At 69.7% G+C, this 57,671-nt stretch carries 46 protein-coding genes and 2 pseudogenes (2 of these 48 cut by a window edge); 24 read left to right on the top strand and 24 right to left on the bottom strand.

Annotated elements, in window-relative coordinates:
• Window positions 1-1,731: the 3' portion of a CBM35 domain-containing protein gene (locus ACIRJR_RS14290; RefSeq protein ID WP_403779003.1), read on the top strand. Its footprint begins 495 nt before the window's first position; 1,731 of the gene's 2,226 nt are visible here — the last part of the coding sequence; its start codon lies beyond the left edge, outside the window; the stop codon is at window positions 1,729-1,731.
• A 76-nt stretch (window positions 1,732-1,807) separates the two neighbouring features.
• Here ACIRJR_RS14290 and ACIRJR_RS14285 read toward each other — a convergent pair whose 3' ends face one another.
• The gene (locus ACIRJR_RS14285) at window positions 1,808-3,088 is read right to left on the bottom strand and encodes a hypothetical protein (RefSeq protein ID WP_403779000.1); all 1,281 of its coding nucleotides are present in this window, start codon (window positions 3,086-3,088) and stop codon (window positions 1,808-1,810) included.
• Window positions 3,089-3,123: 35 nt separating this feature from the next.
• Window positions 3,124-4,485, bottom strand: a complete 1,362-nt coding sequence (locus ACIRJR_RS14280) for a hypothetical protein (protein WP_403778997.1) — start codon at window positions 4,483-4,485, stop codon at window positions 3,124-3,126.
• A gap of 227 nt (window positions 4,486-4,712) precedes the next feature.
• Here ACIRJR_RS14280 and ACIRJR_RS14275 point away from each other — a divergent pair, with 227 nt between their 5' ends.
• Window positions 4,713-5,513 (top strand): M23 family metallopeptidase, encoded by an 801-nt coding sequence (locus ACIRJR_RS14275; RefSeq protein ID WP_329225117.1) that lies wholly within the window; start codon window positions 4,713-4,715, stop codon window positions 5,511-5,513.
• A gap of 192 nt (window positions 5,514-5,705) precedes the next feature.
• Window positions 5,706-6,695: an ArsR/SmtB family transcription factor gene (locus ACIRJR_RS14270; protein WP_403778993.1), complete on the top strand. Its 990-nt coding sequence runs from the start codon at window positions 5,706-5,708 to the stop codon at window positions 6,693-6,695.
• 57 nt (window positions 6,696-6,752) lie between these two features.
• On the opposite strand, the gene ACIRJR_RS14265 is transcribed toward ACIRJR_RS14270, so the two are convergent.
• From ACIRJR_RS14265 to ACIRJR_RS14250, 4 genes are all read right to left on the bottom strand, one after another.
• Complete coding sequence (locus ACIRJR_RS14265; protein WP_403780310.1) at window positions 6,753-7,280, bottom strand: NUDIX hydrolase family protein; 528 nt, start codon at window positions 7,278-7,280, stop codon at window positions 6,753-6,755.
• Window positions 7,281-7,429: 149 nt separating this feature from the next.
• Complete coding sequence (locus tag ACIRJR_RS14260) at window positions 7,430-8,431, bottom strand: NEW3 domain-containing protein (RefSeq protein ID WP_403778990.1); 1,002 nt, start codon at window positions 8,429-8,431, stop codon at window positions 7,430-7,432.
• 85 nt (window positions 8,432-8,516) lie between these two features.
• Window positions 8,517-9,974: a Gfo/Idh/MocA family protein gene (locus tag ACIRJR_RS14255; RefSeq protein ID WP_403778987.1), complete on the bottom strand. Its 1,458-nt coding sequence runs from the start codon at window positions 9,972-9,974 to the stop codon at window positions 8,517-8,519.
• Window positions 9,975-10,425: 451 nt separating this feature from the next.
• A complete protein-coding gene (locus ACIRJR_RS14250; RefSeq protein WP_403778984.1) occupies window positions 10,426-12,486 on the bottom strand; it encodes a phosphocholine-specific phospholipase C in 2,061 nt (686 codons plus the stop codon).
• 448 nt (window positions 12,487-12,934) lie between these two features.
• Here ACIRJR_RS14250 and ACIRJR_RS14245 point away from each other — a divergent pair, with 448 nt between their 5' ends.
• From ACIRJR_RS14245 to ACIRJR_RS14235, 3 genes are all read left to right on the top strand, one after another.
• Window positions 12,935-13,447, top strand: a complete 513-nt coding sequence (locus ACIRJR_RS14245) for a DUF1707 domain-containing protein (protein ID WP_403780307.1) — start codon at window positions 12,935-12,937, stop codon at window positions 13,445-13,447.
• Window positions 13,448-13,797: 350 nt separating this feature from the next.
• The gene (locus ACIRJR_RS14240; protein WP_403778981.1) at window positions 13,798-14,106 is read left to right on the top strand and encodes a hypothetical protein; all 309 of its coding nucleotides are present in this window, start codon (window positions 13,798-13,800) and stop codon (window positions 14,104-14,106) included.
• Window positions 14,107-14,768: 662 nt separating this feature from the next.
• Window positions 14,769-15,089, top strand: coding sequence for a hypothetical protein (locus tag ACIRJR_RS14235; protein ID WP_403778978.1), 321 nt, complete (start codon window positions 14,769-14,771; stop codon window positions 15,087-15,089).
• Window positions 15,090-15,098: 9 nt separating this feature from the next.
• On the opposite strand, the pseudogene ACIRJR_RS14230 reads toward ACIRJR_RS14235, so the two are convergent.
• Window positions 15,099-15,322, bottom strand: a pseudogene (locus ACIRJR_RS14230) (hypothetical protein); the annotation flags it as partial.
• A gap of 1,010 nt (window positions 15,323-16,332) precedes the next feature.
• Between ACIRJR_RS14230 and ACIRJR_RS14225 the strand changes: the two are divergent.
• Window positions 16,333-17,709: a cytochrome P450 gene (locus ACIRJR_RS14225; RefSeq protein ID WP_403778975.1), complete on the top strand. Its 1,377-nt coding sequence runs from the start codon at window positions 16,333-16,335 to the stop codon at window positions 17,707-17,709.
• A 185-nt stretch (window positions 17,710-17,894) separates the two neighbouring features.
• A complete protein-coding gene (locus ACIRJR_RS14220) occupies window positions 17,895-18,047 on the top strand; it encodes a hypothetical protein (RefSeq protein WP_403780382.1) in 153 nt (50 codons plus the stop codon).
• Here ACIRJR_RS14220 and ACIRJR_RS14215 read toward each other — a convergent pair.
• Window positions 18,034-18,196 (bottom strand): annotated as a pseudogene (locus ACIRJR_RS14215) (IS5/IS1182 family transposase); the annotation flags it as partial. The gene ACIRJR_RS14220 and the pseudogene ACIRJR_RS14215 overlap by 14 nt on opposite strands.
• 376 nt (window positions 18,197-18,572) lie before the next feature.
• Between ACIRJR_RS14215 and ACIRJR_RS14210 the strand changes: the two are divergent.
• The gene (locus ACIRJR_RS14210) at window positions 18,573-18,962 is read left to right on the top strand and encodes a hypothetical protein (protein ID WP_403778972.1); all 390 of its coding nucleotides are present in this window, start codon (window positions 18,573-18,575) and stop codon (window positions 18,960-18,962) included.
• Window positions 18,963-19,068: 106 nt separating this feature from the next.
• Here the strand turns inward: ACIRJR_RS14210 and ACIRJR_RS14205 are convergent, their stop codons facing one another.
• From ACIRJR_RS14205 to ACIRJR_RS14195, 3 genes are all read right to left on the bottom strand, one after another.
• A complete protein-coding gene (locus tag ACIRJR_RS14205) occupies window positions 19,069-19,593 on the bottom strand; it encodes a hypothetical protein (RefSeq protein WP_403778969.1) in 525 nt (174 codons plus the stop codon).
• Complete coding sequence (locus ACIRJR_RS14200; RefSeq protein ID WP_403778966.1) at window positions 19,586-20,116, bottom strand: pyridoxamine 5'-phosphate oxidase family protein; 531 nt, start codon at window positions 20,114-20,116, stop codon at window positions 19,586-19,588. The genes ACIRJR_RS14205 and ACIRJR_RS14200 overlap by 8 nt, the downstream gene beginning before the upstream one ends.
• 174 nt (window positions 20,117-20,290) lie before the next feature.
• Window positions 20,291-20,554 (bottom strand): hypothetical protein, encoded by a 264-nt coding sequence (locus tag ACIRJR_RS14195; protein ID WP_403778963.1) that lies wholly within the window; start codon window positions 20,552-20,554, stop codon window positions 20,291-20,293.
• 401 nt (window positions 20,555-20,955) lie between these two features.
• Between ACIRJR_RS14195 and ACIRJR_RS14190 the strand changes: the two genes are divergently transcribed.
• Window positions 20,956-21,681, top strand: a complete 726-nt coding sequence (locus ACIRJR_RS14190; protein WP_403778960.1) for an alpha/beta fold hydrolase — start codon at window positions 20,956-20,958, stop codon at window positions 21,679-21,681.
• A gap of 594 nt (window positions 21,682-22,275) precedes the next feature.
• Window positions 22,276-22,434 (top strand): hypothetical protein, encoded by a 159-nt coding sequence (locus ACIRJR_RS14185; RefSeq protein WP_403778957.1) that lies wholly within the window; start codon window positions 22,276-22,278, stop codon window positions 22,432-22,434.
• A gap of 452 nt (window positions 22,435-22,886) precedes the next feature.
• On the opposite strand, the gene ACIRJR_RS14180 is transcribed toward ACIRJR_RS14185, so the two are convergent.
• A complete protein-coding gene (locus ACIRJR_RS14180; RefSeq protein WP_403778955.1) occupies window positions 22,887-24,554 on the bottom strand; it encodes an MFS transporter in 1,668 nt (555 codons plus the stop codon).
• A 605-nt stretch (window positions 24,555-25,159) separates the two neighbouring features.
• Entirely contained in the window at window positions 25,160-25,303 is a 144-nt protein-coding gene (locus ACIRJR_RS14175) for a hypothetical protein (protein WP_403778952.1), read from the bottom strand.
• A gap of 190 nt (window positions 25,304-25,493) precedes the next feature.
• Between ACIRJR_RS14175 and ACIRJR_RS14170 the strand changes: the two genes are divergently transcribed.
• The gene (locus ACIRJR_RS14170) at window positions 25,494-27,785 is read left to right on the top strand and encodes an ATP-binding protein (RefSeq protein WP_403778949.1); all 2,292 of its coding nucleotides are present in this window, start codon (window positions 25,494-25,496) and stop codon (window positions 27,783-27,785) included.
• Between the two features lie 657 nt (window positions 27,786-28,442).
• Here the strand turns inward: ACIRJR_RS14170 and ACIRJR_RS14165 are convergent.
• The gene (locus tag ACIRJR_RS14165) at window positions 28,443-28,880 is read right to left on the bottom strand and encodes a MerR family transcriptional regulator (RefSeq protein WP_403778946.1); all 438 of its coding nucleotides are present in this window, start codon (window positions 28,878-28,880) and stop codon (window positions 28,443-28,445) included.
• A 399-nt stretch (window positions 28,881-29,279) separates the two neighbouring features.
• Here ACIRJR_RS14165 and ACIRJR_RS14160 point away from each other — a divergent pair, with 399 nt between their 5' ends.
• A complete protein-coding gene (locus ACIRJR_RS14160; RefSeq protein WP_403778943.1) occupies window positions 29,280-30,782 on the top strand; it encodes a SulP family inorganic anion transporter in 1,503 nt (500 codons plus the stop codon).
• A 589-nt stretch (window positions 30,783-31,371) separates the two neighbouring features.
• On the top strand, window positions 31,372-31,557 hold the full coding sequence (locus ACIRJR_RS14155) for a hypothetical protein (protein ID WP_403778940.1): 186 nt from the start codon (window positions 31,372-31,374) through the stop codon (window positions 31,555-31,557).
• 128 nt (window positions 31,558-31,685) lie between these two features.
• On the opposite strand, the gene ACIRJR_RS14150 is transcribed toward ACIRJR_RS14155, so the two are convergent.
• The gene (locus tag ACIRJR_RS14150) at window positions 31,686-32,552 is read right to left on the bottom strand and encodes a hypothetical protein (RefSeq protein WP_403778937.1); all 867 of its coding nucleotides are present in this window, start codon (window positions 32,550-32,552) and stop codon (window positions 31,686-31,688) included.
• 1,127 nt (window positions 32,553-33,679) lie between these two features.
• Here ACIRJR_RS14150 and ACIRJR_RS14145 point away from each other — a divergent pair.
• Entirely contained in the window at window positions 33,680-36,505 is a 2,826-nt protein-coding gene (locus tag ACIRJR_RS14145; protein ID WP_403778934.1) for a M4 family metallopeptidase, read from the top strand.
• Between the two features lie 1,116 nt (window positions 36,506-37,621).
• On the opposite strand, the gene ACIRJR_RS14140 is transcribed toward ACIRJR_RS14145, so the two are convergent.
• Window positions 37,622-38,977: a tetratricopeptide repeat protein gene (locus ACIRJR_RS14140; protein WP_403778931.1), complete on the bottom strand. Its 1,356-nt coding sequence runs from the start codon at window positions 38,975-38,977 to the stop codon at window positions 37,622-37,624.
• A gap of 212 nt (window positions 38,978-39,189) precedes the next feature.
• Here ACIRJR_RS14140 and ACIRJR_RS14135 point away from each other — a divergent pair, with 212 nt between their 5' ends.
• Complete coding sequence (locus ACIRJR_RS14135; RefSeq protein WP_403778928.1) at window positions 39,190-39,348, top strand: hypothetical protein; 159 nt, start codon at window positions 39,190-39,192, stop codon at window positions 39,346-39,348.
• Window positions 39,349-39,501: 153 nt separating this feature from the next.
• On the opposite strand, the gene ACIRJR_RS14130 is transcribed toward ACIRJR_RS14135, so the two are convergent.
• Both ACIRJR_RS14130 and ACIRJR_RS14125 read right to left on the bottom strand, forming a co-directional pair.
• Window positions 39,502-39,846: a hypothetical protein gene (locus ACIRJR_RS14130; protein ID WP_403778925.1), complete on the bottom strand. Its 345-nt coding sequence runs from the start codon at window positions 39,844-39,846 to the stop codon at window positions 39,502-39,504.
• A gap of 667 nt (window positions 39,847-40,513) precedes the next feature.
• On the bottom strand, window positions 40,514-41,137 hold the full coding sequence (locus ACIRJR_RS14125) for an ATP-binding protein (protein WP_403778923.1): 624 nt from the start codon (window positions 41,135-41,137) through the stop codon (window positions 40,514-40,516).
• 351 nt (window positions 41,138-41,488) lie between these two features.
• Here ACIRJR_RS14125 and ACIRJR_RS14120 point away from each other — a divergent pair, with 351 nt between their 5' ends.
• Window positions 41,489-41,935, top strand: coding sequence for a hypothetical protein (locus ACIRJR_RS14120; RefSeq protein WP_403778920.1), 447 nt, complete (start codon window positions 41,489-41,491; stop codon window positions 41,933-41,935).
• Window positions 41,936-42,385: 450 nt separating this feature from the next.
• Entirely contained in the window at window positions 42,386-42,829 is a 444-nt protein-coding gene (locus ACIRJR_RS14115; protein WP_403778917.1) for a hypothetical protein, read from the top strand.
• 592 nt (window positions 42,830-43,421) lie between these two features.
• On the opposite strand, the gene ACIRJR_RS14110 is transcribed toward ACIRJR_RS14115, so the two are convergent.
• Window positions 43,422-44,099, bottom strand: a complete 678-nt coding sequence (locus ACIRJR_RS14110) for a GntR family transcriptional regulator (protein WP_403778914.1) — start codon at window positions 44,097-44,099, stop codon at window positions 43,422-43,424.
• On the bottom strand, window positions 44,096-45,583 hold the full coding sequence (locus tag ACIRJR_RS14105) for a chlorohydrolase family protein (protein ID WP_403778911.1): 1,488 nt from the start codon (window positions 45,581-45,583) through the stop codon (window positions 44,096-44,098). Before ACIRJR_RS14105 ends, ACIRJR_RS14110 begins: the two co-directional genes overlap by 4 nt.
• 274 nt (window positions 45,584-45,857) lie before the next feature.
• Between ACIRJR_RS14105 and ACIRJR_RS14100 the strand changes: the two genes are divergently transcribed.
• From ACIRJR_RS14100 to ACIRJR_RS14075, 6 genes are read left to right on the top strand one after another with little or no spacing between them, the layout of a single operon-like run.
• Window positions 45,858-46,895 carry an ABC transporter permease gene (locus ACIRJR_RS14100; protein WP_403780304.1) on the top strand — a complete coding sequence of 346 codons (1,038 nt, stop codon included), beginning with the start codon at window positions 45,858-45,860 and terminating at the stop codon, window positions 46,893-46,895.
• Window positions 46,896-46,931: 36 nt separating this feature from the next.
• On the top strand, window positions 46,932-48,668 hold the full coding sequence (locus ACIRJR_RS14095; protein ID WP_403778908.1) for an ABC transporter substrate-binding protein: 1,737 nt from the start codon (window positions 46,932-46,934) through the stop codon (window positions 48,666-48,668).
• Window positions 48,669-48,670: 2 nt separating this feature from the next.
• Window positions 48,671-49,672 carry an ABC transporter permease gene (locus ACIRJR_RS14090; RefSeq protein ID WP_403778905.1) on the top strand — a complete coding sequence of 334 codons (1,002 nt, stop codon included), beginning with the start codon at window positions 48,671-48,673 and terminating at the stop codon, window positions 49,670-49,672.
• The gene (locus ACIRJR_RS14085) at window positions 49,672-50,727 is read left to right on the top strand and encodes an ABC transporter ATP-binding protein (RefSeq protein ID WP_403778902.1); all 1,056 of its coding nucleotides are present in this window, start codon (window positions 49,672-49,674) and stop codon (window positions 50,725-50,727) included. Before ACIRJR_RS14090 ends, ACIRJR_RS14085 begins: the two co-directional genes overlap by 1 nt.
• Window positions 50,724-51,740, top strand: coding sequence for an ABC transporter ATP-binding protein (locus ACIRJR_RS14080; protein ID WP_403778899.1), 1,017 nt, complete (start codon window positions 50,724-50,726; stop codon window positions 51,738-51,740). The genes ACIRJR_RS14085 and ACIRJR_RS14080 overlap by 4 nt, the downstream gene beginning before the upstream one ends.
• A gap of 45 nt (window positions 51,741-51,785) precedes the next feature.
• Window positions 51,786-53,003, top strand: coding sequence for an amidohydrolase (locus tag ACIRJR_RS14075; protein WP_403778896.1), 1,218 nt, complete (start codon window positions 51,786-51,788; stop codon window positions 53,001-53,003).
• 453 nt (window positions 53,004-53,456) lie between these two features.
• Here ACIRJR_RS14075 and ACIRJR_RS14070 read toward each other — a convergent pair whose 3' ends face one another.
• From ACIRJR_RS14070 to ACIRJR_RS14055, 4 genes are all read right to left on the bottom strand, one after another.
• Window positions 53,457-55,853, bottom strand: a complete 2,397-nt coding sequence (locus ACIRJR_RS14070; RefSeq protein WP_403778893.1) for an ATP-binding protein — start codon at window positions 55,851-55,853, stop codon at window positions 53,457-53,459.
• Window positions 55,850-56,272 carry a hypothetical protein gene (locus ACIRJR_RS14065; RefSeq protein WP_403778890.1) on the bottom strand — a complete coding sequence of 141 codons (423 nt, stop codon included), beginning with the start codon at window positions 56,270-56,272 and terminating at the stop codon, window positions 55,850-55,852. The genes ACIRJR_RS14070 and ACIRJR_RS14065 overlap by 4 nt, the downstream gene beginning before the upstream one ends.
• A 422-nt stretch (window positions 56,273-56,694) precedes the next feature.
• Entirely contained in the window at window positions 56,695-57,420 is a 726-nt protein-coding gene (locus tag ACIRJR_RS14060; RefSeq protein WP_403778887.1) for an MBL fold metallo-hydrolase, read from the bottom strand.
• Window positions 57,421-57,485: 65 nt separating this feature from the next.
• Window positions 57,486-57,671 carry the end of an isochorismatase family protein gene (locus tag ACIRJR_RS14055; RefSeq protein ID WP_403778884.1) on the bottom strand. It continues 342 nt past the right edge of the window, so only the last 186 of its 528 coding nucleotides appear in the window; its start codon lies beyond the right edge, outside the window; it ends in the stop codon at window positions 57,486-57,488.

Raw genomic sequence — 57,671 nt, 5'->3', positions numbered from 1 at the left:
CTGGGCCCGCACGCGGACAGCCCGTTCATGACCGACCCCAGGGTGCGGGGCACCACGTACGACGCCAAGGTCAACTGGCTGTGGACCGAGACCGTGCGTCGCATCCGGGCCACCGACCCGACGGTGAAGGTCATGGGCCCCAACTACGAGCACTACAACCCCTGGGAGTCCGCCGACCGCCAGCCCCGGATGCGTGCCTTCCTCGTCAACGCGAAGAACACCGGGACCCTCCCGGACATCATCGGCTGGCACAGCCTGGGACCCAGCCCGGGAGACGTCCCCGAATCGCTCACCCGCTACTACCGTCCCCTGGAGAAGGAACTCGGCATCTCGCCCCGTCCCGTGATGATCGAGGAATACGGCCCGGGCAACGGAGAGTTCGAAGGCGTGCCCGGCACGATGATCAAACACTGGGCGGAGTTCGCGCGCTACGGAGTCGACTCCGCGGCCATGGGCATCTACACCAACCCCGGCCTCCTCGGGAACACCCTCCGCCGCACGGCGGACGGGCTGCGGCCCAACGGCGGCTGGTACGCCATGAACTGGTTCCGTGAGATGCGGGGGACCCAGCTCGCCGTCAGCCGCTGGGACACCCGTCACTACCAGGCGGCCGACGGAGTCGCCTCCTGGGACCCCGACGCGCGGACCGTCACCGTCCTGGCGGGCGGCGACGACGGGGACATCGACGTACGGCTGCTCGGGCTGGCCGCCCGGGGCCTGGGGCCGCAGGTCAGGGTCAGTGTGGACTACGCCCTGTGGACCACCGACCCGCTGGCCACCGACCGCAGGCCGGACCGTGCCGGCGACCCCCAGAGCGCCCCGTACAACGTGTACGACAAGGTGCTCACCCTGGACGCCGGCGGTCATCTGACGGTCCCGATCCGCCGGATGGAACGCCTCAACGGGTACCGGATCACGGTCCGGCCCGCGTCCACGCCCACCGAGCGCCCAGGCAAGTACGAGGCCGAGGATGCGCGTGGCACCGATGTCGTCCCTCACCTGGGCAGTGACACGGCGCTCGCCTCCGGGCGCGGCTACGTCGGCGGGATCGACCGCGCGGGCAGCTCCCTCGCCTTCACCGTGCAGGCGGCGAAAGCGGGGATCCACACGATGACCGTGCGCTACGCCAACGGCACCGCCGGACCGGCGAGCCACACCGTCACCGTCGGGACCGAGAGGCAGGGGGAGGTGGAGTACGAGGCCACCGGCGGCTGGGCGAACACCACGATGCGCACCGCGACCACGCGCGTGGCACTGTCGGCCGGCAGCAACACCGTCACGCTCTCCAAAGGCCTCGGCCACGCGGAGCTGGACTACATCGACGTCCGCCCCGACACCCACCGCTACGAGGCCGAGAGCGCCGCGGTCACGGACGCGGCGACCCGGCACTACCAGTGGAACGAGTTCCCCGACTACGTAGGAGGCATCGACCGCCCGACGAGCGCGGTGGAGTTCACGGTCGAAGCGCCCCGGGACGGCAGCTACCTGCTGGACGTCGGATACGCCAACGGCCGGACGGGCGCGGCCGACCACACCGTCACCGTCGGCGGCGTGGACGCGGGCCGGATCAGCTACCCCTCCACGGGGGCGTGGCTCGGGACAGCCCGGCAGGACGCCGTGGCGAAGACCGCCACGGCGCGCGTCACCCTGCGCGAGGGCACGAACCGGATCCGGCTGACCAAGGGCCAGGGGTACGCCGAGATCGACTGGGCAGCCCTGCGGCCCGGCTGACGCCTGCCGGCGCGGTGACGCACCCCCTCATGGGCTCGCACGGCTGTGCGGGCCCATGAGGTCCGCCCCGCGGGGGTCAGCAGTTCGGTACGCCGGGCAGCCAACTGTCGGCGACGTCGATGAAGATGTTGGAGATGTATCCGCCGTAGTCCGGCAGGTAGGACCACGCGTCGTTGCTGTGGCCGTCGGCCTCGACGAGCTGGCCGCGCACCTGGCACTGCACACGCACCGTCGTGGGGCCGGGGAGCTGGGCGACGCGGGTGGAGGCGCTGGTGGCCTGCTGACGGATGTTGACGGCGGTGCCCCAGGTCGGGAACGACTTGGTGGGGGCGCCGGTGCCGGTCCACAGATAGGTGACGGTGACCCAGCCGTTGTCGTTCAGACCGACGTTGTAGAAGGTCCCGTCGGCCAGGTCTATGCCGGCCGGGTTGAGCACCCGGCGGCCGGACCCGTCCAACCCGCCGTTGTAGCCGTTCTGGTAGGCGGCCTGTGCCTCGGGCCTGCCCTGCGGCAGGTCCTTGAAGGACTCGCGGACGGAGGACGGATTCCAGTGGTCGTCACGGGTGTTCCACGGCCCGACGTCCCACACCGGGGCGGTCTCGCAGCGCACCGGTCCGCAGACGCGCACCGAGTACTGCCCGCTGCCCTTCGGGGAGAGGCCGCGCCGGGAGGGCAGCGCCACGAAGTGGTCGTTCGGGACGATCACATGCCCGTTCGCCGTGGTGCCGCCGACCAGGCCCTCCCGGGTCGCGTAGACGCTGGCCGTGAAGGCCTCCGCGGCCTCGGCCTTCATGGGAGTCTCGCCGAGCTCGGCACTCAGGCGCAGGGCGCTGACGGTCGGAGCGGTGCCGTTCGGCGAGGCGGTCAGGGTGATCCGGGTCTGCACGCGGGTGACGGCCCGGGGGAGCAGGGCGGGGCTGCCTTCGCGCGCCTCGCGCCATTCGGTCCACCGGCCCAGCCCGTCCCGTCCGCGCACGTCGACGGCGACCTGGGCTCCGCCGGGGACGGTGGCCTCGAGGTCGGAGGCGATCCGGTCGACGGCGCGGTCGAGGACGCGTACGGGGAGCAGGACCGTGCCCTGGCCCTGGGCGGTGCGGGAGGCGGCGGGCCTCAGGCCGGTGTCGTGGAGGCGTAGTCCACCGTCGGCGCGGCTGAGATTCGTCGCGTCCGCTGCCGGTGCGGACAGGTCCGCCCGCCAGCTGACGGCCCCGAGAGGGGCGTCGTCGGGCACGGCGTCGCGGGCGGCGGCCGGTCCGGCCGTGAGTGTCAGGGCCACGACGGCCGACAGCGACGCGACGACGGCCGCTCCTCGGCGTACGGGGAGGGCGTGGGCGTTCGGTCTCTGGTTGCGCAGCACGGTGCGCCTCCTTCTCGGTGGGGGCGGGGAAGGTGTCATGAGCAGCGGGGTACGCCCGGAAGCGTGTTGTCCGGGGAGGTGACGTAGATGTTGGTGATCCAGCCGCCGTACTGGGGCAGATACGCCCACCAGTCGTTGACGTAGGGCGGAACCGACACCTGGCCGCCCTGCTTCTGGCAGGCGACGAGGACGTCCACTCCGGCGGGCAGCGTGGTGAGGGCGGCGGAGGAGGTGGTGGGCGCCGTGCGGACACGGACGCCACTGCCCCAGGTGGTGAACCGGGTGCCGGAGGGGCGGACGGCTCCGGGCACGTCCAGGGAACCGGTGAGGGCGGTCACCTTGCTGTAGGCGGTTCCGTACGGGGTGCCGTCAGGGTGCAGGGTGAGCACGGCGACCACCGTCCGGTCGTCGGGCCCCACGGTGCCGGTGGTGTGCAGCGCGTCGGACGTCAGGTCCACCGCGGCGGCGGAGGCGCCTCCGGAGGGCGGCGCGGCGCCGGGGGACCTCCGTCCGGTGACGGCTCCCTCGGCGCCGTCCGCCGGTACGGACGTACGGGAACCCCGGCCCGCGACGCGCGAGGGCGCGGCAGCCGGTGTCCCGGAGGAGACACAGCCGCCGGAGCTGAAGCCGGACCATCCCTGCTTGACGGCTCCGGGACCGTCGAAAGCGGAAGGCAGCCCGAACCCCTGGTCGTAGCCGTCGGCGGCGCACCGCTCGGACCGGTGCAGCGCGCCCATGACGAGGTCGCGCACCGGTGCCGGTGCCGTGTCGAGGAGGTAGCGGTAGACGCGGACGGTGTCGGCGGCGGTGGTCGCCGTGTAGCCCCAGTAACCGGGGTAGCCGGCCGGCGGCGGGGCCGTACCGGTGAGTCCCAGACGGGGCACCATGCGGGAGACGACCGCGCTGCCGCCACCCACGGACCAGTAGTGGCCGGCGGCGGCGTCGTCACTCCTGCTCAGCATCGCCTCGAGCCGGTCCCGGTCCGCCTGCGGCACCTCGTAGCCGGGCCCCCGGTTCCACAGGAAGTCCAGTGCGAGCAGCAACTTGACCACGGACGCGGAACGGAAGGCGCGGTCCGCCTGGAGGGACTCGGTGAAGCGGCCGGTGAGCCGGTCGAACACCGCGACGCCCGCTGTGACGTTCGTGGGGATGTCCACGGCGCTGCGATGCTCCGTTCCGGTCGGCGTCAGCTCGGCTTCGGACACCGCCACCGCGGGTCCGATGGGCGGGGGCGCGGCGGACGGGCCGACGCGGACTCCGACGGGTGAGGAGAGGGCGGCAGGGTGTCCGGTGGGTGAGGCCGCCGCGGAGCCGGCCGGCGCGAGCAGGAGACCGGCAGCGGTCGTGAGAGCGGCGGCGAGGATCGACGCCCGGCGGGCGGAACGGGGCGAAGGCATGGGAGTGGGGGCTCCTTCGGGGGCACCGACGTACCGGGCCGGGCGGCCCGGTGGGCTGTGGCACGTGGACGCCACCGTGGAGGCGCCCCGGCGCGAGGCGCAAGGAATTCGTTCCTGGTCGAAGGAGACCGGCGCACGCTTGTCAGCGCAACGGCCCCCCGCTACGTTCCCGACGTCTCACCACGCCCCGGCTGCGTCCGGGCCGCCTCCCCCACCTAGGAGCATTCGTGAGGTTCCTCAGACGCCTTCCCGCCCTGTTCGTCGTCGCCCTGATGGCCCTGACCGGACTCTCCGCAGTCCCGGCGCAGGCCGGGGAGACCGGTGCGACGGCCGCGCCGGTCTTCAAGGCGCCCTACCCCTGCGGTCAGCGATGGACGTACAGCCACCACTCCGCCGAGGTGCGCCGTGCACTCGACTTCGTACGCGCCGACGGCGGTACGACCGCGGGCACTCCGGTACTCGCCTCGGCAGCCGGCACGGCGACCCGCTACTCGCAGCCGAGCGGCGCCGGCAACTACATAGCCATCGACCACGGCGGCGGCTGGAAGACGTACTACTTCCACCTCTCCGCGTACTCCGTCCCGAGCGGCGCGTCCGTGGCCCAGGGGCAGCAGATCGGCGTGACCGGCAGCACCGGCAACTCCTCCGGAGCCCACATCCACTACGAGCAACTGCTCAACGGGGTGGGCCAGAACATCGTCATCAACGGCGCCGGCCTCTCCTACCCCGGCAGTTACAACCAGGCGTACCTGACCAGCGACAACGGCTGCGGCGGCAGTGGCGTTCCGTTCAACACCTGGGGCAGCGGGGTGAACGTCCGGGCCGACGCCCGCGTCAGCGCTCCCGTCGTCACCACCCTCGCCGGACCGACGGCCGTGCGCGTGCTGTGCCAGAAGCAGGGCGACACGGTCAATGCCGAGGGATACAGCAACAACTGGTGGAGCAAACTGCGTGACCAGAACGGCTTCATCAGCAACATCTACATCGATCACCCCGCCGCGCAGCTGCCCGGCGTACCGCTCTGCTGAACCATGACAGCGGTTCCCGGCGGCCCGGCACGGGGTGAAATCCGGTCGGGCCGCCGTGGATTCCGGCCGAACCGGCACCGGGCCGCGTACCAGGTTGCTGACATGCGTGCGTCACATTCGTGATGCGCGTAGAGTGCCGCTGGACGGGCGCCACCGAGCACCCGTGACCACCGGGGGTGCGCTGTGCTACGGGTGGAATTCACGAGCCAGGAACTAGCCCGCTTACGCGTCGCGTCCGGCGTGGACCCCCTCTGGGAGACGGCGCTCAGCCTGCACCTCCTCCAGAACCGCCAAGCGCCCCTCACGTTCGGGGCATGGCGCCGGGAAGCGGGCGCGGCACTGCGACGATCCGGCCTCGTCTCCGTGACCCGCGCTCTGACACGACTCTGCCCGGACGGCACCTACTTCCCCGACTTCCTGACACCCGGCCGAGGGGACACGGACCTGGAGACCGGGCTCGACCGGATGCGCTCCACGCCCCGGCGCCGCCTGCGTGCCGAGATCACCCGGCTGCACGCGCACACGGCGGGTCCCGTCCCGGCCGGCCTGCGCCCACTCGCCGACGGATGCCCCCGGGCGCTGCGCCGGCTGGGCACCGCCCTGCGTGCCTATCACCAGGTGGCCGTCGAGCCCTACCTCACCACGATGCGGACACAGGCGGCAGCCGACCGGACCGCACGTGCCCAAGCCGTCCTCACCGACGGCGCGGAGGGCCTGCTCACCGGATACGACCACCTGCCCGGGTGGCGCTACCGGGACCGGATCCTGCGCGCCCCGTACCCCGTCGAGCGCGAACTGGGCCTACGAGGCAGGACGCTGACCCTGGTTCCGGCCTTCTTCTGCGTACGCGCGCCGCTCGCCCTCGTCGACGAGGAACTGCCGCCGGTCCTCGTCCACCCCCTCTCGCCCGCGCCCGGCTGGCTCGAACGCAGCCACCACAGCAGGGACGCCCCGGTGGCACAGCTCATCGGCGCCTCGCGTGCCGAACTCCTCCGGATGCTGGACCGCCCGATGACCACCATGGACATCGCCGCCGCACTGAGCCTCGCGCCGTCCACGGCCAGCCGGCACGCCACCGTGCTCCGCGAGGCGGGACTGCTCCTCTCCCAGCGCCAGGGCGTCCGGGTGCTCCACCACCGGACGGGGCTCGGCCGGGCGGTGCTGGAGGGCGCTGCCGAATGAGCCGCGGTACGGACGGCCGGCGAACCTGAACCGGGTGCACCGGCCACCCGGGCGCTGTCAGTAGGCGTGTCCCACATGGGCGAGAGCCTGCTTCAGGAGTACTCCCTGGCCGCCCGGCATCTCGTTCTGCACCGCGGGGGACGCTGCCTCCTGCGGGCTGAACCAGACCAGGTCCAGCGCGTCCTGCCGCGGCCGGCAGTCCCCGGACACCGGCACGACGTACGCCAGGGACACCGCGTGCTGGCGCGGGTCGTGGAACGGGGTGACGCCGGCGGTGGGGAAGTACTCGGCAACGGTGAAGGGCTGCAGGGCCGTCGGAACACGGGGCAGGGCCACCGGACCGAGGTCCTTCTCCAGATGGCGCAGCAGCGCGTCACGGACGCGCTCATGGTGCAGCACGCGGCCGGACACGAGGGCGCGGCTGATGGTGCCACCGGAGCCGATGCGCAGGAGCAGCCCGATGCTGGTGACCTCGCCGCTGTCGTCCACGCGTACAGGCACGGCCTCGACGTACAGGACGGGCATCCTGGCCCTGGCCATGTCCAGTTCGTCCGTGGTGAGCCAGCCGGGCGTGGTTTCCGTCATGTCAGCCATCGCTTGATCATACTTCCCGGCCGTGCCCGGGGCGCGTGTCTCGCAGGATCCCGCTCGGCGTCCTCCGGCAGGACCGGACACCATGCCGGGCCGGCCGGGGCGGATGAGCGGCCCGGCCGGCCCGACATGGTGCTACGCGGTCACGGTGCGGTCGCCATGTCGAAGATGTGGATGTTGGCGTTCGAGGGCAGGACCACGAAATCGACCGTCTTCGCCGGGTCCAGCGGGATCGAGTGGGCGAAGACCCGGTACTGCACCGTGGCGTTGCCGTACCCGTCAGGACGGTTGCGCCCGTCCGTCGACTTCACCAGTGTCGCGCCGTGCGCGTCGGCCGGGTCGAAGGACCAGTTGGGAAAGCCGAACGTGCCGGTGCTGGCCGTGCCGTCCGTGTAGTACGCGGTGGCGTTCCCCGTCGCGCCGCTCGTGACGCCCGAGCCGAGGAAGACGAGCTTGCTGCCCTTCCCGGAGAGCCTCACCGCCTGCCCCGAGCTCGCCACGTTGTCCTTGGTCCCGGCCGCCACGTCGGGCCAGGCCAGCTCGGCACCCAGGGCTTCGACCGCCGCGCCCCGGGGCAGGCCCGCCGCCGCCAGTTTCTGTGCGGAGAAGCTGTTGCCCTCGCCGTCGTAGTCGCCCGGACCGGTCGCGGACTCGTCGGTGATGGCGACGTTGTTGTACGCCGCCGCCAGGCTCGCCTGCGGGGAACCGGAGCGCTCGGTGCGGGTCCCGGTGGCGGCGCCCCGGCCGTCCCCGCCCTGGTAGGTCGCAGTAGCGGTGAAGGTCCGGAGGGCGAAGCCGGCGCGCCTCTCCGGCACCTGGATCCGGAAGGTGGCGTCGGCCGACCTGCCGGTCGCGAGGGACCCGCCCACGGTCTGGACGGCCGGCTGCACGGCCCAGCCCGTCGGCCCGGCGAACGCGACCCTGAGCGAACGGAGCCGCTGGGAACCGGCGTTCTTGACCGTGACCTTCACAGCGGAGATGGCCGGACCGTCGAGGTCCACAGGAGAGATGGTCACCTCTGTCGCCGCTGCCGGGGCTTCAGAGGCGGCCGCAGTCGCCTGGGCGGGGACGAGGGCGGTCGCGCCGGCCGTGGTGAGGGCCACCGCCAGGGTTCTGAGCGCACCCGTCCGTTGTGCTGATCTCATCGTCTGCTCCTTCGAGTGACCGAATGTCTCCATGGCCGATACATCCGAATTCCCGGGCACACCGGGTGCCCGGGCTGCCCACGGGTCAGGACACCGGCGGCATCTCCGTGCTGCGCGAGTCGAGGCCGGGGCGCAGATTGACCCAGCTGCCCCGGGTGAAGTCCGGGACAGCGACCGGACGTCCCTTGTTCTCCAGGGACATGACACTCAGGGGGACCGGTGCGCACCAGGAGGCCGAGTCGTACACGTCGATGTCGGGCACCAGCCCCGCGCGCATCAACTGCACCGTGCGCCACTGGAGGACGTAGTCCATGCCACCGTGCCCGCCGTTGTTCGCGGCGTCGTCGCCGATCGTCTTCCACAGCCAGTGGTCGAACTCCTTGAGGTACGTGTCGAAGTCCCGCCAGGAGTGGCCGCTGTGGTCCGGCTCGACGTAGATGCGTCCGCCCGTCGTCGACGTACCGGCGTAGTCCTCGAAGATGCCCCGGCTGCCGGCGAGCGAGTTGATACGGCTGTAGGGGCGGGGCGAACTCACGTCGTGCTCGGCCCTGATCGTCCTGCCCTTGGCCGTCTCGATCGCACAGCTCACCAGGTCCCCGTTGATGTACGTCTCGCGCCAGGACGGATGCGACTTGGGCACGAAGCGCTCCCGGTAGTCGGCGAGGCCCTTCGGAGCGGTGGAGGTGGCCTTGAGCGTCGTCATGCGGTCGCCGCGGTTGATGTCCATGGCGGCGGCGATCGGCGCCAGGCCGTGCATGGCGTAGAAGGAGGCGGTGCTCCGCGTGTGCCAGCGCCTGCGCCACGCGTCGGTGTAGTACGTGTCGGAGAAGAGCAGTTCGCGCAGGTCGTGCAGGTACCCGCCGTGCCCGTTCGTGACGTCCCCGAACAGGCCCTCGTGCGCCATCTTGAGCATGGCCAGCTCGTTGCGGCCGTAACTGCAGTTCTCCGACAGCATCAGATTCCTGCGGGTGCGCTCCGAGGTGTCCACGAGGTCCCACAGCTCGCGGAGCTCGGTCGCGATGGGCAGCTCGACGACGACGTGTTTCCCGGCGAGGAGCGCCGACTTGCCCTGCTCGTAGTGGAATTCCCAGGGTGTGGCGATGTAGACGAGGTCGATGTCGTCACGCCGCAGCATCTTGGCGTAGGCGTCCGCCGACCCGCCGTACTCCGCGGGGCGGGGCTTCCCGGCGGCCACCAGGCCGTCAGCGGTTCGCTCGGCGCGGTCGGCCCGGATGTCGCAGACGGCGGTGACGAGACAGCCGGGCACGACGGACCAGCCCGTGGTCATGCCGGATCCTCGGTTGCCCAGCCCGATCACACCGACGCGGACGGTCTTGTGGGGCTCGAACGGCACGTTGATCATCGACTTCTGACCGGAGCGGCGGGAAGGGGCCGGAACCGCTCCCTCCGCTCCCGAGGCCGCCGGTGTCGTGCTCGTGGCCGCTGCCGCGCCGGTGGCCGGTCCGAGGCCGGCTGCGACGGCTCCCGTGGCCAGCGTTCCTCCGAGCAGCAAGCGGCGTGAGACGGCAGGGATGTGGGGCATGGCGAGACACTCCTCGATGCGTGACCGGCTGCACTGGCGGGGACGACTCTGGCCGTGACGTCGCTCGCGTGTCAATAGATGCTCGAAGGAAGCGTGTTACGAACAAAATCAATCAATCGGCTGCGCGGGTGCGCGCGGTCCGGGAGTATCAGTGAGGAGCGTTCGAGGTGTCGGCCCCCCTTTCGTCGTCATCGCGATGGCCGGACAGCGCTCGACCGCAGGTCTGACCACGGCCCCACTGGCGACAGCCCGGGCGTGACGCCGACGGCCACCGACGACGGCCCCGCGTGACGCCGACCGGCTGGGGCATCGCCGCCGGGGCCGTTGTCGGCGTGTTCGAACCCGCCAACCCGTCCGGCACCCCGCGACCGCTTGCCGCGAAACGCCCGCCGCCGCCCCAGGGCCTGAAGGTCCTGGAACGGCGGCCGCCGAGCACTCCGGACAGGCTGCGTCAGACCGTCTTGATCGCCGGGTCGGAGACGCCAGGAGCCCCTGTCTCCACATGGCCCGCGAAGCGGCGCAGGAAAGTGGCGTCGGCGTCGGAGACGACCTCGACGTCGTACCAGCGGGCGGAACCGCGCAGATCGACCGTGTGGGAGACGGTCGCACCGGCGTTGACCTTGAAGGTCTGAGCCGTGCTGCCGTAGGCGTTGGTCACCGTCAGGTTGACCGCGGACGAGCCGGAGTTGGTCATGCTGAGCGCCAGATTGCCGCTCGCCGTCACGTGGCGGGCCGTGACCTCGGGACCGGCCTTCTTCACCGGCCCCTGCCAGGCGCGGAGAAAACCGTTCGGGCCCCAGACCGTGAGATCGATCCGGTTGCCGGTGGAAGTGCTGGTGCTCCAGGTGTCCGAGAGTGTCCTGCCCGCGTCCACGGTGTACGGCCAGGGGCCGTCCGTGCGGTTGCCCGAGGTGCTGTGGAAGTGGGCGCCCAGCGTGGGCCCGCCCGCGAAGGTCAGAGTGAACTTGCCGGTGGAGACGGTGGCCCGGCCGTCCACGTACGGCTGGTAGCCGAGGGCGCGGGCCGGCCTGGATCCGGCCTCCTGCCCCGGAAGGGAGCCCGTGGCCGGCGGGGTCGGGTGGTACGACGGGTGACGGTTCCTGTCCGGCGGCAGGTACTGGGCCGTCGAGGGCAGCGCGGCGGGGGCCGCGTCCGCGCGGGTGAAGTCGAAGGCTGAGGTCAGGTCCCCGCAGACGGTCCGGCGCCAGGGAGAGATGTTGGGCTCCCGCACCCCGAAACGCTTCTCCATGAAACGGATCACCGAGGTGTGATCGAACGTCTCGGAGCAGACGTACCCGCCCTTGCTCCACGGCGACACCACGATCATCGGCACGCGAGGGCCGAGCCCGTACGGTCCCGCCGCGTAACCGTTGCCGCCCGCGTACAGGTCCTTCGACACATCTGCCGTGGACAGGCCCCAGGCAGCGGAGGCCGGCGGGTACGGCGGGACGACGTGGTCGAAGAAGCCGTCGTTCTCGTCGTAGGTGATGAACAGGGCGGTCTTCGCCCACACCGCCGGATTCGCCGTCAATGCGTCCAGGACCTGAGAGATGTACCAGGCGCCGAAGTTGGTCGGCCAGTTCGCGTGCTCGCTGAAGGCTTCGGGAGCGGCGATCCAGGAGACCTTCGGGAGGGTCCCGTCGACCACGTCCGTACGCAGCCGGTCGAAGTACGTACCGCCCGCCTTCACGTCGGTGCCGGTGCGGGCCTTCTCGTACAGGGCGCTGCTGGGCCGGGCATCGCGGAAGCTGTTGAAGTACAGCAGGGAGTTGTCGCCGTAGTTGCCGCGGAAGGCGTCGTCGATCCAGCCCCAGGACCCGGCGGCGTCCAGCCCGTCGCCGATGTCCTGGTAGATCTTCCACGGGACCCCGGCGGCCTCCAGTCGCTCGGGGTAGGTCTTCCAGCTGTATCCGGCCTCCTGGTTTCCGAGAACCGGGCCCCCGCCCGTGCCGTCGTTGCCGGTGTGGCCCGACCAGAGGTAGTAGCGGTTGGGGTCGGTGGCTCCGATGAACGAGCAGTGGTAGGCGTCGCAGACCGTGAACGCGTCGGCGAGGGCGTAGTGGAAGGGGATGTCCTTCCGTGTCATGTACGACATGGTCGTGGCCGTCTTGGCAGGCACCCACTTGTCGTACTTGCCGTTGGCGTACGCCTCGTGGCCGCCGGCCCAGTCGTGGTCCAGCCCCTCCAGGAACCGCATCCCGAGGTCGGCCACCTGCGGGTTGAACGGGAGGATGTCCTTCGTGCCGTCGGACTGGTGGAAGACGGACTTTCCGTTGTCCTGGAGCACCGGCCGGGGGTCCCCGAAGCCTCGCACGCCCCTCATCGCCCCGAAGTAATGATCGAAGGAACGATTCTCCTGCATCAGGACGACGATGTGCTCGATGTCCTGGATCGATCCGGTACTGCCCTGCGCCGGAATCGCGGCGGCCCGCGCGATGCTCTCGTTGAGCATCGCGAAGGCCGCAGTGCCTCCGGCGATCTGCAGGAACCTACGACGGTCGAGCTCTGTCATGGGGGGACGACCTCTGGGGTGATGGGGGTGATGGGGGTGAGGGGGATCGGGGCGCCCCAAGGACAACGGTCCCGGGGTACCGGGCGGGGACAGGACAGTGGCATCAGGCCGTACACCTGGAGAACGAATGCCCCTGACGGCACCGGACCTGTCCACCTCAGCGGCTGGTGGGAGCGTAAGGGCAGTACTCCCGTGCACAACAGGTCTCGGTGGCACGCTGCTTGAAAGGGCCACAGTTTCCGCCATCCGGGACTTGACCGTGATGCCCGTGAAACACGTGGGATCCGCTGAGTGAGCCTGGCCGCGGCGCCCGGTCGCACCCCTCCGGCAGGAGCGCCGGCCGCACCACCTTTCCAGGAGATGCCCTGCTCGGCTCCTCGGCGTGTTCGTATCGCCGGTGCGGCAGTAGGGTGAAACGGTGACCTCCCCACCGAACGGCTCGGAGCCAATGATCGGCGAAGCCGAACGTGACAAGGCCGTGCAGCGCCTTCAGGGCGCCTACGCCGAGGGGCTCATCCCGCACGAGGAGTTGGACGAACTCCTCCATCAGGTACTCACCGCCGAGGTGCGGAGCGAGCTGGTGTCGGCGCTGGTCTCACTCCCCGAGGAACACCCGGGCACCACATCGACGATCGCAGCCGCCGGCGGACGGATCCAGCGGGGCGGCGCGTGGCGGGTCCCCCGGAACCTCAAGATCGCGTCCGCGTTCGGAAGGGTGCGACTGGATCTCTCCCGGGCGGTCTTCGAGCATCCGGCAGTCGACATCGAGTTGCAGCTCGGCACCGGCAGGGCCAGGATCACGGTGCCCCGCGACGCGATCGTCGACATCGAGGGTTTGCACACCGGGTGGAAGGACCTGCGTTACAGGGCCCCGCAGCGCTCCCGGCCAGGCGGGCCTGAGATCCGGATCTCCGGCACCATGGGATTCGGACGGTTGAAGATCCGCCACGCCCGGCGTTGAGGCGTCACCCGGCACCTGGACCAGCCCCAGGAGAGTAGCGCCAAGGCGGCTCCCGTCCCGCCGCGCGTGTCCCCGGCGGGGCGGGAAGCGCGCTGATGAGTCCGGGGGAGTTGAACGGGCCTTCCGTTTCCGGCCGGAGGATCGGCCCACCGGACTCTGCACATCCTCCTGCCGTTGCCTTCGGTCTGTCTGTCCACCGACCGGGCCGCCCGTCCACGGATGGGACTCCGAGCAGGGCGGTTGATTTCACGAGGAGCCTCCGACCTGAATGGGTGTCGCGGTGATTCCCGGAAACGAGGGAAGCCGGAACAGGACGGAAATCAGTTGCGCACCATACGTGAGGAGCTGTCATGACCACCTTTGTCATCACCGTCCCTGGAACCTTCGTCGTCGACGTAGCAGAGACCTCCCAGGCAGCCCTCGAACGCAAACTGGCCACGCAGCACACGGCCCTGAGCGAGAACGAGGGGCTCGACCTGCTCACCCTCAACGATGAGGGAACCTTCTCCGTTCGGCTCGAAGTCGATGCCCCGGACCGGTACGAGGCGGAACTGCATGCCGTGGAACTTGTTGCCAGGGCGCTGAGGGAGACGGGGTTCGCCGAGCAGGACGCGTTTCTGGGAACGCCTGTGGTCACAGGAATCGACAGCGACCTCTGAGCCGTGAAACTCGCTGTACGGCGTGCGGCGTATCGGGTGCGGGTCGATGAGGACTGCGAAGGCATCGCCCGGGGCGGACGCCGTCTTCGGTGGTCGCATCGGCGACGGAGTGAGCACACCCCTGGTAGCGCTCGGTCGTTGACGACCAGAAGACCCGGCCTGTCGCGCGGATCGTGGGCGTCCGGGGCCACCAGCCGCCTGAACCGCCCGCCCTGGAGCGATCGGCGGCAGCGGCGATCACATCCCGCCGCAGCGGTGGGCGACCGCAGGGACAGGCCGGCGGACCGGGACGCGAATCCGGGCAATCGGCCAGGACTTCGCCACAAGTCCGGGCTGTTGATGCTGCTTACGGAGCGGGTTCGAGACCCGCGCCGCCATGGCTCCGGGGATCGACCGCTACGGAATGATCGCGGCCGGGGTCTGCCGCTCTTCCGTCCCGCCTCGCACAGGACCGAGCCGAACAGCAGCGGACGACGAGGCAGAACGCACCCGAATCGTCCCCTGTCCGGGAGGGCTGAGGCCTGTCCGGTGGGTCGTATGAGCTGATCAGGGATGTGGCCTACTGTTCGCTGAACGAAGGGGGCCGCATGGCACGCGATACAGCTCAAGTAGAAGCGGGGATGAAGGGGATCACGTTTCCTGCCTGGCACGGAAAACACTATGTGACGCTGGCTGAGCTACTGGTTCGCCTCGGCAGCTTCGGCCTGGACCTGACCTGGCGCGTCGAGTTCGACGAGATCGTCGACCCCCGGTGTGTCGAGATGGAGAGGCTGTCCGCCGACGCAGGCATGGACACGTTGACCTTGTTGTCACTGACGACCCCCTTCCTCCAGTTGATCGACGCCGAAGCACGTGGGTTCGCCCAGGACGAGCTGGCGCTCGTCCTGACCGAATTCGACAGTTCCTCCTGGGACATCAGGGCTGTCGACGAGGGCGTACTGAGCGAACTACGCCACTGTTACCCGGGGGCCAAGGACCTCTGAGCGCGTGCTTCACCGACGCAGCCATAGGCGGATCGCCGCCAAGGTGACTGTTCCGTGGAAGACGTACGCCCGCTTGTCGCAGCGTGTGGCGACGGCTCGGACATTCCTTCCAGGACGGGAATCATCTGCGGTGCGTCCCCGCACCGGCCGGGCGTGATGACAAACCCGGGCGGGCGACACCCGCCTTCCCAGACAAGGCGCATCTTGCTGGTGAGCCCGCCCCGCGAGCGCCCCGCGTCCCACCGGAACGAGTTCCCGGCAGGAGCGTCACACGACCCGTCGGACAGTCCCTAAGGCATGCCGTCCCGGGCCTGGTGGTCCAGGAAGTCAACCAGCCGTGCTTCGGACCGTTGAAGCCGTTCGCGTTGCTCATGCGGAAGCGTGGCCAGGGCGTCGATGAGGACGTGCCTCCGGGGAACGTGCACCATGTTGCCCCAGTAGATCCGGCAGCCGGAACACCACGCGAGCCCGATACACCGCTCGAACATCGAAGACTCGGGTGGATGGAAGCGGTACTGGTACGACCCGACGGTCGTCCCGCAGACGGCGCAAACCCGGCGATCCCCGCCGGACACGGTCTCCCAGATCTGGACCTTCAGCCAGCGCTGTCGCTTCGCAGAGGGGCTTCGAGTCTTCACGGCGAACATCCTCGCCCACAGAAGGTTCGTCCCGCATCCCTTTCACGCCGGGCCGGCCCGACTCAGCCCGGAACCGCGCCCACTTCAAGCCGGGACGATCGCTGCTTGAGCACGGCAGAAGGAGTCGGCCCGGACCGCTGCGCACCCATCGAGTGCTCGTGCTCCAGCTGGATCCAACCCGTGCACCTGCGCACGGAGTGGGGGATTGGGGGTCCGTGATGCCGCGCATGGACATTTTCCCGGTCCGGAACGGAGTGCCGCTGATCCTCCACCGGTCCCCAATCCCTTCACGTCCGCGCGGCCTGCCAACGCGTCATCGCTGAGGCGCACGGCGAAATCACGCCACCCACGCCTTGTCCGGGCCCGACACGCACGCAGTGCCACAACTACTTCACCTGCTGTCGACAAGACCCTCACAGCCCCGTGATCCGCAGGCGGCTCGACGGTACACCCCGCCTACCTGCGAAAACTGTGGCGCTTCCCAGTGGAGAACTCAGCAAACTCCTGCCCAAGTGGCGTAGACCACTCCTCAGGGCAGATTGCTCTCAGGCGTGACCAGGGAACCGATAGGGAGCCAAGATCGGCTTGAAAGGTGGCATGCACTCGTGACGCTCGTAACGCCTCCCCCCATCCCCAGAGCGGCAGGCTCGGTTCCGCTGCTGGGTCACGCGATACAGCTCATACGCGACAACCTCGGCTTCGTCGCCTCATTGCGCACCAGATACGGCCCGCTGGTCGAGATCACACTGCAGCCCGGTACCCGCACACTGATCGTCCAAGACCCCGGCCTCATCCGTACCATGCTGATCGATCTGGGCCCCAGCCTCGACAAAGGCCGGTTCTTCGAAAAGATGGGCCAGTTGCTGGGCGACTCCGTCGTCACCGCAGCGGGACAGGAGCACGTCCGCAAACGACGCCAGCTCCAACCGGCCTTCGCCCGCACGCAGATCTCCCGTTACGTCGACATCATGCGGGCGGAGACCGACGCCGCCGTCGGCACCTGGATCCCCGGTCGGCAACTCGACGTCCGCGAGGCCATGGTCAAGCTGTCGCTCGACATGCTCGTCAAGACCGTCTTCGCCGGCAGCTTGGACGAGGCAACGTTCCGCCGACTGCGCGACGACCTGTCAGTGGTCATGAACGGCGTCGGCGCACGCGTCATGCTGCCCGACTGGATGGAGCGGATTCCCCTCCCCTTCAACCGCCGCTTCAACGCCGCCAGGGACGCAGTCCGGGCCACCATCCACCATGCCGTGGCCGAACTCCAGGAATCGGGACAGGACACCGGTGACATGCTGTCCCTGCTGCTCCATGCCACGGACGAGGAGGCGGGTCAGCAGCTGACCGCGCACCAAATCAGCTCGGAAATCCTCACTCTGGCCGTGGCGGGAACCGAGACGACCGCTTCGGTACTGTCCTGGGCGCTCCACGAGATCACCCGCAACGCCGCCATCGAACGGGAAGTCCTGGACGAACTCGACGCCGTCCTCGACGGCCGGCCCGTCACGTTCGACGATCTTCCTCGGCTGCCCTGCCTCGATCGCGTCATCCGGGAAACACTGAGGTTGCATCACACGGGCTGGCTCGTCACCCGTCGCACCGTCACCCGGACGCGCCTGGGGCCATGGTCGGTCCCCGCCGGTACCGAGCTCGCCTACTGCCAGCACGCCCTGCACCGTGATCCCGAACTGTTCCCGGACCCTCTCACCTTCAAGCCCGACCGCTGGCTGGACGAGGCGCAGGCCCAAGCGTTCACGCCCGGGGCGTTCCTTCCCTTCGGGGCGGGCAAGCACAAGTGCATCGGAGACCGGTTCGCCCTCACCGAACTGGTCACCGCCCTGGCGACCATCGTCCGGCGCATACGCTTCGAACCCACTTCGCACCTGGAGGTACGGCCCGTCGCCGGAGCAACCGTGCGGCCCAGCACCCTGCTGATGGCCGCCCACCGGCGCAGCGACCCTGCTGAGGAGAGACAGCACTGACAGGCGCCGTCTCGGGTGTGGCTGATCCAGCTTTGCAGGGGACCGTCGGCGGGCCCGGGTGGGGACGAGTCAGCCCGCGAGGGCTATCTGCAAGGTGCTCATCTGCAAGGTGCTCAGGGGCGCCTTCCAGCGCATGGTCCGTTGCTGACGGGCCCTTGCCGGTGGAAGCCAGGCCCACCAGGTCCATGCAGACGCACTTGAGGGCCGCGGCCTCGTTCGGGGAGGAGTCCGCGGCCCTGCGGACGCGGGAGTTGACGGGCTCGATCGCGTTCGTCGAGCAGATCTCCCTGCGGGATCTCGACGCCGTCAGGCATGGTCGAGCGTCCTCAGATCCGTGAGGACGCTCAGGTGGTCGATGATCCGGTCCGCCGCCGACTTGGAGGCCCGTAACAGCGGGGCGATCCGGCGCCCTGTCAGGTTCGTGCGCCAGTACTGCGTGACCAGTGGGGCCCGGTCCTTCCAGCGGTCGACTCCCCGGTCGCCCCCTGTGTGGATCGAGGCGCCAGCGCAGTGGCCACCTGAGCCAGGCGACCGGCTGACAGGGCGAAGAGGTTGGCAGGGTTGCGGAAGGAGTACTCGCCATCGTTCACGCAGAATCCGCTCCCGGCCGACGTCCAGCGCGCGGGGCCGGGAGCCCCTTGGTCCTCCAGGAGAGCAGAGGCGAGGGCCTCGGGGTACTCCACGCCCGTGCGGGCGCTGAGCGCATCCGCCAGGCGGCCGACAGCGCCGTCGGGTACTGCGTCGTCGCCGAACGCAGGCAGCAGGAGCAACAGACGGGAGTCGGGATCGGTGGTGCTGCCGCCGGGCAACATGTTGTCCGTAGCTGCCACGAGCTCGGGCCAGGACAGGCCAGGACCCATGAAGTGCCCGTCATCCCGGGCGAGGAGTTCGGCCTGGCCCCAGTCGGGGTGGTGGAGGAGGTAGTCGGTTCCGGTGTCGTCCGCGACAGTCCGGTAGACCACGTGAAGACGATGGTCAGCCGCGAGCGGAATCGTGAACGCCGGCCACCGGGCCTGCTCCCGGAGTCGACGCTGGAAGTCGCCGGCCGCCTCGTAGTCCGCGCCGAACAGCAGTTCCTCGGCCTCCTCGCTCTGGACACACGAAGAGAGGTGCCCCAGCCAGAAGAGCGGCTCGTCCAGGAGCCCCGCCCGGTACGCCAGGGGGCCACCGCTGTATCCCGCTATCCGGGCGGGCTGCAGGTCTGCACTGTTCATCACAGCGGACATCATGCCGACCTGGCTCCGCGCCCTTGAGGCCGGGCGCCCAGCCGATCATTGCGGAACTGGACAGCTCTTGACCACGCACCTTCGTGAAGCTGACCGCCCGACGGGTGGCCAGATATGCCCAAAACACGTCTGATCAGCAAGAATGAGGACGGCCGAGGTTCTTGCTCCGGCCGCCGTCGGAGGCATTTCCCAGGTGACGAAATGCGCGGACTCCGGGAGCTGATCGTTTCACGCGGAGACCGGCTTCTTGCCTGTGGAAGATCACAGAAGCGATGCGGAACAGGGCAAGGGCAAGAGCGCTGACGGCGAGTACTGCGAGAACGACGATCGTGGGGTTCACCCACGCGGGCACGAGACTGACGTGCTCGTTGCATGCGTTGGCCAACGGGAAGAGGGACGTGCCATCCGCCCCCGTGCGGACACGCCATGCCTGGTCGTAGCTGGTGTGACTGTTGAGCTCGCAGGTCTCCCGATTGTCCAGACCTCCTGCGAAGGCGCCGACCCCCCACACCACGACGGCGGTTCCGCCGGCCGCACCAGCGGCACCGACGAGCGCAATGGGCTGCGCGTGCCATGGAGCTCCTGCGCCGTGACGCAGCTTCCACAGCCCTGCCAGGAGGGCCGCCAGGACGAGAACTGCGAAGATGAGGTCAGACATTCCTGGTCCAGAACTGACGCGGCGTGAAACCCTCGCGCCGCAACCAGTGCTCGGTATAGACGATCCGCTCGGCTTCGATCACGACCAGAGGGCCTGACTGGGGTTCGTCGAGAGAACACGACCGCTCGACATGGTCGGACTGCCAGCGGAACGCTGGCCAGTAGTGCTCGAAATCGGGGTCGTCCTCAGACAGCACGCGAGCTCGCCCGAAGAGCTGAACCCCTCGGCTGCTGGCCTGCCCGACCAGCGGAGCGAAGATCCCCACCGACACCCGGGGGTCGGCGGCGAGGTTCCTCATCTTCGGAGAAACGGGCGCCGTGCTGAACATCACCGTGAAGCCAAGGTGGAAATACCGCACTGGCGTCGCGAGCGGCCCTTCCGGCCCTGCCGTCGCGAGCACACACATGTTCTGCGACGACAGCAGGTTGAGTATTCGTTCTTCCAGACGCTCGCGATCGAGCCGCTTCTTCGGCGACGGGCCAGCCAGCCACGGGTTGGTCACAGGCATGATCGAGTATCCCATGCCTCATCCCGTGGCTCTCCAGAGCCACGGCCGACACGGTGTCAGCCGTGCCGTCAGGTCTGCACCGTCGCTACTAGCGCAAGGCCGGCCACTTCCCCGCCTTCGCCGGTATCGCCGCTACCCTCATCTGCTACCGGCGACTCGCCAGATAGTAGAACTCTTCGACACTCCAGGTCAGCGCCACTCGGGCGGAATGTTGGCGAGCCGCGTCAGCAGGTCCCAGTCGGCTGAACGGAACTTCGGGTCGTGCCACCGGGCGCCACTGGCGACCCAGTATCCACGCAGCTCGCGGACCTGCGACACGTTGTCATCGCCGATGCCGGATTCGTTGTAGCAGCAGGGGCAGATGACGTACTGCGGTACGCCGTACTCGTTGAACACCGCTTGGCCATCGTCGTACCCGCAGATCCGGCAGGTGGTCTCGGTCTTGTCATCCATGATCATCTCGGCCAGAGCCTACCGATCGACGGCAAATGACACGGCCTCTGAGCAGGACAGGGCCTCGAGCGCTGCTCGCCAGCATCTCGCTCCTGCAAGCACGGAAAGGCCACACGTGATGCGCCGACAGTCAAGGTGCCCCCACTCGCCGGCCCTAGTGTGCGGGGCACGCCTGGGTCCACTCGCCCGGCCCGGAGACGCTCGCGCGTGTCCGTCCGGCAGAGGTGACCCGGCCGACCGCCGTCCTGAGCGCGCGTACGCGCGCTCAGGACGAACCGCCCCCACGGCGGCCGTCGGTGTCTCCGGGCGCCGCTCCGCTTCCCCCCAGAGGGGGGCGCATCCACCCCGCCTGCCCGGCCGCCTGTCGGCCGGTCACTATCACCGCAACCAGGAGTTGTCCCATGTCCCGCCCCGACAGCCCGACCGTCGTTCTGGTCCACGGCGCCTTCGCCGACGCGTCCAGCTTCTCCCGGATCATTCCCGAACTGACCGCCCGCGGCCTGGACGTCGTGGCCCCGGCCGTGCCCAACCGCAGCCTGCTCGGTGACTCCGCCTACATCGCCTCGGTCGTCCGCCAGATACCCGGACCGGTGGTGCTGGTCGGGCACTCCTACGGCGGTGCCATCATCACCGTCGCCGGCGTGGAGGACAACGTCAGAGCTCTGGTCTATCTGGCCGGTTACGCCCTTGAGGAGGGTGAGAGCCTGGGCGAACTGCAGGGTGGCTTCCCCGACTCCGACCTCTCGGGCGCGCTCGTCTACACCCCCTTCCCGGTGGAGGGATCCACCACTCCGGGAACCGACGTGTCGGTCCGGACCGACGCATTCCCCGCGATCTTCGCCGCCGATGTCGACCCCCACCTCGCCTCCGTCCTGGCCGTCTCCCAGCGTCCGCTGGCCGCGCAGGCCTTCGGCGAGAAGGCCCCGGCCGCCGCATGGAAGACGAAGCCCTCCTGGGGTCTGGTCGCCGCAGCCGACCGCACCATCAACCCGGAAGTGGAGCGCTTCGGCTACCAGCGCGCCGGCATGACCATCGTCGAGGTCGAATCCTCACACCTGGTGATGCTTGCCCACCCCGAGCGCGTCCTCGAGCTGATCGAGGAGGCCGTCCGGGCGACGAGCGCCTGACGCCGACGCCGCTTGTCCGTCGTCGCCCCGGGCACTGCCCCTCCGGGGGCCAGCAGCCGTTCCTCGTCGCCGTGGCTCCTCCTGGTCCGCCGAGGGTGGGACGGCTGCTGTTCTCCGCCGCCCCCGACCGCCCGACTGCCCGACCGTCCGTCCGTCCGCGGCCACGGGCGGCCGGGCCCTGGGGGCCCCGCCCACACACCCCGCGCCGTCCGGGAACACATCCTCGCGGCTCTGTAGAAGACAACCCGACGAACTCACCGATATCCCGCCACGCCGTCACTGCTGGCCGGCGTTGCCACCCTGGCGACTCCCAGCGCGGCATCCGTGGCCCCGCCACGCCACCGGAGTGACGCCGCCTGCACGCAGTGTCCTGGACAGCGTGCCGGGCGCTCTCGTGCTCGCGGGGCACTCCTACCGCGCACCGCGGATCGGCCATCGCGAGGCTGAGGCTCGACAACCACGGGTCAAGGCGCTCGTTCTCCAGCCGTCTGCGTGCCGGACATCGGGGCGAGTGCGGGCAACTGGGGGAACTGACGGACAGATTCCCGGGCAGCATGTGAGGGCAGGCCATGTCGCTCCGGTCCTACCCGTCTCATGGCGGAGGGAGAGGCGAGGAGCCGATCCATCGAGAGGCACCTGTTCCGCGAGGAGTTCGCTGCCGACGTCCTCGTATTGACCAACCAGGTGATGGCCTCCGGCAAGCGGCCGATCATGGTGGTTGCCCTGAGCGAGAGGGCGACCACAGCTGCGTAATGGGGAATCCCGAACTGGTATTTCGTAGCCACCGGGGACCGCAACATCCCGCCGGCCGCCCGAACGGTGGATGGCCGAACGGGCCCGTGTCTGCCCGTTCCGACACGCTTCGCACCCCCACGCGGTCGCCGCGGGTCATCCCCGCGCCGTCACGGAGCTGATCCTGGACGCCGCCCGCTGAGCGAGTCCATGGTGCCGTCGAGGGAAGGTGCGGATCCCGGCCCTGGCCGGACGGCCGCCCGACGTGCTGATCCGTGAATTGGGCGCATGCCCGGCGCAGCCCCTTCGAGCGGCTTCGCCGGGAGTCCGACCCCACCGGCATCAGCTGACTCGCCCCCTCAGGCCACGGGCCGAGCCCGGCCGAAGGCGGGCCCCGGCTGATGCGGTCTCGGCGGGGGCCAGTTCCGTCCTTTCGGGCACGGCCGTGCCGTCCCCGGCAGGCCCATCGGGCGTCAGCGGCCCGACGCCTGCTCCGGGACCACCGTCTCCTGCCTGCCGGGTACCACCGGGCCCCCGGCCGTATCGAAGGCGTGGGTCACTCTTGGGGTTGTGCCCTCCACGAGCAAATGGCGAGCGCGCCCCTCGTGACGCCGGTCGGTCGCCGTGAGCCTGCCGTGGTGCTGGGCGAGATGCTCCGACCACGAGGCGACCACGTAGTGCTCGACGAACCTCTCGGCATCGTTGCCGTCCTGATAGAGCCCCCAGGTGAGGGCTCCCGTACGCCGACGTGAACGGGCCACGTGGTCCATGCACTCCGTGAAGGCGGCCCTGTCCCCGGCGGCGACCCGGTACTCGACGGAGACCAGCACGGGCCCGTCCGCTGGGCCCGGAACGAACACCAGGGGCGGAACGGGCCAGTGATCGGACGGGCTGGGGTCGATGCCCTCCATGCCGTGGAGCGGCCAGCGGCGCACGCTCACCGCACCGACCAACAGCAGCCCGCTGCCCGCCAGGAGGGCGAAGGTGAGCCCAGGGCCATCGGCCAGCGCGCCCCACACCGGTGCCGCCAGTGCCTGGCCGCCCTGGAAGAGCAGGAGGTAGACGGCCAGCCCCCGGGCCCTCACCCAGCCCGGCAACCTCGTCTGGAGGGCGGCGTTGAGAGTTGACAGCACACCGATCCAGGCCAGGCCGGCCGGCAGCAGGACGACCACCGCGAGCCAGGGGACCCGCACCGTGGCCAAGACCACCAGCACGCCGGCGTATACGGCCGCACCCGCGGCGAGTACGCCGTTGGCGCCGAGAGAACGGTGCGCGGCCGGGAGCAGGAAGGCTCCGCCCACCGCGCCGACGCCGACCGCCCCGAGCAACACCCCGTAACCTTGCGGGCCCAGGCCCAGCGAGCGGCTCGCGACCAGAGGCAGCAGCGACCACAACGCGGCGCCACCGGGGATGAACAGCAGCGTCCGCAGCAGGACCCGGCGGACGCCGGGCGCGTTCCACACGTAGCGGCGGCCGGCGTGCAGTGCCGTCAGGAGCCGCTCGCGCCGAACCGGGGGCGACTGCGTCGGAGGCCGCCTCCAGAACATGAGAACCGCCGCGATGCCAAGGTAGGACACCGCGTTGAAGGCGAAGACCCAGCCGGCGCCCGCTGCCGCGACCACGGCACCCCCGACGGCCGGGCCGACGGCTCGCGCGAGGTTCATGTTCATGGCTCCGAGAGCAGCCGCCTCACCCAGGTGCCGACGCTCCACGAGTTCCGGCTGGATCGCCTGCCAGGCGGGACCCATCAGAGCGGTGCCGCAACCCAGCAGGAAGGTGAGGCCGAGCAGCAGTTGCGGAGTGAGCGCGTCCATGAAGGCAAGCACGGCGAGCACGGTGGAGACGGCGAGCATGGCGCCTTGCGCGGCCAGGAGCACTCCGCGACGGTCGTAGCGGTCCGCCAGGACTCCCGAGGGCAGGGCCAGCAGTACGACAGGCAGACTGGAGGCCGTCTGAACGAGCGTCACCAGTGCGGCACTCTCACCGATCAGCAACCACTGTGCCCCCACCGTCTGCATCCAGCTGCCGATGTTGGAGACCAGTTGCGCGATCCACAACGCGCGGAAGACTCGCCCGGCCAGGGGGGCCCAGGCGGAGTCCGGCGCTGGCCGGCGGTCTCGAGGTGACGGTTTAGTGCTCATGGCCATCCGCGCCGGGGTGGGGAGGCGGCGCCATGCATCCGGCAGTGCCCCGGCGACGTTCGGGTGTGGTCGAACGCCACGGTAGCCATGCTCGGACGTCGTCCGTTGACCGAGAACGCACCGTCCCTGTCCCGTGGACGCAGTACTTCTCGGGCGCGGGCGAAGCCGGTGCGGCCCTCCCGCCCACACTGCGGACGTCGGGCCCACACCGGCTCCCGGCTGTGGTCCGATCCGGACGGCGGCCGGAGCGCTGAAGGCCACGGGTGACTGCGAGGGTGATCCCGAGCAGCACCGGCGTCGTCAGGGGCGGCAACGGCCCGTGGGGTCCAGGGCCGGCGGTGCGTGACCGTGCTCCTCCTGGAAGACCAGAGGAAGGAGGAAGCAGAGACGACGAAGGTGCTTCCGGTCTCCGGAGCGAGCCTGCGTCGGGCGCGCCGTCGGCGGGGCTGCTCTGACTCGGCAGCGGCCTGTGCCTGGCAGGGCGGAGACGTACCACGCCATCGACGGTGTGCGAAGCCGGACGGCCGCCGGCCCGTTCACGAGCAGCGGGCTGGGCGGAACTGGTGTCCGCGCCTGCCAGCGATCCGCATGCTGGTAGACGTGGATCACCCTTTGGCGACGGCGACGGCGACGGCGACGGCGACGGCGACGGCGACGGCGACGGCGACGTGGAGGAACCGCCCCCGCCGCCGTGGGACGAGCGCACCGTAAGCAGGTGCGGCGGTACGTGGTGGGTCGCCAGCGCGCAAGGCGTTGACCGTGGGAGCACTTCCCTCCCCGGCCGGGACACCCGGGCCGGGGGAGTCCCGGTCCGGCTCCGGGCCAGGGCATCCGGTCCGGCCGACTCCTGCCACTCACCCGAGGCCGGGCCGCTCGCGTCCTGAGATAATTCCCATCGTGCTCGGGCATTCCGTACGAGCCGGGGTGCAAGGGGCCAGGGTGACCGGTGACGACGCAGCGTTCGGTGCGCTGCTGAGAAGGATGCGGCTGGGGGCATCCCTGACGATCGAAGCTCTGGCCGAGGCATCGGGAGTGAGTGTGAGGGGCATCGGCGATCTGGAGCGCGGCCGGCGAGCGGCTCCGCAGCGGCGGACCGTCGCCGCGCTCGCCGACGGGCTGGGGCTGGGTGACGCGGAACGGGAGCGGCTGCTGGCTGCTGCCCGGGCAGGTCGCAGCCCGGGGTACAGCCCGGCAGGAGTGCGGGCCTTTCCGCGCGGAATTGACGACTTCGTGGGGCGCAAGCAACAGCTCGTCCGGCTGGCCGAACTCGCGGGGCGTACGGAGGAAGCAACCGGGCGGCCCGTGGTGGCCGTCGTGTCCGGGCCACCGGGAACCGGAAAGACCACGCTCGCGCTGCACGCCGCCCGGGAGCTGGCCGGCCTGTTCCCGGACGGGCAGCTGTTGGTGGACCTGCGTGGCATGGACGACGCCCCGCCCGCGCCGAGCGAACTGATTCTCGGTGTGCTCAAGGCCCTCGGTGTGGCGGACCGGGACCTGGCGAAGGCCGGGCCGTCGGCACACTCCGAGCTGTACCGCCAGACGCTGGCCGACCGGCGGTATCTCCTGCTGCTGGACAACGCCCGCGACGAGGCGCAGGTCCGGCCGCTGCTGCCCGGCACCGGCGCCGGCTTGGTGGTGGTGACCAGCCGGCGCATGCTCACCGGCCTGGAGAGCGTGCACCGCCTACCGCTGGGGGAACTGAGCACAGAGGAAGCCACCGCGTTCCTGACCACCATGGTGGGATCCGAGCGAGCGGGGAGCGACCCGGCGGGGCTCGCCGAGGTCGCCCATCGATGCGGGCACCTGCCCCTGGCCCTCCGGATCGCGGGCAACTGGCTGGCCACCCGCACCGGCTGGAGCGTGCGCCGCCTCACCGACCGCCTCGGCCTGGAGGAACGACGCCTGGACACACTGGCGGCCGGCGACGTGCGGGTGTCGGCCGCCTTCGACCTGTCCTACCGCCAGCTCACCCCCTCAGCGGCCCGCCTGTTCCGGCTGCTCTCCCTTCTCCACGGCCCGGACATTAGCGCGGCCTGCGCAGCCCAGCTGATCGGCCAGCCACTGTTCGACACCGAGGACACCCTTGAGGAACTGGTGGAGGCGGGGCTTCTGGGCGCGGACGGCGACCGCTACCGCTTCCACGATCTGCTGCGGCTGTACGCCCGCACCCGGCTGGATGCGGACGAGTCCGCCGCGGACGCCACGCGGGCCCGCGGCGCGGTGCACCGCTGGCTGCTGGAGACCGCGATCGTGGCGGGCCGTTGGTTCGAACCCGATCACGGCGCTCCGCCGGCCACCTGGCAGGGCGCCGTCGACCTGTCCAGCGCCGAGAACGCCCGCCGGTGGCTGCAGGCCGAGGGGCCCGAGTGGCTGGCCGCGCTGCGCCATGCCGCCGGTGCCGGGGAGCACGGAACCGTCGTGGAGGTCGCCGCGGCCATGCACTGGTTCTCCGACCAGTGGATCTTCTGGGGTCATTGGCCTGAGGTCTTCGGCACCGCGGCGAACTCCGCCGAGGCCCTCGGCGACCCACTTCTGGAAGCCACCCATCTCAACCACCACGCCTGGGCCATGCTCGTGTGCGAAGGCCGTCACCATGACAGTCTCACCCGCTCGAGCCAGGCCCTCGCCGCCGCGCGACGCTCCGGCGACCTGGTCCAGGAGGGGTGGGCCCACATGTACATCTCCTGGGCCCTGAGACGGCTCCGCGAGTACAACCCGGCCGTTGACCACAACAGCAGGGCAGCCCAGCTGTTCGAGGCCGCTGGTGACCTCACCGGTTCACTCCAGGCGAAGTCGGGTCATGGCCTTGCGCTGCTGCACGCCGGACGGGCGGAGGAAGCCATCGACGTCATCACCCGCACGCTCAGCTTCCTCGACGAAGCCGAAGACCGCCTGGAGCCGCACATCGCCGAATTCACCCGGACAAGTGAACACTCGAGGCTGGGGGACGCCTACAGCCTCCTGGAGTGCTGGGACGACGCCGTCGCCCACCTGCAGACCGCCGTCGCCCTCAGCCGCGACAGTGGCAACACGGCCCTCGAAAGCTTCCACGTGACATCCCTGGGGAAAGCGCACCTTGCCGCCGGGCGGCGAGAACAGGCCCATCAGGCCTTCCTCCGCTGCCTCTCCCTCGCCGACGCCAACCCGCGGAGCACCGCTGAGGCTCGAGAGCACCTCGCTCGCCTCGGCAGCCCTCCGCTTCCGGACCCCGCCCTCGCGCCACCTCCCTGACCGGTCCCTCGCACGCTCACCTTTCTGCCTGATTTCTGCACGGGAATCCGTGCACGCTCAGCTGATTGGGTGCGTGTTCAGGGAACCAGGGCAGAACGGCGCGTCCAGCGACACCGCAGAGTGTGCTCCTCACGACCGCATCCGTTCCCGACCGCGGACGAACTCGCCTGCTGGGCTTCCGCGGACCGAGGATCCGGGGAACGTCGCGCCGCGGGATGCCAATTTGGCCGTCGTCCTGCAGCATCCGCGTCCACGACGGCTCGGGCCTACGTGGACAAGCGGGGCAGGGACTGCGCGGGGAGGGGCCCTGGCTGCCGCCCGGGGGCTGTGGCCCACTACTGGGGCAAGCGCGGTTCCTCGGTCCGGGGTGTGGGCTGGGCGCACGCCTCGCGGGAGGATATGAGTTCCGGTACCGACCGGTGGCTGGTCAGGAAGCCCGGCGGCACGTGGAAGCCCGGCGGCGGCTGGAAGCGCGTGCGGCGTGCGGGTGGCACCTTCGTCGAGATGCCAGGAGCAGGGACGGGAATACGCGCCCGGTGTACCCGTGCGGTACTCGGATCTGCATCGAGTTCAAGGGCCCGTCCGCGAAGGCGTGCGTCTCGCTGAAGTGACCGGAGTGTCCCGAGTGGCACCGGGTGCGGCTTTTGGCCGGCCGGGTCAGGCGGGCAATTCGGCAGTGCGGGGAGCGGTCTCCCCGCCCGGAGCCTTCTGGAGGCGGGTGCGGAGGGTGGTGGCGAAGTCTTCGGCGCGGGTCAGCTGGGTTCGCAGCTCTTCGATTTTCCGGGCGGCGGCCTGTTCGTAGGTCTCGACGCGTTCCAGCAGTGCTCGGCGTTCGGTGCTGTCGGCCGGCTCGGCGGCGTCGAGGCGGTCGGTGATGTCGAGGAGGTCGCGCATCTCGTCCAGGGTGAAGCCGAGGGGCTTCATGCGGCGGATGACCATGAGCCGCTGCACGTCGGTCTCGGTGTAGAGGCGGAAGCCTCCCTGGGAGCGGGCGGAGGGGATGACGAGTCCGGTTTCCTCGTAGTGGCGGATGGTGCGCAGGGACAGTTCCGTCCGTGCGGCGACTTCGCCGATCTGCATGTGCTTGTCGTCCACGCCTGTGGCCCTGGCCCTTCTCGTCCTGGCTGGCCCGCGTCCCGTGCGGCCCCGCCGACCTCTACTCTAACGTTAAGGTAGAGTTGATGACGGAGAAGGCGGTCCCGCCGCCCCATGAATGCCGTTCCGGGCCGACGACGCCCCCCGGCGAAGATCCGATCCCGCAGGAGAGAAGCGTGCGCGTGCCCTTGTCGCCGATCGCCGCCGCCTGCCCGCCGTGACCCGTCGCACCCCGATGTGAGCCGCCGACCGCACACCCGCGCCGGCTCCGTCCCCTTCGACTTCCGGCCCGCCCTGCGGGTCGTCCGCGGGGTTCCGCTCCGGCCCCCTGCGTACCCTTCCCGCACGCGCCCGGCCTGCCGGCGGGCTTGTGCCTGAGCACGACAGGTTCCTTCTTCCTTGTCTTCTTCCCTGCTGACTCCCGCCGCGCGTCTTCGTGGCCTGCGACCGGACTGGCTGAACAACCCCAAGGTCTGGCGCACCGAGGTCCTCGCCGGCCTGGTCGTCGCCCTCGCCCTGATTCCCGAGGCGATCTCGTTCTCGATCATCGCTGGCGTCGACCCGGCGCTCGGGCTGTTCGCCTCGTTCACCATGGCCGTGGTCATCTCGATCGTCGGTGGCCGTCGCGCGATGATCTCCGCCGCCACCGGCGCTGTCGCGCTCGTCATCGCCCCCCTGAACCGTGAGCACGGCCTGGGCTACCTGATCGCCGCCGTCATCCTGGCCGGGATCATCCAGGTCGCCCTCGGGGCGCTCGGGGTGGCGAAGCTGATGCGGTTCGTACCCCGCTCGGTAATGGTCGGCTTCGTCAACGCCCTCGCCATCCTGATCTTCATGGCCCAGGTCCCGGAGATGCACGACGTGCCCTGGGCCGTATACCCGCTGATCATCGGCGGCCTGGCGCTCATGGTCTTCTTCCCGAAGGTCACGAAGGTGATCCCGGCCCCGCTGGTCTCCATCGTCATCCTCACCGTCATCACGCTCGCGGCCGGCATCGCCGTCCCGACAGTGGGCGACAAGGGCGAACTGCCCTCCTCCCTGCCGGTCCCCGGTTTGCCGGACGTGCCGTTCACGATGGACACCCTGACCACCATCGCCCCCTACGCACTGGCGATGGCGCTGGTCGGCCTGATGGAGTCCCTGATGACGGCCAAGCTGGTCGATGACATCACCGACACCCACTCCTCCAAGACTCGCGAGTCCATCGGCCAGGGCATCGCCAACATCGTCACCGGTTTCTTCGGCGGCATGGGCGGCTGCGCCATGATCGGCCAGACGATGATCAACGTGAAGGTCTCCGGCGCCCGCACCCGCCTGTCGACATTCTTGGCGGGCTCGTTCCTGATGGTGCTGTGCATCGTCTTCGGGCCTGTCGTCTCCGACATTCCCATGGCCGCCCTGGTGGCCGTGATGGTGATGGTGTCGTTCGCGACGTTCGACTGGCACTCCATCGCCCCCAAGACGCTGAAGCGGATGCCCACCGGTGAGATCGCCGTCATGGTCATCACCGTCATCGTGGTGGTCGCCACCTCCAACCTCGCCATCGGCGTCGTCGTCGGCTCCGTGACCGCCATGGTCATCTTCGCCAAGCGAGTCGCCCACCTCGCCCGCGTCACCGCCGTCACCGACCCCGACCACACCACCGTCGTCTATTCCGTGACCGGTGAGTTGTTCTTCGCCTCCTCCAACGACCTCGTCGGCCAGTTCAACTACGCAGGCGACCCCGACAAGGTCGTCATCGACCTGTCCGCCGCCCACATCTGGGACGCCTCCTCGGTCGCCGCACTCGATGCCATCGAGACCAAGTACAAGCAGCGCGGCAAGACCGTTGAGATCATCGGCCTGAACGCCCCGAGCGCCGACCTCCACGGCAAGCTCACCGGCGAACTCACCAGCCACTGACCCCGATCCCGCAGCTCCACACCTGATGACCCCGGCACACATGCCGGGGTCATCAGCCGTTCAAGAGGCCGGCGAGGGGCTGCGGTAGGTGCCGAAGGTCCACAGGTTGCCCCCGGGATCCCGCACCGTGCACACATACGCCGCAGCACCCGACGCGAACCGGGTCTCGTGCGGCGGTTCGAGAACCGCCGAGCCCCCGGCACCGACCCGCCGTGCACCGCGTCCACGTCATCGCTCACCACGTGCACCGCGCTCATACCGGCCCGCATCACGCCGTGCACGGAGTTCGCATGTTGGGTTGAACCGAACATCAGCGCGCCACCCCGGGACCAGCGGGCGTTGAGAACGCGCCCACCGGGATCATCCGGGCCTCCCAGCACGGGGCCGGCCCATCCTCCGAGCGTGCGCCGACCTGCGGGGCACCGCAGTGGGCGTTACGGCAAACGGGTGATGGCCTGCCCGGCACGACTCGCGCCTTCCACGCTGCTGTTCTGCCCGCCGGGTTCCAGGCCTCTTCACGGGGTGCGACTCCGCGTCGGCCACGACATGCCGGGTCGCGCCCCGCAGCCGGGCGTCGTACACCGGACACATGAGCGAGGAACAGACGTCGTGGCATCCGGGCGAGGTCGTGCCGGAGAGCGGGATCTATGAGTGTGACTGCGGGGCAGGTCACCACTGGAGCACCGACGTGAAAGGCCACCGCTTCCCGCCCCTGCCGGCAGGCTGCCCCGGGGCCGCGTGGCGACTCCGGACGGACGCGCACCCCGACTCCTGAACCCAGCCTCTGACCCGCCCCTGGGGGAGCCCGCGTGGTGTTGAGGCCGCCCGTAAAATCGATGCCCACGCGGGCCCGCGACACCCTCCCGCCCAGGGGCACGGGGGGTGGAATCGGTCTCCCAGCACTCAGCTGCTGAGGTCGAACACGCCCCACGCGGTGAACGGCTCGGCCTGGACGTAGATCCTGCTTCCTCGGCCGACGACCCGGCGGCGGCCGGGGAGGGGGCCGTCGGGCAGGGTGAGCAAACCGACGTCCCTCGGCTCGACGGATGTTTCGGTGAGCTCTCCGTGGGCGAGTCGGTCCCGCTCATCGCCGTAGCCGTCGTAGAAGGCGACCCGCTCGCCGTGGACGGCCACCGCTTGGGCACCCCGCACGCGGTTCGCCCACACCTTCACGGGCCGGCCGGGCCGGTTGGGGCGTATCTCGACGAGCGGGAAGTCCGTGTACGGGCATGCCCAGGCGGTGGTGCCCGACACGTTCAGGGCGTAGCAGTCGAAAAGGCCGGGGATGCTTGCGCCGTCTGACGTCCAGTACATGTGGCCTACGGGGCTCCAGCAGCGGATTCCGACCGGGTTCTCGTCGAAGTGCCCGACCCAGATGTGGCCGGCCTCGTCCACGAGCAGGCGCTCGATGGCGTCCCCGACGGAGAAGGACGAGGTCTCGCGGCCGAGTGCGTCGAAGACCTGGACCTGGTCCGCGTCTTCGTACCGGCGGGCGCGGGAGGCTGCCACGACGAACCCGCCGTCGGGCAGGCGGTCCAGGTGCGGCCAGCGGGCCCGCAGGGCGCTCAGCTCGGTGAGTTCGACGTCGCCGCCCGGGTGAACGGAGACGACCAGCGCGTCGAAGGGCAGGACATCGACGCCAGGCTGCGGAGCGCGGTCGGCAAGCAGCCAGTGGGCGACGCCGAAGACGTCGACGGTACTGGTCAGGACGTGGCGGGCATGGTGCCTTCGGGGGAGGTGGGCGTAGGGAACGAGGGCGGTCTTCTGCACGGGCGGGCTCTCCTGGGTGGGCGGTCACGGCGTTCGGGCGCTGCGATGAGCGGCGGTCGGCGGTGCGCGTGCGGTGGAGAGCGAAGCGGGGCGCCTAGAAGGCATGGCCCTTTCTGGTCGTCATGAGGTAATCATCGTCGACGTGTGACCCCCATGACAAACCTTTTCGGTCCACGCTCACGCGTGTGTTCCCCCCGCTCAGCCTCGGCGAGGGCCGGCCTGGCCGCCGACTCGCATGCGCAGCGCCACAAAGCCCAGTGCTCATCGGACAGATCCAGTGCTCAGTCACAGCGGCTGTGACTGAGCGCGATACCTGGCCCGAACAGACAATTCCGATGCTCGGAATCGTCCCGGCTGACGCCGAGTGCGAACTGGCCCGCGTGCATGTGTCGAGCAACAGAAGCCCGCCCCTCGACTGCGGTCCTCACCGTCCGGTGCACAGCGCAAAACGGCGGGCTTCATTTCGGCGCCATCGGGCATGGGGGCCGACGCGTCCAAGGGGCCTCCGCCCCACCCCGACACTGACAGCAGGCGGCGTTCCCCGCTCGCGCAGGCTGGCGAAATGGATGGAGCATCGCGGCACCGTACCGCGCAAAGCCGAGCGATGGCAGGGCATGCCGAGGACCGCCCGGCAGAAGCCAGAGGGTTCTTGTGAACGGTAGGTCGGCCTGCTGACCCGGCTTCATTCATTGCTTGAACGGGTGCGGTGCTGGAACCGCGGTTGCGGCACCCTGCCGTCCTCACCCGGTTGGGGCACACGCGTGGTCGAACGCCGGCGTCCGGTCAACGTGCTGCGGCCGAGGGCGCTTCATCGCCCATGGCAGGAGGAGCGCCGGACATCTTCCTGCCAGGCACCCACCCACCTCGGCCGAACACATAGCGAGGGGCACCATCCGTACCAGGGGCGTTAAGACCGTGTATCGGCCACGTACGCACCGGACGGTGCAGGTGCAGAGAAGTGTGCACGCTCACAAGTGGCCACCGGCCGCACATTGTTTATGCCCCGCACTCCCACTTCCATGGCGGCAGCGAAGACCTCGTGAAGCAATTTCGTGCCACTGGAGGGAACCATCGTGCGGAGCTCAGCACGCAGCAGAGCCGGCAGACCGTCAGCAGCTAGTGGCGGCATGGGCGTCGGCCAAGGCGTGGCGGCACTGCTCGCCGCCGCCGGTCTCGTCATGACGGCCATGCCCGCCGCCCACGCGGACACCGCCCCGGCGACCGCGGCATCCGATGTCACCCCGGGAACCGAGACGGACACCCCGTCGCTCGTGACCGGGCTGAACGAGCAGGTCTCGGCCACCGCTCCGGCCGCCGACGCCGCCCGCGGCCACCTCAAGGCCAAGGCCGGCCGCTACCACATCGCGGACACCACGGCGAAGGACCTGGCCACCCTCGGTACCACCACCGAGAAGGGCGGCAAGGAGACGGTCCGTCTCCAGCAGAAGTACAAGGGCGTCTCGGTCCTCGGTGGCCAGTATGTCGTCCGGATGGCGAAGAAGGACGGCAAGCGTGCCGTCACCGGCACGTCCGGCAACTACTTCACCCAGCTCGAGCTGGGCACGGTCACCCCGAAGGTCTCCGAGAAGACCGCCATCGAGCGCGCGGTCGCCGCGGTCGGTTCGCAGCTCGGCGGCGGCCTGATGAAGGCGCCCGCCAAGGGCGAGAAGTCCGGTGCGCCGAAGCTCACCGGCACCGCCGAGGGCGTCACGATCCTCCCGCAGGGCACCGGTGTACTGACCCGGCGGATAACCGTCACCGGCATCAGCCCGGCCGACGGGCAGCCGGTGAAGCAGCAGGTCTACATCGACGCGCACTCCGGCTTCCCGGTCATGCAGTACAGCGACATCAAGACGTTCGGTGCGGCAGGCACCGCCACGGCTGCCGCCGGCGCGACGGGCACGACGGGCACGACGCCCGAGGCGGCCCTCCCCGCCGGCGACGAGCTCGTCGTCAAGGGCAGCGGAACGCGCTACAACGGTGAGAAGACCGAGGTGAACCTGTACAAGGACACCAAGGGCATCTACCAGATGATCGACTACAGCAAGCGCGCTGCCGACTCTCCCGCCCTCTACGGCGCCATGCTCTCGACCTACGACGCCCGGGGCCGCGAGGCCGCCGCCGCGTCCGGGCCGGGCGCCTGGCCCACGGGTATCAAGACGTTCCAGTCCACCACGCCCGAGCTCGGCGAGGACTTCACCGACGCCGGTGCGATCGACGCCCACTGGGCGGCCGGCAAGGTCTACGACTACTACAAGTCCCACTTCGGCCGGGCCGGGCTCGACGGCAAGGACGGCTACATCTACTCCCTGGTCGGCGTCGTCTCCAACGGCCAGCCGTACAACAACGCCTTCTGGGACGGCGCCAAGATGGTGTACGGCCAGGGCGGCGGCGACTACCGCACCTTCTCCGCCGACACCGACGTCGTCGGCCATGAAATGACCCACGGCGTGGTCGAGCACACCGCGAACCTCGTCTACGCGGGCCAGTCCGGTGCGATGAACGAGGCGATCGCCGACTACTTCGGCAACGCCATCGACCTGGAGGCCGGCGACGTCTCCATGGACGACCCGGATGCCGGCCTGCTCGGCGAGGACCTGTGCACCACCGCGGGCCCCCGCGAGTGCGCACTGCGTGACCTCAACGACGGTGCCACCACGTCGAAGAACTTCATAGGCACCACCTTTGGCGGTGACAACGGCGGCGTGCACCTCAACTCCACGATCTTCTCCGGCTCCCTGTGGGACATGCGCCAGGACCTCGACGCGGAGTTCGCCGACCAGATCGTCTACCGCGCCCTGTCCGCGTACATGACTCCGCTGGACGGCTTCACCGAGGGCCGCGCCGCGGTCATCGCCGCGGCAAAGGAGCTGGGTGCCACCAAGGCCCAGCTGAAGATCGTCACGCGCTCCTTCGACGCGCACGGCATCGTGCCCGGCTGGGAGAAGGCGCTCGGCGTCGACACCGACCTGATCACGGCCAAGGTCAACATCGCCAGCACCGGCGTCGGCGCGGGCGGCGGCAAGTACGCCGTCTCCAACTCCAACGAGGACGGCAGCGAGCCGTACTCGGTGTGGCTGGGCAACACGTCCGGCAAGGGCACGCCGCAGCTGATGAGCAGCAACAACGGCGATTACAACGTCTACGCGGACACCGATGGCAAGACCGTGGTGTGGGCCCAGTACAGCAGCATGGGCATCCGCATCATGGCCCGCCCCGTCAAGGGCGGCCTCGCGAAGCAGGTCGACGGTATCGGCAGCGACGTCTCCGGGCTCGTCGTGGACGGGGACTGGGTCGCCTACACAGCCCTCAACCCGCAGTTCGGCGTCACGAACGTCCGGTACGTCAACATGAAGACCGGCGCGACCGGTCTCGTCGACGGCGGACGTCCCTACAACATCTCGGGTCTGCCCTCCATCAAGGACGGCAAGATCGCCTACGCCAAGGTCGCCCCTGACGCGAACGGCAACATGAAGGTCGGCGTCGAGGTCTTCGACGGAGCCACCGGCACCAAGACGGCGATGCCCACCCCCGATGACACCATGGGTATCGGCCAGACCGCGATCACCGACGACGGTGTCTTCTGGATCGAGGACAACGACGTCACCGACACCGGCCAGGCCGCGGTACGCCGCGCGAACGTCGATGGCTCGAACCCGCTCACCATCGCCCCGGAGTCCGGCACGGGCTCGCTCTACGCCTACACGCTGACGGCCTCGGATGACGCGGTCACCGTCACCTCGCTCCCGCCGGCCACGTGGTATGCCAACGAGACCCTGGCGAAGCTCTACCAGATGGCGCCCGACGGCAAGGGCGGCGCCCAGCGCGTCTCCTGCAACCGCGGCGAGCAGGCTTACGCATCGGCCGACGAGGGCCAGCGCGTCCTGTGGCTGGACGGCACCACCGGCTACACCAACGTGGTGAAGCGGGACCGCCCGACGGGCAACTGCTGAACCGGCTCCTACGCCGATCCGGCCTTGCGCCTGGCTGGCATGGGCGCTGAACAACTGAATCGCTGAACGCGGCGGCCGGACTCCCTCGGGGAGCCCGGCCGCTGTTCGCTCGGCGCGGACATCGCCTCCTTTCGGGCGCTTCCCGGTCAAGCCCCTCACGGCCCGCCGACCCGCCGGCTTCGCGGATCCGAGGATGCCGGCGCATCAGCCCCCACCCGGGGCCGAGACCGCCGTACACGTGCGCTTCGAGGCACTGAGGCGCAGCGAGACCGACGGCCCCGGTACAAGGCGATGGGCCGGTCCTCGGCCCCGCCACCAGGAGCCGGTCAGGCTTTGAACTTTGGGCACCGACTCGTACTTACAGAGATCGGCGGCCGACTCCAGGGGCCAGTCGGTGTCCAGGGTGCGCGGCCGGCCCTCGTCAGGTCAGGCGGTGTCAGACGCTGGTCGCCAGAGGTCCGGAGAGCGCGAGTTCCGTCGCCGGTGCCAGGGCGGTGCCGGAGGCCGGGTGGAACGTCCCGAGGTACGCGGTTTCTTCTTGCCTGGGGCGCATTCAGCGTTGTGGGGTGTCGGAGTGGTGTGGTCGGCTCGGTGTGCGCCGTATGGATGTGGTGTCCACCGAGATCCGGGATCTTGCAGGGTGCGGCCTGCCTGTGCTGCGGGCGTGTGGGCCCGTTGCGCGTGCTCGTGCCGGGCGGCCGGGTCTGCGAAGGCGCACTCGCGATGCGCGGCAACGTGGGGCCTGCGCGGCCTGCGGCGAGACCCGGGCGAGACAGTTCTTCCCCGGCACCCTCTCCGGCAGGCACCTTTCTTCCGCCGGCCTCGCCCGGCGCCTGGCCGCCCACGACTTTCCCTCCGGCCCGCATCACCGCACTGGTTCAGCCGGCTGAGGGCCTGCCACCGGCCGTCCTCGCGCCTCTGCTCGGACTCCGCGCGATTACCGCCGAGTACTGGAGGCGCCGCGAGGCCACCGACTGGACTGCCTACCTCGAAGCCCGGATGTCTACCCGGGACGGTGGCCCACCAGTGCAGGCTGCCGCCAACCGCAAGGCAGCCCCGTCAACCATCGAATGATGGCCGACATCGCCGGCACTCGGTCAGCACTCGGCCAGCACTTCAGAAGGGTGGCTCGTCGGACCACAGGTGCGTCGTCGGCACGAGCGGTGGCGGGGGGCTTCTGTGCAACACGATGACCAGGGCCTCCTCAACGCGGCCGAGGTCGACGAGGTAGCCGGCGAGGTCATGGCTTACCCCGCGGTCGTGCTGCTGGAGGACGACAACGGCTTCCTCGATGCGCCCGGCACCGGCGAAAAGGTGTGCAATGTGCTCCGCCGCGTACCAGGTATTGCCCTCAGGGTGGGTCCGGGCCCGTTCAACCGCCTCGTCAACCCCACTGCAGGCGGCGATCAGCGGCAAGCGCATCCAGTACAACTCCCACTCGTCCTCACCCCCGCGCTCGGCGGCGAGGGCGTCGAGGTGGACGAGTCCCTCGGCGGGGCAACCCTGGTCGAGGCACAGCTGGGACAAGGCGTGGAGAATCCAGTCATCGCTGTGGTGGGCATCGGCCTGGGCGCGCATCACGGCGATCGCCTCTCCACCCCGTCCGTGTCGGGCCAGGAGCTGCGCGAGCTCGTAAGCCGAGTTCGGGTTCCGGGCCGCAGGGCCGTCAGCCCGCTCATATACGGCGATTGCGCCCTCCACGTCGCCGTCCTTCTCCAGCAGCTCCGCCAGCTGCTGTACGGCCTCCTCATGTCCGTCCACCGCTGCGTAGGCGCGCAGTTCCTCGATCCGGCCGTGCCGGGCCAACAAGTCGGCGAGTTGGTCCTGACTGTTGACAGACGTGACCTGTCGGCGACGGAGCAGACCGATGGCCTCATCGAGGTAGCCCTGGCGCTCGCGGATCGTCGCGAGCAGGCCAAGCACCGTGTCGGGATCGAGGCTGCCGCAGCACCAAGGGCCGTCGCAGCAGTGGTCGGCCCGAATCCGGTCGGCGAGCAGCGCGGCAGCTTCCTCGTCGCGGCCGGCGACGGAGGCGACGTCGACCAGGGCGGTGGCGAGCACCCAGTCGTCGACGTGCGGCACGAGCAGGTTGAACGCCTCCTCGGCGCGGCCGTGCCGCGCGAGCAGCCTCGTGTAGGCCTCCAAGGCCTTCGGGTGCCCGGCTTCCGTGCGGATCCGGATGATCTCGATCGCCTCGTCGATGCGGCCCCAGCTCTCCAGCAGCTCGGCCGCGGAGACAACAGCCTTCCACCAGCCCGTCACCACGTACGGGGCGAGCGCCTCCAACGCCTCCGTCTCTCGGCCCTGATTACCCAGCACCCGAGCCCACGCCAGCGCGCAGAACCACTCCCCGCGTCCGGCCTGCAGCTCCACCACGTCGGCATGGCCGTGTTCGAGCAGCCGCGAGACCAGCTCCGGCGGTATACAGCCGGACCGTGTCCGGACCCGGTAGTCAAGATCAGTAGCGTCCACGGCGATTACCATAGCGCTCGCCACGACGCCAGGACGGCACCACCGACAGCTCCGGATGCAGCACAGTTGGAGCGACGCTCCCCGCCACTCGGAGCCTCGAGACGGACCGCGAAACGGCGTGAGCAGTACGCTGAGGATCTGGGCAGCGGACGCGGCCTCGTCGCGGTGACCGCCAGGTCGAACCGGCCCAGGAGTGACAAGGGCCCCGGCCGGTGGCTTCCGCCAGCCGGTCCGCGCAGTGCGCCTACGCCTGCGACTGGATCGCCGCCAAGTTCCGCTGGAATCTCACCCTCGGCACGAAAGGGCAGGCCGCGCCGGTAAAGCGCGGGCGACTGCCCGGACACCTCGTGGAGTGCGAAGTCGCCCCGTGACGGCGCCGTACGGTGCCCGGCAGGATCTTGCAGGACTACTTCCGGCGGGCCGACTGGGGGATGAGGCATCTCCCTTCCCAGGTGCGGGTGACCTCCTGAAGATCACCCGCACTGGCTCTCGGCGCGCGGCGGGCCACACCGCAGTCCGGCCGCTCAGGCATGGGTGGCGGGCTTGCGTACCTCCTCGCGCCACTGGCGGAAGCTGGTGGGGGCGGGTGAAGCCAATGCCTGCTCGGCCTCGTAGATGCCGTCGCTCTGGGCAGCGGCCATGTCCAGACTCTGTGCGAACGTCTCGCTCATCCCGTACTGCATCATCGTCGCCTTGTGGGTGTGGGCGTCGACCTGCTGGAAGCGGGCAGGTCGCTGAAGGACCTCGGACAGTACCTCGGCCATTCCGTCAGGCGACAGGGCATCGGGGCTGATCACCGGGACGGTGTCCTGTCCGGACCAGGAGTCGTCCTGCAGGGCTTCGGACAACGTGCCGAAAGCCCTGCTCATCACGCGTACCCTGACCAGCACACCGCCAGGCTCTGCAACACCCCCCACATGCGGCTGCACGACATCCGGGGCAAGTCAAGCAGCCGGGCGTTGCTGAAGATCGGTTATATCGCCTTCCACGCCGACGGAGTGTTCTCGCTCGTGGACACCATGCGCCCTCGTTGCGGACCGGCAAGCCGGCGGGAGCGGGCCCGGGCCCGGACGAGATGCTGTGCAAAAGCAAGCCGCATCGCTCCTCCTCGGTGGCCCTGCGGCGCTTTCCGTGACCTGGTGGGGCTCATCTCCAGGGAGGACGCGATGATGGATCGGCGGAGCCGGACATCGAGTCGTGCGAGGTCCGCAGGCAGAAGACCGGGCTGCAAGGCTGAGTTGGCACCGCCGGCACCGCCGGCGCAGCCCGACCCCGAGCGAGGGCGGCGCCCTCGACTGCGCAATCAGCATTGCTGACCTGCCGTGGTGCGTCTTCCGGCCTGTTAGCCGAACTAACTCAGCTGTCTTCGCAGGTCAGAGCGGGTATCTGCAATCCCTTAGGCATTCCTACCTTCCGGGAGATCGTTGCTCGCACCACTGCAGTGGATGAGCCTTCGGAGCACCCAAGGCCGTCAGAGGCGCTGCACGAGTCCCTGAAGGGGGTTGATGACGCGACGGCTGCTGAGTAGTGACTGCCTTACGTGCCTCGACGGTCGTCTACTTCGAGGGAGAGGGGTTGCCACGACTGGGTCAGCTGTGCCAGGTCGAACCAGGTGTTTCTGGCGATACGCAATGGCTCGTCTGGGAGAAAGTGCACGGTGGTCCCGGTCGTGAGGTCATCAGCGATCGGTCGCAGGTCAGTAGTAGGCACGCCGTGTTCGTACCGCTGAGTCCAGGAACCGTTGAGACGGCGGTTGGTATGGATGAGCCACGTGCTGAGTGCAGCGACAACAGACATGCCGCGGCGAATATGTGTGTCGGGGAGGGACGGCGCACCAGGGTTGTCGAAGAACCGGAGGTCCTTCGTGGCCATGACCGGCTTCTTCACTATGCGACCAAGCTCATCGAGGCGTGTGTCGGTGCCCCGTCCGTTGTCGGCGACGGCCACCGAGCCATCTGAGTAGAGGGTGATTTGACAGAGACCGCCGTGGCCGGCTTCGGCCTCGTCTGCCACATAGGCGACGACTTCCAGGATCAGATGCAGGATGCCGCCGGGGGCAAAGGCGGCGGAGTTCTTGCGGATGTGGTCGAGATGGTCAAGGTCGACGGTGCTGGCCCAGTCGTGAGTGGTGTTGAGCCAGGAAGCTCTTGGTGTGTCCATCTGAGAAGTATGCGAGACCGTGATCACAGGCTAACAACGGGTGTCTGCGCGAGGCTTCGGGCTTGACGTCCCGCTACTTGAGCGGTGCGAGGAACAGTCGAGCTGCGGTTTCGATCCCAGCTCCGCAAGCTCGCCGGGCAGGGCCTCGGCGCATGCCCAGTAGTTCGGAGAAGGTGACAGCCCTTGGTGTGTGGGGCGGGCTGGCTGCAAACCGGCGTGCGGAAGGACGGCGGGGGCTTCTGGAAGCGGGGCCCGGGAGGGGGTGGCGTCACATGCGCTCTGTACGAAAAGTCACTGATCCGTCACACTTGGTTACTGAGAGGCGGTGAACGCCGACCGCAAGGAGTTGAAATGCCTGAGATGATCAAGCGCATCGAAGCGAAGATCCGTACCGCGACGAGGGACCGCGCGGGCCGTACCGAGGACTGGGAGCCGGGTGCGCAGGGTTCCAGCGAGGTGTACCTGGGGGTCGCGGGCCGGGAGTTCCGGTGCGGCACCGAGCGATCCGACTTCGAGCCCGGCGCGGACGACTCGTTCGTCTTCGGCGGGGACGCCAACGTCGAGTACGCCAACGTCAACGACCCGCAGAACATCCCGTTGGCCGTGGCACTGGACATGCCGGTCTACATCCGGTTCGACAACCGGGGTGGGAGCGACGCCTGGTGTCTGGAGCGCGTCGAGGTCCGTGTCGACGGCGCCAACGGAGAGGATCACGTTTTCGTCTCGCCCGCCCTCGACGGCGACGCCATTCTCTGGCTCGGTACGGAAGCCGGCTTCCAGGTCTACTTGAGCATGTAAGCGCGTCACGCCCAGGTTCCGAAAGACGCCGCGGCGCCCCTGCCCCGCCAAGGGCCCGGCACCGGCCCCGCTGAAGCGCCTTCCACACGGTGCCCCGGACACGCCCCCACAGCGTCCGGGGCACCCGCAGGCGGCCGAGTTGGTGGGTCACGGTTCAGCGGGCCATCTGTTCGACTTCGTTGACGCTGTTGGGTGTGGGTGGGGAGGCGGCGGCTTCGTGCATGGTGATGCTCGCGACGGCGGTGTCGGTCAGTGGCGCCTCGGTGTCCTTGTGCTGGCTCCAGCCCGGCGCGATTCAGGTCAAGTCTGTTCGATCTCTCGCGCGTAGGGGTATGCCCTGGTTTGCTGAGCGCGTGTCAGGGCTTGGGGCTGGATCTGGCTGATGGGGGAATCGTGCGCACTCGTGTGTCCGGACTGAGTCTCGGTCCGATCCGAGGGGACTACGCTCTCATGACCCCGGTCGCGGGCACCCTGCTGCAGATACTCCGGGGATTCCTGCTGATCGCCTGGGTCGTCATGGCCGGTTTCACCGTGTTCACCCCCGATCAGGTCGACGGGAACCTCGCCTGGACGACGGCGGTGGTGATCGCGGTCTACACCGTGACGTTGGGGTGGCGTCTGCTGACCGCCCGGCTCGGCATGAACCGGTGCTACCTCCTGGCGGAGGGGGTGGCCGTGACCAACCGCTTCGGCCGGGTGACCGATTCCGTGGCCTGGAGCGACGTGACCGGCATCCAGCAGACAACGGTCGTGGACCTTTACATGGGAGCGCACCGCATGGAGATCCACCGGAACCGGGCGGCCAAACCCCTCACGTTCCTGGCACCGGGCGTGAAATCGCAGCTGGTGGAAACGCTGCTCGCCGAGGGCCGCCGCGCAGGAGCCCTGCAGTGAGGGGCATCGGAGTCCCGGGCCGTGGCCACTTGCTGTGGCAAGCGCGGATGCATCCACCTCACAACCGCCGCCCTCGCAGCCCTCATGGCTCCGCACATGATCCGGGAAACAGCGCCTGGCTCGAGCTGGGGGCCGTGGCCGTAGTGTCCGGGTGCCGGGGCGAGGGGGAGTGGCTGGCACGCCCATCGACGGCAAGGTGGATCCTAATGGTGAATCCGCCGCGGGAGCGTCCCGGACACTCGCCGATCTGACCATTTCCTCCAGCCGGACTGCCGGTTTCCTCATCGCCCGATCGACCCGGTTCGTCCCACCCTCGTCCCCCCGGCGATCCTCTCTATGAGGGACCGCGACCGCCGGCGCCTTCCGCGCGGCGGTGGGGTGCTGGTGGGCCCGCACAGCTGTGGAGTCCGCTGAGACTTCCCGGTCGACCTGGCCCGCCGCGTCCCTGGCCGCCTGGATCCGCGGTCGAAGGCGGAGGGAGAGTAACTGTCACGTTCACCCTCCGGCCTGAGGATCGGCACGCGTGTGCGCGGGTATCGGAAGGAACCGTTAGTGAGCGCGGCCTTCAGCAGGACGCCGTCCATATCCGGGATCAGTCCGCGGGCAGCGTCTGGGCCAGGGATCGCATCACGGGCTCGCGTCGGATGTCGATGTGGGAGAACGTCAGTGCTTCGGCGAGGCGCGGGCGGCCGGCGCCGATCGCGTCGCAGATCTGTCGGTGCTCGGCGCAGTGCTGCTCGGCGCCGCGTTCGGTGCCGGTGAGGCGGAACAGCCAGTGCATCAGGCCCAGGGAGGGCTGGAAGGAGGACTGGAGCAGCCGGTTCCCGGTCATGGTGATGAGCTCGGCGTGGAAGGCGGTGTTCGTGGCGGCGATGCCTGCTGCGTCCCCGCGTGCGGTCGCCGCTCCGGCCTCGTCCAGTACTTTGCGCAACACGTCGTGGCTGCCTCCGCGTGCGACGATCTCGGCGGCCCGCCGCGCGGCGAACACCTCCAGGCTCAGCCGCAGGTCGAAGAGTTCGTCGATGTCGCGGAGGGTGAGCCGGCGCACGTGTGCGCCGCGCCGCGGTTCCAGGACGACGAGTCCCTCGGTGGCGAGACGCATCAGGGCCTCGCGCACCGGGACGCGCGAGACGCCGAGCGTCTGCGCGAGTTCGCGCTCACGCAGCCGCGTACCGGGGGTGTACGTCCCGGAGTGGATGCCGGTCCTGATCAGTTCCTCGGTGCGTGCCACGTGGGAGCCGGGAGGTTCGGCCGCCTCGATGCTTGTCACGCACTGGCCTCCCGCTCCGGAGTGCTGAATGCCGGGAAGGTGGCCGGGAAAAGCTCGGCCGTCTCGCGGCGTTCCACGTCGCGCTCGCTGTAGGCCGCCCGCATCCGCTCGAAGAGCACCTGGGAGTCGCGCCGCAGGGCCTCCAGGTCGGTCCCGGGCAGGCCACCGTCCACCAGGACCGGGCGGCCCGCGACTACCGAGTCCGTCGCCTGTCGTGCCGTGCCGTTGAGCAGGAACGTGCGCACCGGGTCGTCCAGCACGCCGTCGCGGATGTCGTCGAGCGAGAAGGCGACCAGGTCGGCCTGGGCGCCTGGCGCGATCCGGCCCAGGTCGTCGCGGCCCAGGGCGCGGGCACCGCCCAGGGTGGCAGCCTCCACGTACTGTTCGGCGGGTGCGGCGTCCGAGCGGCCCTCGGCGATCTTGGCCAGGTGCACGCCGGTGTCCATGCCGCGGATCAGGTCCGGCGGGAAGGAGTCCGTGCCCAGGCACAGGTTCACCCCGGCCTCGCGGTACGCGCGGAACGAGTGCAGCATCTCGCCGTAGCGCAGTGATGTCTGCGGGCAGTGGATCACCGAGACGCCGCTGGCGGCGAGCAGCGCCAGATCGCCGCGGTCCTCACCGTGTACCGAGGGGTGCCGGTCGATGGTGACGGTGTGCGGGATCAGCAGGTTCGGGTTCAACAGGTCGTGTTTTTGGAGGAGTTCGAGGGGCGACAGGCCATGCCGGTGCCGGATGATGTCGCGCTCGACCAGGCCCTGGAGTGCGTGCAGCCGGATCAGGACGCCGCGTTCCCGCCCGATCCGTGCCGTCTCGCCGAGCAGTTCCTCGGTGAGCGTCTCGATGCGGCAGGGCAGCAGGACGCCGGTCAGCAGCGGGTCGTCGAGTTCCGCGAGATGGTCCAGGAAGCGGACCGCGTCGCGCAGGCCCGCACGGCCCTCCTCCTCGTCGAAGGCGACGTCGCGTGTGCCGTCGGGCAGGACGACGTTGACGCCCGAACGGTAGGCGGGACCGAGGTATCCGCGCAGTCCGATCCCGCGCGCGGTCCGCGCCATGTCGACCAGTTCCTCGTACGGCTCCGCCCAGCGGCTGTGCACCTCGGAGGCGATCGGCATGAACGTGGTGATGCCGTGCAGTGCGAGCTGGGCGAGGGCGTACGCGCGGATCGTCGCCCGCTCCCGCGGGGTGAACACGTCGTGGCGGCGGTGGGTGAAGTAGTCGAGCGACCACTGCAGGCCCTTGCCCCGCTCGGCGCCGGCCCAGGAGTCGATCACGAGATGGTCGATGTCGGTGAGCGCGTCGAGGTCGATGAGCCCCGGCATGACCAGGGATTCGCCCAGGTCGCGCTCCTCGTCGACAGCGCCCTGGTAGCGCGGCCCGACGTACACGACGGTGTCGTCCTCCCACACCACCTCGCCGTCCCGCAGCAGCGCGTGGCCGCCGTCCTGGTGGGCGAGGATGTGCCGGGCGCGCCAGCGGGTGCGCATGGTGCCTCCTGGGGTCCGTGTCCGCGGACGCGTGCGGCTCACCGTCCGTCGGGTTCCCGATCGTACGAGTTGGTATACCGAATCGGAAGAGCAGGCGGGTCGCTGCGACGACAGGAAGCCCTTCTCTGGCGAATTGCCCAGTTATCTGCACTGGTCGACTGCTTCGGTATACCGGAAACTGGTCACCTCTTTCGCGCCGGCGGCTTCCTGGTATACCGTCCGGTCAACCTTCCCCCGAGCGCCGAACGGATCTCCCGACGTGACGGATTCCCCTGTGCTGCCCGCGCGGCAGCCCTCCGACGCCGATGCCGGAGGCGTGCCCGGCTCCCCGCCACCCGCGGCGGCTTCGGCCCCGCCCGCCATCGCCGCCCGCTCCCTGCTCGGCACGGCATGGCTGCGCATCCGGCGCAGCAAGATCGCGCTCGCCGCGCTCGCCGTGGTGGTCCTCATGATCCTGTTCGCGGCGCTCGCCCCACTGCTCACCGCGATCGAAGGCCAGGACCCCTACACCACCCGCACCAGCCCGGACGTCCTCGACGACTACGGCACGCCAGGACTCCCGCTGTCCTACTACCGCTTCCCCTCCGCCGACCACTGGCTCGGCGTCGAACCGGGCCTCGGCCGCGACCTCTTCGCCCGCATGGCACACGGCGCTCAGGTCTCCCTGATCATCGCGCTGCTCGCGACCGCCGTCTCCGTCGTCCTGGGTACCGTGCTCGGCGCGGCCGCCGGCTACTTCGGCGGCAAGGTCGACATGGTGATCAGTCGGATCATGGACCTCTTCCTGGCCTTCCCGCACCTGCTGCTCGTGCTCTCACTCACGCCGATCCTGCAGTCCCGGCTCGGCGACACGGCGCTCGGCGACGGCAGCCTGCTGCCGATCGCCTCGCTCGTGATCATCCTCGGCTTCTTCGGCTGGGCCTATCTCGCACGCGTCGTCCGCGGCCAGGTGCTGTCCATCCGCGAGCAGGAGTTCGTCGAGGCGGCCCGCGCCTACGGGGCCTCGCACCGCTCGATCATCCTGCGCCAGATCGTCCCCAACGTCATGGGTGTCGTCCTCGTCTACGCCACGATGATGATCCCCACGAACATCACCGCCGAGGCCGCGCTCTCCTTCCTCGGCGTCGGTGTGAAAGACCCCACCCCGTCGTGGGGCCAGATGCTCAACGCCGCCCAGGCCGGCAACTGGTACCTGACCGACCCCTGGTTCCTCGCCGTCCCCGCCGGCGCCCTGGTGATCACGGTCCTCGCCTTCAACCTGCTCGGCGACGCCGTCCGCGACGCCCTCGACCCCAAGTCCTCCCGTGGCTGACCCCGGCCGGCACCACCAGGAAAACCAGGAGCACCAGTGAATCGACGCACCACAGCGGCGCTTGCCCTGGCGGCGGCGACCGGACTGACCCTCACCGCGTGCGGCGGCCCCAGGCCCGCACCCGGCTCGGGCTCCCGCGCTCCCGCCGACGCCTTCGAGGCCGTCAAGGTCGGCGAGGGCGACACGACCCGGGGCGGCAACGTCAACGTCCTGATGTCCACCGACTTTCAGACCCTCGACCCGGGCAACAGCAACTACGTCCAGACGGCCAACGTCGGCCAGCTCTACTACCGCACCCTCACCATGGCGAAGGAGGAGGCGGGCAAGCCCCCGAAGATCGTCCCCGACCTCGCCACCGACCTCGGCAAGGTGTCCAAGGACGGACTGACCTGGACATACACCCTGAAGAAAGGGCTCAAGTTCGAGGACGGCTCACCGATCACCGCCAAGGACGTCAAGTACGGCGTCGAGCGGACCTACGCCCGCGACGTCTACACACAGGCGCCGCAGGAACTGAACGCGGCCCTGTCCGACGACGGCTACAAGGGCCCCTACGCCAAGGGCTCCGCCGGTGACTTCAAGGGCATCGAGACGCCTGACGGCCGTACGGTCGTCTTCAGACTGAAGCAGCCCTTCGCCGAGTTCCCCGCACTCGTCTCGCGCTCCAACACCGCCCCCGTGCCCCGGGCGAAGGACACCAAGCTCGACTACACCAACCACCCGGTGTCCACCGGCCCGTACAAGATCAAGCACTACGACCGCGGCCGCTCCATGCAGCTTGTGCGCAACCCCGAATGGGACCCGGCGACCGACCCGAACCGCACCGCGCTGCCGGACACCTTCACCTTCAGCCTCTCCACCGCCCAGTCGACCATCAGCCAGCAACTCCTCGCCGACTCCGACGCGACAGCCCTCACCCTCGACAGCGCGGGCGGCCTCCAGGCGTCCGACGCGGCGAAACTCGACACGGCGAACGTCGCACGGCGCACCGCCTCCGGACTGATCGGCTGCACCGACGTCCTGGACTTCAACACCGAGTCCATCAAGGACCCGGCCGTCCGCGAGGCGATCGCCCTCGCCATCGACCGCAAGGCCATCCACCTCCAGTACGGCGGCGCCCGCTTCGGCAAGCTCACCCAGTCCTACATCAACCCCGACCAGCGCGGATACGTCACCCAGCACACGGCCCTCACCCCGTCCGGGCAGCCCCGGGTGGCGGCGGCCAGGAAGCTCCTCAAGGGCCGCGACTACCCCAAGAAGCTCGTCTACGGGTACGCCGACGCGACGCCCCGCTTCAAGAACATGGGCACCTCGCTCCAGCAGAACCTGAAGCAGATAGGCATCGACCTCGAACTGCGCGCCATCCCCGCCGCGAACTACTACACGACGCTCGCCGGCGAGAACATGCCGGACATCGCCCGCAGCGGCTGGTGCGGCGGCGCCGACAGCGGCTCGGTGCGCACGACCGTCGACCCGAACCTGGGCCCGAGCGTCGACGGCAAGTCCTTCGGCTTCTCCAACATCCCCCGCTACTACGACCCGGAGATCGCCCGCGCCATGTACGCACTGCGCGGCGAGAACGGAACGAGCGAGGACCTCGGCCGCAAGTGGGCGACGCTCTTCGACCGGGGCATGCAGGACTACCCGCTCGTCCCGCTGATCAGGAGCGTCACCCGCAGCGTCGTCGGATCCCGCATCCGCAACGCGCAGGTCGGCTACTTCTTCGGCTCCATCGACCTGTCGACCGTCTCGGTCGAGTCCAGGAAGGGGTGACCATGCCCGCCTTTCTGCTACGGCGTCTCGGCGCCACCGTCGTCCTGCTGATCGTCATCAGCTTCGTCACCTTCAGCCTGTTCCAGTTCGGGCCCGCCGACCCCGCCGCCGCGGCCTGCGGCCAGGAGTGCACGCCCGAACGCGTCGCCGAGGCGCGCGTCGCCCTCGGCATGGACAAGCCCTTCCTCACCCAGTACCTGACCTACATGTCCGGCCTGTTCCACGGGCGGACGATCGGCGCGGCCGGCGCGCAGTCGCTGTGCGAGTGGCCCTGCTTCGGCAAGTCCTTCCAGACGAACGAGGACGTCACCGCCGTACTGGAACGCGCCCTGCCGTACACGGTCTCCGTCTCCGTCGGAGCGATCGTCCTGTGGACAGTCGCCGGCGTCACCCTCGGCACGCTGGCCGCGCTGCGCAAGAACAAGCTCACCGACAAGGTGATCGTCGGCGCCGCCTCCATCGGCGTGTCCCTGCCGATCCCGGTCACCGGCCTGCTCCTGCTCCTCGTCTTCGTCTCGACGTTCGACCTGCTGCCGTTCACGACGAACGCCATCACCTCACCGTTCGGCCCCGCCGGGTTCGGCGGCTGGTCCCAGAACTATCTGCTGCCCTGGGTCGCGCTCGCCGTCCTGTTCAGCGCCCAGTACATCCGCGTCACCCGCAGCTCCATGCTGGAGACGCTCGGCGAGGACTTCATGCGCACCGCCCGCTCCAAGGGCCTGTCGAAAACCGTGATGGTCGTCCGGCACGGCGCCCGCGCCGGACTCACCCCCGTCGTCACCATGCTGGGCCTCGACATCGGCCTGCTGCTCGGCGGCGCGGTCCTCACCGAGCAGATCTTCTCCGTTCCCGGAGTCGGCTTCACCGCCGTACGGGCCGCGCAGGCCGGCGATCTGCCCGTGACCATGGCGATCACCCTGCTCGCCGCCTTCTTCATCATCGTCGCCAACGTCGTCGTCGACGCCGTCTACGCCGTCATCGACCCGCGAGTGAGGGCCGCCTGATGTCCACCCCCACCGAGCAACCCCTGCTCCGTATCAGCGACTTGCGCGTCGCCTTCCCCACCGACGACGGACTCGTGCACGCCGTCAACGGCATGGACCTCACCCTGAACCGGGGCGAGACCGTCGGCCTCGTCGGCGAGTCCGGCTCCGGCAAGACCGTCACCAGCCAGGCGCTGATGGGCCTCCTCAAGGAGAGCCGGGCACAGGTCACCGGCGAGATACTGCTCGACGGCACCGACCTCAACTCCCTGTCCGAGGAACGGATGCGGACCTGGCGTGGCAAGAAGATCGCCATGATCTTCCAGGACCCGCTCTCCGCGATGCACCCCTTCCACACCGTCGGCGCACAGATCGCCGAGGCGTACCGCGTCCACAACAAGGTGTCGCGCAAGGCCGCGCTCGCCGTCGCCGTCGACATGCTCGGCCGGGTCGGCATCCCCGACCCGAAGCGGCGGGCCGGCGCCTTCCCGCACGAGTTCTCCGGCGGCATGCGCCAGCGCGCGATGATCGCCATGGCGCTCGTCTGCGAACCCGAACTGCTCATCGCCGACGAGCCGACGACCGCTCTCGACGTCACCGTGCAGGCGCAGATCCTCGACCTGCTCGGCGAACTCCAGCAGGAGACCGGCACCGCCGTCCTCCTCGTCACCCACGACCTCGGCGTCGTCGCCGAGGTCTGCCACCATGTCGCCGTCATGTACGGCGGACAGTGCGTGGAGCGGGGCAGCGTGCGCGAGCTGTTCCGGGACCCGCGCCACCCCTACACCCAGGGCCTGCTCGCCTCCATGCCGACACTCGGCGACAACGCCGAGCGGCTGCGCCCCATCCCCGGCTTCCCGCCGTCGCTCACCGCACTGCCCACCGGGTGCCTCTTCGCCGACCGCTGCCCGCAGACCCACCTCGTGCCCGACGGGCTGTGCCACAGCGAGCGGCCGGCCTTCATCACGGCCGAGGCGGCCGACCATCCGTCCCGGTGCCACCAGGAGCATCACGCCGCCGCCGGGAGAACCACCGGGGACACCGTCGGCGACACCACCGAGGAGGCCGCGCGATGACCACCCCCGAGCAGACCCCGCTGCTTGAGGCCGAGGGCCTGACCAAGCACTTCCCGGGCAGGGGCGGCCTGATGGGCCGCGGCGGCGCCCCGATCAAGGCCGTCGACGGCGTCAGCTTCTCCGTCGGCGCGGGACAGACCCTCGGCATCGTCGGCGAGTCGGGGTGCGGAAAGTCCACCACCGGGCGGCTGCTGATGCGCCTCCTCGAACCCACCTCGGGCACCGTCCGCCTCGACGGCCGCGACATCGGCGCGATGAAGCGGGCCGAGGCGCAGGAGTACCGGCGCCAGGTCCAGATGGTGTTCCAGAACCCCACCTCGTCCCTCAATCCCAGGCAGACCGTCGGCGCCGCCATCGCCGCCCCGCTGCATGCCCAGGGCATCGACCCGGCCGGCGGGATCAAAACGCGCGTACGGGAACTGATGGACCGGGTGGGCCTGCGCCCCGACCACTACAACCGGTTCCCGCACGAGTTCTCCGGCGGGCAGAAGCAGCGCGTCGGCATCGCCCGCGCCCTCGCGCTCGAACCGCGCCTGATCATCTGCGACGAACCGGTCTCCGCCCTCGACGTCTCGGTCCAGGCGCAGGTCGTCAACCTCCTCCAGGACATCCAGGCCGACACCGGCGTCTCCTACCTCTTCATCGCCCACGACCTGTCCGTCGTACGGCACTTCGCCGACCGTGTCGCCGTCATGTACCTGGGCAAGGTCATGGAGAGTGGAGCGACCCGGGAAGTCTTCGACCACCCCCGCCACCCCTACACCCGGGCCCTGCTCTCCGCCGTGCCCCAGCCCGACCCGGACGCCGACCGGGGCCGCAGGATCCGGCTCAGCGGAGACCTGCCCACCCCGGCGAACCCGCCCTCCGGCTGCGTGTTCCGCACACGCTGCCCGCTGCGCCCCACCCTCGGCGAGGCCGAACAGGCGCGCTGTGCGGGGGAGGTGCCGCCGGTGGCGAGTGACGAACAACCCGCCTGCCACTTCGCCGACCGGGCCGTTGCCGCCCGCCACTGACCCGACACCCGCCGACTGACCGACAACGTAAGGAAGTTGCACCACATGCTCATCCGTGACGTCCGCCCCTGGGGCGGCGAGCGCAGCGACGTCCAGCTCGACGGCACCCGCATCGCCGCGATCCGCCCGCACGACCCGGCGGCCACGCCCGCCGCGGAGGACGTCGAGGGCCGCGGCCGCCTGCTCCTCCCGGCCTTCAGCGACGTCCATGTCCACCTGGACTCCACCCGCGTCGGCCTGCCGTTCCGCCCGCACACCGGCGGCCCCGGCGTGTGGGCGATGACGATGAACGACCGCGAGAACTGGCGCGACGCCGAGGTCGCCCTGCCCGAGCGGGTGGCCGGCACCCTGGAGCGCATGATCGCCCGCGGTACCACGCGGGTGCGCACGTACGCACAGGTCGACGTGGACTGCAAGCTGGAGAAGTTCGAGGCGGTCGTCGCCGCCAAGGAGAAGTTCGGGCACCTCGCCGACGTCCAGATCATGACCTTTCCGCAGGCCGGCATCCTGCGCGAGCCCGGCACCGCCGACTACCTGGAGGCCTCGCTGAAGGCGGGCGCCGACGTGATGGGCGGCATCGACCCCTGCACCCTGGACCGTGACCCCAAGGGCCACCTCGACGTGGTCTTCGGCCTTGCCGAGAAGTACGGCGTCGAGGTCGACATCCACCTGCACGAGCCCGGCGAGCTGGGCGTCTTCTCGACGGATCTGATCCTGGAGCGGGTGCGCGCGCTCGGTATGCAGGGCAAGGTCACCATGTCGCACGCCTACGAGCTCGGCTCGGTGAACGAATCCACCAGCCGTCGCCTCATCGAGGAGTTCGCGGAGCTCGACATCGCCATGGCCACCGTCGCCCCCGCGGGCCGCGGCCAACTCTCGCTCGTCCAGCTCACCGAGGCCGGCGTCCGCGTCGGCCTCGGCGAGGACGGCCAGCGCGACTACTGGAGCCCGTACGGCAACTGCGACCTGCTCGACCGCACCTGGCAGCTCGCCTTCACCAACAACTTCCGCCGCGACGACCACATCGAGATGTGCCTCGCGGTGGCGAGCATGGGCGGCGCCTCCATCATGAGCCACGACGTCCCGCGCCTCGCCGGGGTGACCGACCGGCCGGGCCTCGCGGTCGGCGACCGTGCCGATCTGCTCCTCGTCGACGGCGAGACGCCGAGCAGCGCCGTCATGGACCGCGGCACCGACCGTACGGTTTTGCACGACGGCCGGATCGTGGCGGACGGCCTCGAAGTGGTCACCGCCGCCAAGTAGGCGCCACCACCGTCATACACGGGTCATCACCGTCATGTGGGTGACGCGAGGTGCGGAGCGGGAACCCGGGATGCCCCCCGGGTTCCCGCTCCTGCCTGCTCGTAGGTGCGGGCGATCCTGCTCGTAGGGGGTGGTGACGTTGTTGGGGGCGGTGAGGGGTGGGAGGGCGCTGGTGGGCTTGGGGTGACTGCCCGGTGTGTCCGTGGGCGTGATTGTCGGGGACTTGTGGCGTGGCCGGGGCGGGGTGGGGCTGGTCCGGGCCGGATGTGCAGTGCTTCGACGGGGCCTTTTCGGCGGTGAGGCGGATACGGGCGGACGGTGGCGGGATTTCACGTGCTGTGTGTGCCACCCGCATGTGTCGTTGCGGTACCTGGCACGCGCGATGGAGCGATGCCCGGCGCGCCTGCCCGTGCTGCGGCCTCATGTGTGCCGGCGGGACGTGGACACCGGTGGTCACCGGTCTTCCCCGTCGTCGCCGCGGGGGTGGTCCACCACCTGGTCGGTGTTGCCCTCCCGCGTGCCGGGTGCAACTGGATCGCGGCCGATGGCAGGGTTCGCGCCGTCGGCCGCCGGCAAAGTCGCCAGCCCGGCGGAGCATGTCTCGATCCGGCTCAGTGCCTCCTCCACCGGTCGCAGGTCCGGCACAGCGGCCGCGATGAAGAAGTCCCGCGCTTTCAGCAGGTACGTCCGAGCCGCAGCCTTGTCACCGAGCGCGTGAACCGCGTGCCCCCAAGCCATCATGATCCGGGCCGCGTACTGGTTCGAACCGGAGTCCTCCATGACTGCCCACGCCGCCCGGGCCAGTTCTTGAGCCTCGAGCGCACGACCGGCCCGGGTCAGCGCTTCGGCCAGGTACACGCGACTCATCGCCAGTACCGGCGGATCGGGCAGACCTGCCGCCAGTTCGCATGCCTTTTCCAATGCCTCGACCGCCGAACCGATGTGACCGGCAGCCAGGTGTGCCGATCCCAGGAGCCGCTGGGCCAATGCCTCACTGCGGAAATGCCCCGCCCGGCGATCGAGATCTACCGCCTGCCGCAACGTGTCCGTCGCCTCGTCGAACCGGCCCATGGCCCGCGAGGCCATACCGATCAACTGGAGCGCCGCGGACTCGGCCAGGACATGCCCCGATGCCCGCGCGGCATCCAGTGCGGCCGTACCTTCCCGGCAGGCGTCCTGGGACCGCGCCAGGTTGTGGAAGGCAACCCCGCGCCGGTGGTGCATCCGTGACCTCGCCGCATCGTTACCGCACCTGGCGGCTGCTTCCACCCCCGTTCCGTAGGCGGTGATCCAGGCCTGATAGTGCTTGCGGTGCAGGAACAGCGCATACATGGCCTCGCACAGCTGCCAGACCAGCGAGTCCAACCCCTGCTCCGTAGCGGCCCGCAACACCGCCATCAGTTGGGGGAGTTCACCCTCAAGACAGTCCAGCGCCTCCACGCTGTTCGCGAAGGGCGCGTCCCCTTCCCGGACCCGCCCCCATGCCGGACCTACGTGCCACTCCCCGGGCATCACCGTGTGCTCGACCGCCACTGCCAAGGCCAGATAGTGCTCCGTGATCCGCTCCAGCACCGACCGGCTGACGCATGCGCCATCCGTTGCCGTCACGCAATTCTGGGCATGCAGCCGGACAAGATCATGGAAGCGGTAGCGGTCGGCCCCGCAGTCCTCCAGCACGTTGGCATCAACCAACGACTCCAGCACATCGGCGGCCTCGTGATCCGGCAGTTCCACCGCCGCTGCAGCCACCTCCAGACCGAAGCTGGGCCCCGGATGAAGGGACAACCGCCGGTAGGCACGGGCCTGCCGCGAAGTCAGGCCTTCATAGGAGACGTCGAACACGCTCGAGACCGACAACCCCTCCCTGAGCGACAGCGCCGCGAGTCGTTGCTGCTCATCGGCCAGCTCCCGCACCACACGTTTGACAGGCCAGTGGGGACGCGATGCGAGCCGGGCCCCCGCCACACACAGGGCGATCGGCAGCCGGCCGCACAACCTGGCCAGTTCCTCGAGCTGCTGTCTCTCGGTATCCCCTCTGGCCGCGCCGACCGTACGGCTGAGCAAGGCCGTCGCGTGTTCCTGCGACAGAACCGCAACCTCGACCAGCACACCGCCTTGCGCCAGCAAGCCGGGCACCCGCAGACGGCTCGTGACCATGACCATTGCGTTCGCGGATCCCGGTATCAGCGGCGCCACTTGTGCGGCGGACGCCACATTGTCGAGCAGTACCAACAAACGCGACTGCGCCGTCAACGACCGGAACAGTGAGGCCTGGTCCGCCGTCCCGACCGGCACGTTTCGGGGCGCGACGCCCAAGGCGCGAAGGAACCCGCGCAGGACTTGTTCAGCGGTTGCCGACGGTTCTGCGCGGAAGCCACCGAGATCCGCATACAGCTGGCCGTCCGGGAAGCGGTCCGCCACGCGGCGGCACCACCAGGAAGCCAGGGCGGTCTTTCCCGACCCTCCGGGTCCGCTGAGCACCACTGTCGCCGGAGCGCCTTCCCGACGCTCGTCCCAGGCCGCGTCGATCAGCGCGGCTTCGGCGCTCCGGTTGGTGAAATGCGCCGGAACTGGCGGCAGCTGACCGGGCACCACCCGTGGAGGCGACTCGGAGACATCTGGATCCAGACGCGGAGCGTGGTAGATGTGGGTCTGCCGGTTGTCGATGATCTGGCTGCCCCGGCCGACGGCGTTGTGGGAGGCGTCGCCTCCGGCGGCGATCCCACCGCTGCGGGCCGCTACTCGTACCTGCCGCTGGGGCACCCGCCGGTCGTCTGGGACCGTGTCGGGCAATGCAGCCGGTTCGGTCGCTTCGTCGTCCTTGCGGCGGCGTGGCCATCGGGGGGTCATCGGCGTTCGCTGCCGTCGCCGACTGCGTTGTCGGTGATGTTCCCGCCGGCGGCGATACCGTCCCTTCCGGCCTGAACGTCCGTGCCCTGACCACCCGCAGGTGCCGGCCCGGACGGTGTCGGGGACCCGATGACCTTCGACCGGTCGCCGATGGCGTTGCCGGTGATGTTCCCGCCGGCAGCGATCCCGCCCCTTCCGGCCCGTACCCGACGTCCACCGCTGCCGGTTCCGGGGCTGCGGAGGAGGGTCAGGACCGAGAGGACGAAAGCGGCGAGCCCGACGATCGCGCCGGTGACCCCGGCGGTCCGGTCGGCCATGTCCGGGTCCACCACCAGCGCCACGATCAGCCCTGCCGACACCACGCCCGCCACGACGGCGACCACCCATACGACGACGCGCGCCGCCCCCGAAGCTGCCACAGTTCTGCCCCCACAGTGGTGTCCGATGCCCCGTCAGGACGGGGTCTCGACGATACCGCTGCCGACCGCCGGCCGGCGGCGGCAAGCCGGGCCACGCGGGGCAGCAGGCCGGATGCGGGGCATGGGTGCGGGCGTTGTGGCGGGGTGTGACCCGGCTGTGGGGCGCGCCCTGCCCGGCGCGCCACCCTCTGCGCTTGGGGCGGCTCCGTCTGGAGGCGGTCGAGGCTGATGTCTTGCTCTTCGGCGAGACGGAGTGAGCATCGTCGTCGTTGCCGGCTCATGGCCGACGGGGGGACTCAGCAGCTGGCTGTCCTTGGTCGGGGAGTTCCGTACGGTCCGAGTCGGAGCAGAGCAGGGCCGTTGCCCCCGCACCCGGTACATGTCCTCCCGGGCGTCGCGTGGTTCACGCGTGGGTGCCGGGCTCAGGTGTGAGTGCTGGTCGAAGCCGACTGGACCATCCTGCTCACTTCCGCTGGTGAGGTGCGCCAAGGGGTGCCATGGCCGGGGAGCACCCAGGAGGCCGACAGCTCGGCGATTCGGGCGAGGGAGGTGAGTGCTTGTGCAGGGTTGTCGGTGAAGGGCGCCGGCTGAGGGCCTGTGCGCCCGGTGAGGACGTGCCGCGTGGTCAGCGCGTCGCCGACGAAGACGGCGTCGGCGAGTGGGACGTGCAGCGCCACGCTTCCGGGAGAGTGTCCCGGCATGCTTACGACGACGGGGCTTCCGGGCAGGTCCAGGATGTCGCCGTCGCCGATCTCGGTGGTCTCGCCGACGTAGCGGGGGCGCAGGCCGTTCTTTCGGATGGAGTAGCCGAGGAAGCCGAGGGCCGGGCCCAGGCGCATGGGGCCAATTGCGACCTTGGGTTTTTCTCCTGTGCGGGTGCGTACGGCATCGGCTGCGTGCACGAACACCGGCACGCCGTGGTTGGTTCGCAGGCGTTCCGCGAAGCCGATGTGGTCGGAGTCGCCGTGGGTCAGTACGAGGCCGCGGATGTCGTCGACCGACTTGCCCAAGGAGCGCAGTTCGCGCTGAAGGTCCCGCCAGTGGCCGGGCAGTCCGGCGTCGATGAGGGTGATGCCCTCGGAGGTGTCGATGAGGTAGCAGGCCACGAGATCGTTGCCGAGGCGGTGCAGATGGGGTGCGAGTTTCATGGGGCTCTCCTTCGGAGGCACGGACGGGGAGGGGGCGCTGCGGCCGGGGGCTGCGGCGGTGCTCGCTAGCCCGCCAGGTGGTGCAGCGCGGTGATGACGTTGCGGCCGGTGGGGGTGGTGAAGTCGCGCACCATGCCTGTGACGAGGCCGGCTACGGAGGTCACGGTGCCGCCTGCCTTCTCGATCTGACGGAGTGCCGCGTTCTCCGTGCGCTCCGACAGGCCGCCGCTCGCGTCGACCGGGACGATCAC

The sequence above is a fragment of the Streptomyces sp. NPDC102402 genome, assembly GCF_044765765.1.
In the GTDB taxonomy this organism is placed as follows: Bacteria; Actinomycetota; Actinomycetes; order Streptomycetales; family Streptomycetaceae; genus Streptomyces.
Note: the sequence above shows the minus strand (reverse complement) of the source record. Positions and strands in the feature narration are given on the sequence as shown.

Excerpts from the sequence above, each read along its gene's own strand:
- ACIRJR_RS14205 (WP_403778969.1), bottom strand. The coding sequence starts at position 19,593 with ATGTCTGACCTCATCTTCGCAGTTCTCGTCCTGGCGGCCCTCCTGGCA.
- ACIRJR_RS14200 (WP_403778966.1), bottom strand. The coding sequence starts at position 20,116 with ATGGGATACTCGATCATGCCTGTGACCAACCCGTGGCTGGCTGGCCCG.
- ACIRJR_RS14120 (WP_403778920.1), top strand. The coding sequence starts at position 41,489 with ATGCCTGAGATGATCAAGCGCATCGAAGCGAAGATCCGTACCGCGACG.
- ACIRJR_RS14115 (WP_403778917.1), top strand. The coding sequence starts at position 42,386 with ATGACCCCGGTCGCGGGCACCCTGCTGCAGATACTCCGGGGATTCCTG.
- ACIRJR_RS14125 (WP_403778923.1), bottom strand. The coding sequence starts at position 41,137 with ATGGACACACCAAGAGCTTCCTGGCTCAACACCACTCACGACTGGGCC.
- ACIRJR_RS14080 (WP_403778899.1), top strand. The coding sequence starts at position 50,724 with ATGACCACCCCCGAGCAGACCCCGCTGCTTGAGGCCGAGGGCCTGACC.
- ACIRJR_RS14190 (WP_403778960.1), top strand. The coding sequence starts at position 20,956 with ATGTCCCGCCCCGACAGCCCGACCGTCGTTCTGGTCCACGGCGCCTTC.
- ACIRJR_RS14185 (WP_403778957.1), top strand. The coding sequence starts at position 22,276 with ATGGCGGAGGGAGAGGCGAGGAGCCGATCCATCGAGAGGCACCTGTTC.
- ACIRJR_RS14085 (WP_403778902.1), top strand. The coding sequence starts at position 49,672 with ATGTCCACCCCCACCGAGCAACCCCTGCTCCGTATCAGCGACTTGCGC.
- ACIRJR_RS14250 (WP_403778984.1), bottom strand. The coding sequence starts at position 12,486 with ATGACAGAGCTCGACCGTCGTAGGTTCCTGCAGATCGCCGGAGGCACT.
- ACIRJR_RS14220 (WP_403780382.1), top strand. The coding sequence starts at position 17,895 with ATGCAGACGCACTTGAGGGCCGCGGCCTCGTTCGGGGAGGAGTCCGCG.
- ACIRJR_RS14145 (WP_403778934.1), top strand. The coding sequence starts at position 33,680 with ATGGGCGTCGGCCAAGGCGTGGCGGCACTGCTCGCCGCCGCCGGTCTC.
- ACIRJR_RS14245 (WP_403780307.1), top strand. The coding sequence starts at position 12,935 with ATGATCGGCGAAGCCGAACGTGACAAGGCCGTGCAGCGCCTTCAGGGC.
- ACIRJR_RS14105 (WP_403778911.1), bottom strand. The coding sequence starts at position 45,583 with ATGCGCACCCGCTGGCGCGCCCGGCACATCCTCGCCCACCAGGACGGC.
- ACIRJR_RS14130 (WP_403778925.1), bottom strand. The coding sequence starts at position 39,846 with ATGAGCAGGGCTTTCGGCACGTTGTCCGAAGCCCTGCAGGACGACTCC.
- ACIRJR_RS14070 (WP_403778893.1), bottom strand. The coding sequence starts at position 55,853 with ATGACCCCCCGATGGCCACGCCGCCGCAAGGACGACGAAGCGACCGAA.
- ACIRJR_RS14075 (WP_403778896.1), top strand. The coding sequence starts at position 51,786 with ATGCTCATCCGTGACGTCCGCCCCTGGGGCGGCGAGCGCAGCGACGTC.
- ACIRJR_RS14255 (WP_403778987.1), bottom strand. The coding sequence starts at position 9,974 with ATGCCCCACATCCCTGCCGTCTCACGCCGCTTGCTGCTCGGAGGAACG.
- ACIRJR_RS14155 (WP_403778940.1), top strand. The coding sequence starts at position 31,372 with ATGAGCGAGGAACAGACGTCGTGGCATCCGGGCGAGGTCGTGCCGGAG.
- ACIRJR_RS14180 (WP_403778955.1), bottom strand. The coding sequence starts at position 24,554 with ATGAGCACTAAACCGTCACCTCGAGACCGCCGGCCAGCGCCGGACTCC.
- ACIRJR_RS14240 (WP_403778981.1), top strand. The coding sequence starts at position 13,798 with ATGACCACCTTTGTCATCACCGTCCCTGGAACCTTCGTCGTCGACGTA.
- ACIRJR_RS14265 (WP_403780310.1), bottom strand. The coding sequence starts at position 7,280 with ATGACGGAAACCACGCCCGGCTGGCTCACCACGGACGAACTGGACATG.
- ACIRJR_RS14195 (WP_403778963.1), bottom strand. The coding sequence starts at position 20,554 with ATGGATGACAAGACCGAGACCACCTGCCGGATCTGCGGGTACGACGAT.
- ACIRJR_RS14280 (WP_403778997.1), bottom strand. The coding sequence starts at position 4,485 with ATGCCTTCGCCCCGTTCCGCCCGCCGGGCGTCGATCCTCGCCGCCGCT.
- ACIRJR_RS14260 (WP_403778990.1), bottom strand. The coding sequence starts at position 8,431 with ATGAGATCAGCACAACGGACGGGTGCGCTCAGAACCCTGGCGGTGGCC.
- ACIRJR_RS14090 (WP_403778905.1), top strand. The coding sequence starts at position 48,671 with ATGCCCGCCTTTCTGCTACGGCGTCTCGGCGCCACCGTCGTCCTGCTG.
- ACIRJR_RS14060 (WP_403778887.1), bottom strand. The coding sequence starts at position 57,420 with ATGAAACTCGCACCCCATCTGCACCGCCTCGGCAACGATCTCGTGGCC.